The sequence below is a fragment of the Candidatus Baltobacteraceae bacterium genome (genome assembly GCA_036488875.1).
Taxonomy (GTDB): domain Bacteria; phylum Vulcanimicrobiota; class Vulcanimicrobiia; order Vulcanimicrobiales; family Vulcanimicrobiaceae; genus JAFAHZ01.
Genome location: DASXGW010000008.1, coordinates 112,769 through 170,439, shown reverse-complemented (window position 1 = coordinate 170,439; position 57,671 = coordinate 112,769). Strand labels below are relative to the sequence as shown.

At 64.4% G+C, this 57,671-nt stretch carries 53 protein-coding genes (2 of these 53 running past the window's edge); 43 read left to right on the top strand and 10 right to left on the bottom strand.

Annotated elements, in window-relative coordinates; all coding sequences use genetic code 11:
* The 21 genes from VGG89_11070 to VGG89_10970 form a co-directional block, all read left to right on the top strand.
* On the top strand, positions 1-3,863 hold the 3' portion of the coding sequence (locus tag VGG89_11070; GenBank protein ID HEY1977081.1) for a translocation/assembly module TamB domain-containing protein. It extends 1,369 nt beyond the left edge of the window; the window shows 3,863 of its 5,232 coding nt (coding positions 1,370-5,232); the start codon falls outside the window, past its left edge; the stop codon is at positions 3,861-3,863.
* 146 nt (positions 3,864-4,009) lie between these two features.
* Positions 4,010-6,280: a POTRA domain-containing protein gene (locus VGG89_11065; GenBank protein ID HEY1977080.1), complete on the top strand. Its 2,271-nt coding sequence runs from the start codon at positions 4,010-4,012 to the stop codon at positions 6,278-6,280.
* 37 nt (positions 6,281-6,317) lie between these two features.
* Positions 6,318-7,118, top strand: coding sequence for an OmpH family outer membrane protein (locus tag VGG89_11060; protein HEY1977079.1), 801 nt, complete (start codon positions 6,318-6,320; stop codon positions 7,116-7,118).
* Entirely contained in the window at positions 7,105-8,385 is a 1,281-nt protein-coding gene (locus tag VGG89_11055; protein ID HEY1977078.1) for an OmpH family outer membrane protein, read from the top strand. Before VGG89_11060 ends, VGG89_11055 begins: the two co-directional genes overlap by 14 nt.
* Complete coding sequence (locus VGG89_11050) at positions 8,382-8,792, top strand: hypothetical protein (protein HEY1977077.1); 411 nt, start codon at positions 8,382-8,384, stop codon at positions 8,790-8,792. The genes VGG89_11055 and VGG89_11050 overlap by 4 nt, the downstream gene beginning before the upstream one ends.
* Before the next feature lie 25 nt (positions 8,793-8,817).
* Entirely contained in the window at positions 8,818-9,843 is a 1,026-nt protein-coding gene (gene lpxD, locus VGG89_11045; protein ID HEY1977076.1) for a UDP-3-O-(3-hydroxymyristoyl)glucosamine N-acyltransferase, read from the top strand.
* On the top strand, positions 9,843-10,676 hold the full coding sequence (lpxC, locus tag VGG89_11040) for a UDP-3-O-acyl-N-acetylglucosamine deacetylase (GenBank protein HEY1977075.1): 834 nt from the start codon (positions 9,843-9,845) through the stop codon (positions 10,674-10,676). Before lpxD ends, lpxC begins: the two co-directional genes overlap by 1 nt.
* A gap of 2 nt (positions 10,677-10,678) precedes the next feature.
* Positions 10,679-11,149, top strand: a complete 471-nt coding sequence (gene fabZ, locus VGG89_11035; GenBank protein HEY1977074.1) for a 3-hydroxyacyl-ACP dehydratase FabZ — start codon at positions 10,679-10,681, stop codon at positions 11,147-11,149.
* The gene (gene lpxA, locus VGG89_11030; protein HEY1977073.1) at positions 11,146-11,913 is read left to right on the top strand and encodes an acyl-ACP--UDP-N-acetylglucosamine O-acyltransferase; all 768 of its coding nucleotides are present in this window, start codon (positions 11,146-11,148) and stop codon (positions 11,911-11,913) included. Before fabZ ends, lpxA begins: the two co-directional genes overlap by 4 nt.
* Before the next feature lie 15 nt (positions 11,914-11,928).
* Positions 11,929-13,044 carry a hypothetical protein gene (locus VGG89_11025; protein ID HEY1977072.1) on the top strand — a complete coding sequence of 372 codons (1,116 nt, stop codon included), beginning with the start codon at positions 11,929-11,931 and terminating at the stop codon, positions 13,042-13,044.
* Positions 13,041-13,772 carry a hypothetical protein gene (locus tag VGG89_11020; GenBank protein ID HEY1977071.1) on the top strand — a complete coding sequence of 244 codons (732 nt, stop codon included), beginning with the start codon at positions 13,041-13,043 and terminating at the stop codon, positions 13,770-13,772. Before VGG89_11025 ends, VGG89_11020 begins: the two co-directional genes overlap by 4 nt.
* The gene (locus VGG89_11015) at positions 13,772-14,932 is read left to right on the top strand and encodes a hypothetical protein (GenBank protein HEY1977070.1); all 1,161 of its coding nucleotides are present in this window, start codon (positions 13,772-13,774) and stop codon (positions 14,930-14,932) included. Before VGG89_11020 ends, VGG89_11015 begins: the two co-directional genes overlap by 1 nt.
* Complete coding sequence (locus tag VGG89_11010; protein ID HEY1977069.1) at positions 14,925-16,139, top strand: O-antigen ligase family protein; 1,215 nt, start codon at positions 14,925-14,927, stop codon at positions 16,137-16,139. The genes VGG89_11015 and VGG89_11010 overlap by 8 nt, the downstream gene beginning before the upstream one ends.
* A complete protein-coding gene (gene lptC / locus VGG89_11005; GenBank protein HEY1977068.1) occupies positions 16,136-16,675 on the top strand; it encodes an LPS export ABC transporter periplasmic protein LptC in 540 nt (179 codons plus the stop codon). The genes VGG89_11010 and lptC overlap by 4 nt, the downstream gene beginning before the upstream one ends.
* A gap of 2 nt (positions 16,676-16,677) precedes the next feature.
* Positions 16,678-17,433 (top strand): LPS export ABC transporter ATP-binding protein, encoded by a 756-nt coding sequence (gene lptB, locus VGG89_11000; GenBank protein ID HEY1977067.1) that lies wholly within the window; start codon positions 16,678-16,680, stop codon positions 17,431-17,433.
* Positions 17,430-18,548 carry an LptF/LptG family permease gene (locus tag VGG89_10995; GenBank protein ID HEY1977066.1) on the top strand — a complete coding sequence of 373 codons (1,119 nt, stop codon included), beginning with the start codon at positions 17,430-17,432 and terminating at the stop codon, positions 18,546-18,548. Before lptB ends, VGG89_10995 begins: the two co-directional genes overlap by 4 nt.
* Positions 18,545-19,474 (top strand): DUF3084 domain-containing protein, encoded by a 930-nt coding sequence (locus VGG89_10990; GenBank protein ID HEY1977065.1) that lies wholly within the window; start codon positions 18,545-18,547, stop codon positions 19,472-19,474. The genes VGG89_10995 and VGG89_10990 overlap by 4 nt, the downstream gene beginning before the upstream one ends.
* Positions 19,474-19,887, top strand: a complete 414-nt coding sequence (locus VGG89_10985) for a hypothetical protein (protein HEY1977064.1) — start codon at positions 19,474-19,476, stop codon at positions 19,885-19,887. The genes VGG89_10990 and VGG89_10985 overlap by 1 nt, the downstream gene beginning before the upstream one ends.
* 80 nt (positions 19,888-19,967) lie before the next feature.
* A complete protein-coding gene (locus VGG89_10980) occupies positions 19,968-21,110 on the top strand; it encodes a hypothetical protein (GenBank protein ID HEY1977063.1) in 1,143 nt (380 codons plus the stop codon).
* Positions 21,111-21,163: 53 nt separating this feature from the next.
* Positions 21,164-21,997, top strand: coding sequence for a tetratricopeptide repeat protein (locus VGG89_10975; GenBank protein HEY1977062.1), 834 nt, complete (start codon positions 21,164-21,166; stop codon positions 21,995-21,997).
* Positions 21,998-23,023, top strand: a complete 1,026-nt coding sequence (locus VGG89_10970; GenBank protein HEY1977061.1) for a glycosyltransferase family 1 protein — start codon at positions 21,998-22,000, stop codon at positions 23,021-23,023. It abuts the gene before it with no gap.
* Here VGG89_10970 and VGG89_10965 read toward each other — a convergent pair.
* Both VGG89_10965 and VGG89_10960 read right to left on the bottom strand, forming a co-directional pair.
* Entirely contained in the window at positions 23,009-24,685 is a 1,677-nt protein-coding gene (locus tag VGG89_10965) for a pilus assembly protein N-terminal domain-containing protein (GenBank protein ID HEY1977060.1), read from the bottom strand. The two genes, VGG89_10970 and VGG89_10965, sit on opposite strands and share 15 nt — an antisense overlap.
* Entirely contained in the window at positions 24,678-26,318 is a 1,641-nt protein-coding gene (locus VGG89_10960; protein HEY1977059.1) for a RecQ family ATP-dependent DNA helicase, read from the bottom strand. Before VGG89_10960 ends, VGG89_10965 begins: the two co-directional genes overlap by 8 nt.
* A gap of 171 nt (positions 26,319-26,489) precedes the next feature.
* Here VGG89_10960 and dnaX point away from each other — a divergent pair, with 171 nt between their 5' ends.
* Genes dnaX through recR form a run of 3 tightly spaced genes read left to right on the top strand, consistent with a single transcriptional unit; the run spans position 26,490 to position 29,060 of the window.
* Positions 26,490-28,133 carry a DNA polymerase III subunit gamma/tau gene (dnaX, locus tag VGG89_10955; protein HEY1977058.1) on the top strand — a complete coding sequence of 548 codons (1,644 nt, stop codon included), beginning with the start codon at positions 26,490-26,492 and terminating at the stop codon, positions 28,131-28,133.
* Positions 28,130-28,438 (top strand): YbaB/EbfC family nucleoid-associated protein, encoded by a 309-nt coding sequence (locus VGG89_10950; GenBank protein HEY1977057.1) that lies wholly within the window; start codon positions 28,130-28,132, stop codon positions 28,436-28,438. Before dnaX ends, VGG89_10950 begins: the two co-directional genes overlap by 4 nt.
* Before the next feature lie 13 nt (positions 28,439-28,451).
* The gene (recR, locus tag VGG89_10945) at positions 28,452-29,060 is read left to right on the top strand and encodes a recombination mediator RecR (GenBank protein HEY1977056.1); all 609 of its coding nucleotides are present in this window, start codon (positions 28,452-28,454) and stop codon (positions 29,058-29,060) included.
* Here recR and VGG89_10940 read toward each other — a convergent pair.
* Positions 29,057-29,734 (bottom strand): hypothetical protein, encoded by a 678-nt coding sequence (locus VGG89_10940; protein ID HEY1977055.1) that lies wholly within the window; start codon positions 29,732-29,734, stop codon positions 29,057-29,059. The two genes, recR and VGG89_10940, sit on opposite strands and share 4 nt — an antisense overlap.
* A gap of 9 nt (positions 29,735-29,743) precedes the next feature.
* Positions 29,744-30,373, bottom strand: a complete 630-nt coding sequence (locus tag VGG89_10935) for an MOSC N-terminal beta barrel domain-containing protein (protein ID HEY1977054.1) — start codon at positions 30,371-30,373, stop codon at positions 29,744-29,746.
* 54 nt (positions 30,374-30,427) lie between these two features.
* On the opposite strand from VGG89_10935, the gene VGG89_10930 reads away from it, so the two are divergent.
* The 5 genes from VGG89_10930 to VGG89_10910 are packed head-to-tail and all read left to right on the top strand — an operon-like array spanning position 30,428 to position 35,328.
* Positions 30,428-31,369, top strand: a complete 942-nt coding sequence (locus VGG89_10930) for a hypothetical protein (protein HEY1977053.1) — start codon at positions 30,428-30,430, stop codon at positions 31,367-31,369.
* Positions 31,366-32,133 carry a DUF4129 domain-containing protein gene (locus VGG89_10925; protein HEY1977052.1) on the top strand — a complete coding sequence of 256 codons (768 nt, stop codon included), beginning with the start codon at positions 31,366-31,368 and terminating at the stop codon, positions 32,131-32,133. Before VGG89_10930 ends, VGG89_10925 begins: the two co-directional genes overlap by 4 nt.
* Positions 32,130-33,053 carry a DUF4350 domain-containing protein gene (locus tag VGG89_10920; GenBank protein ID HEY1977051.1) on the top strand — a complete coding sequence of 308 codons (924 nt, stop codon included), beginning with the start codon at positions 32,130-32,132 and terminating at the stop codon, positions 33,051-33,053. Before VGG89_10925 ends, VGG89_10920 begins: the two co-directional genes overlap by 4 nt.
* Positions 33,043-33,999 (top strand): MoxR family ATPase, encoded by a 957-nt coding sequence (locus tag VGG89_10915; protein ID HEY1977050.1) that lies wholly within the window; start codon positions 33,043-33,045, stop codon positions 33,997-33,999. The genes VGG89_10920 and VGG89_10915 overlap by 11 nt, the downstream gene beginning before the upstream one ends.
* A 15-nt stretch (positions 34,000-34,014) precedes the next feature.
* Complete coding sequence (locus VGG89_10910) at positions 34,015-35,328, top strand: DUF58 domain-containing protein (GenBank protein ID HEY1977049.1); 1,314 nt, start codon at positions 34,015-34,017, stop codon at positions 35,326-35,328.
* A gap of 15 nt (positions 35,329-35,343) precedes the next feature.
* On the opposite strand, the gene VGG89_10905 is transcribed toward VGG89_10910, so the two are convergent.
* A complete protein-coding gene (locus VGG89_10905; protein ID HEY1977048.1) occupies positions 35,344-35,994 on the bottom strand; it encodes a hypothetical protein in 651 nt (216 codons plus the stop codon).
* Positions 35,984-36,952 (bottom strand): stage II sporulation protein M, encoded by a 969-nt coding sequence (locus tag VGG89_10900; GenBank protein HEY1977047.1) that lies wholly within the window; start codon positions 36,950-36,952, stop codon positions 35,984-35,986. The genes VGG89_10905 and VGG89_10900 overlap by 11 nt, the downstream gene beginning before the upstream one ends.
* A gap of 174 nt (positions 36,953-37,126) precedes the next feature.
* On the opposite strand from VGG89_10900, the gene VGG89_10895 reads away from it, so the two are divergent.
* The 3 genes from VGG89_10895 (at position 37,127) to VGG89_10885 (ending at position 39,617) form a co-directional block, all read left to right on the top strand.
* On the top strand, positions 37,127-37,864 hold the full coding sequence (locus VGG89_10895; protein HEY1977046.1) for an RDD family protein: 738 nt from the start codon (positions 37,127-37,129) through the stop codon (positions 37,862-37,864).
* A gap of 92 nt (positions 37,865-37,956) precedes the next feature.
* Positions 37,957-38,358 carry a YciI family protein gene (locus VGG89_10890; GenBank protein ID HEY1977045.1) on the top strand — a complete coding sequence of 134 codons (402 nt, stop codon included), beginning with the start codon at positions 37,957-37,959 and terminating at the stop codon, positions 38,356-38,358.
* Between the two features lie 11 nt (positions 38,359-38,369).
* Entirely contained in the window at positions 38,370-39,617 is a 1,248-nt protein-coding gene (locus VGG89_10885; GenBank protein ID HEY1977044.1) for an RNA polymerase sigma factor, read from the top strand.
* Here VGG89_10885 and VGG89_10880 read toward each other — a convergent pair.
* Together VGG89_10880 and VGG89_10875 are read right to left on the bottom strand one after the other, a co-directional pair.
* Positions 39,601-40,590: a hypothetical protein gene (locus VGG89_10880; GenBank protein ID HEY1977043.1), complete on the bottom strand. Its 990-nt coding sequence runs from the start codon at positions 40,588-40,590 to the stop codon at positions 39,601-39,603. The genes VGG89_10885 and VGG89_10880 overlap by 17 nt on opposite strands.
* Before the next feature lie 17 nt (positions 40,591-40,607).
* The gene (locus VGG89_10875; protein ID HEY1977042.1) at positions 40,608-42,668 is read right to left on the bottom strand and encodes a M48 family metalloprotease; all 2,061 of its coding nucleotides are present in this window, start codon (positions 42,666-42,668) and stop codon (positions 40,608-40,610) included.
* A gap of 97 nt (positions 42,669-42,765) precedes the next feature.
* On the opposite strand from VGG89_10875, the gene VGG89_10870 reads away from it, so the two are divergent.
* Genes VGG89_10870 through VGG89_10845 form a run of 6 tightly spaced genes read left to right on the top strand, consistent with a single transcriptional unit; the run spans position 42,766 to position 49,128 of the window.
* Positions 42,766-43,644: a septum site-determining protein MinC gene (locus tag VGG89_10870; protein ID HEY1977041.1), complete on the top strand. Its 879-nt coding sequence runs from the start codon at positions 42,766-42,768 to the stop codon at positions 43,642-43,644.
* On the top strand, positions 43,641-44,432 hold the full coding sequence (gene minD / locus VGG89_10865) for a septum site-determining protein MinD (GenBank protein HEY1977040.1): 792 nt from the start codon (positions 43,641-43,643) through the stop codon (positions 44,430-44,432). Before VGG89_10870 ends, minD (VGG89_10865) begins: the two co-directional genes overlap by 4 nt.
* Before the next feature lie 12 nt (positions 44,433-44,444).
* Positions 44,445-45,290 (top strand): septum site-determining protein MinD, encoded by an 846-nt coding sequence (gene minD / locus VGG89_10860; GenBank protein HEY1977039.1) that lies wholly within the window; start codon positions 44,445-44,447, stop codon positions 45,288-45,290.
* Positions 45,287-45,721 (top strand): cell division topological specificity factor MinE, encoded by a 435-nt coding sequence (gene minE, locus VGG89_10855; protein ID HEY1977038.1) that lies wholly within the window; start codon positions 45,287-45,289, stop codon positions 45,719-45,721. The genes minD (VGG89_10860) and minE overlap by 4 nt, the downstream gene beginning before the upstream one ends.
* 7 nt (positions 45,722-45,728) lie before the next feature.
* Positions 45,729-46,862: a rod shape-determining protein RodA gene (gene rodA / locus VGG89_10850; protein HEY1977037.1), complete on the top strand. Its 1,134-nt coding sequence runs from the start codon at positions 45,729-45,731 to the stop codon at positions 46,860-46,862.
* A 31-nt stretch (positions 46,863-46,893) separates the two neighbouring features.
* Positions 46,894-49,128 (top strand): EAL domain-containing protein, encoded by a 2,235-nt coding sequence (locus VGG89_10845; protein HEY1977036.1) that lies wholly within the window; start codon positions 46,894-46,896, stop codon positions 49,126-49,128.
* On the opposite strand, the gene VGG89_10840 is transcribed toward VGG89_10845, so the two are convergent.
* Positions 49,026-49,676 carry a class I SAM-dependent methyltransferase gene (locus VGG89_10840; GenBank protein HEY1977035.1) on the bottom strand — a complete coding sequence of 217 codons (651 nt, stop codon included), beginning with the start codon at positions 49,674-49,676 and terminating at the stop codon, positions 49,026-49,028. The genes VGG89_10845 and VGG89_10840 overlap by 103 nt on opposite strands.
* Positions 49,677-49,693: 17 nt before the next feature.
* Between VGG89_10840 and VGG89_10835 the strand changes: the two genes are divergently transcribed.
* Positions 49,694-50,563, top strand: coding sequence for a hypothetical protein (locus VGG89_10835; GenBank protein ID HEY1977034.1), 870 nt, complete (start codon positions 49,694-49,696; stop codon positions 50,561-50,563).
* On the top strand, positions 50,563-52,341 hold the full coding sequence (locus VGG89_10830) for a hypothetical protein (protein ID HEY1977033.1): 1,779 nt from the start codon (positions 50,563-50,565) through the stop codon (positions 52,339-52,341). Before VGG89_10835 ends, VGG89_10830 begins: the two co-directional genes overlap by 1 nt.
* Here VGG89_10830 and VGG89_10825 read toward each other — a convergent pair.
* A complete protein-coding gene (locus VGG89_10825; GenBank protein ID HEY1977032.1) occupies positions 52,227-52,586 on the bottom strand; it encodes a hypothetical protein in 360 nt (119 codons plus the stop codon). The genes VGG89_10830 and VGG89_10825 overlap by 115 nt on opposite strands.
* A gap of 247 nt (positions 52,587-52,833) precedes the next feature.
* Between VGG89_10825 and VGG89_10820 the strand changes: the two genes are divergently transcribed.
* The 3 genes in view from VGG89_10820 to VGG89_10810 are tightly spaced (at most 9 nt apart) and all read left to right on the top strand, a layout consistent with a single transcriptional unit that may run on beyond the window.
* A complete protein-coding gene (locus VGG89_10820) occupies positions 52,834-55,518 on the top strand; it encodes an Rne/Rng family ribonuclease (GenBank protein ID HEY1977031.1) in 2,685 nt (894 codons plus the stop codon).
* Positions 55,519-55,527: 9 nt separating this feature from the next.
* Positions 55,528-56,868: a hypothetical protein gene (locus VGG89_10815; protein ID HEY1977030.1), complete on the top strand. Its 1,341-nt coding sequence runs from the start codon at positions 55,528-55,530 to the stop codon at positions 56,866-56,868.
* A protein-coding gene (locus tag VGG89_10810) for a hypothetical protein (protein ID HEY1977029.1) crosses the window boundary here: on the top strand, positions 56,865-57,671 show its 5' portion. Its footprint extends 234 nt past the window's final position; only the first 807 of its 1,041 coding nucleotides appear in the window; the start codon lies at positions 56,865-56,867; its stop codon lies beyond the right edge, outside the window. The genes VGG89_10815 and VGG89_10810 overlap by 4 nt, the downstream gene beginning before the upstream one ends.

Sequence of the window (57,671 nt, the reverse complement as noted above, 5' to 3'; positions counted from 1 at the left end):
TCGTCGACGCCGATGCGGTGGGCAACGATCTGCTCTTCCACGTGCGCGGCGCCCTCGCATCGGCGCGCGGCGTCAACCGCGTCGCTGCAATGATCGATCTCGAGCCCAACGGAACCGGAAACGTCGAGCCGTTTTGGTTCCACACGGAGCGCGGCGATTTCGACGGCGGGTACTACTTGGATCGTCCGCACGACGCGAGCGGCTTTTGGGCGCTCGCGAGCGGCCTGCGTATGCGCGCGCCGACGTATAAGGCGTTCCCGGGTCTCGAGCTGCCGCAGATGCCGAAAATCAACGGCGACGCGGTCAGCATAACCATGGCCGGCGGCGGCGCCGGAAAACAGATCGTGCTCGCCGGGTTGTTCGGCGCCGAGCGCACCGATATCGCGGGCGTCAAGTTCGATCGAATGAACGGCGCGTTCTCGGGAACGCTCGCCGGTGCGTCGATCAATCTGCTGCACGCGTCCGGTCCGTGGGGCGTCTTCGACGGAGCCGGACAGTTCTCGACGCAAGCGTTCGTCGCTCGCGGCAACTATCGCGGCACGTTCGAAGGGCTGCAGCCGTTCTTGGGCAGCTCGATTCCCGGACACGGTTCGCTGGCCGGCACGGCCGCAATCGCGGTGGAAGGGAATCGCATCGTCGTTCAGGGCGTCGACTTGAAGATGCGGCGCGCGACCTTGCACGGCATTCCGATCGATCGCGCTTCGATCACGCTCGCCGTCGAAGGCAACGACTTGCAGGTCTATTCGGCGCACGCACGCGCCGCCGGCGGTGACGTCGTCGCGGCGGGAAGGTTCTCGGTCGGGAACCCGCCGCAGACGTCGCACGCGCTCTCGCTGGTCGTTCGCGGATTGAACTCCGCGCAGCTCCGCGGCATCGGTTTGCCGTTCTCCAAAGGCACGCTCGATGCAAGCGGCGATCTGGCCGGCGGCGTACCGATACCCACGTTCAACGGCGGTGTCGCGATCGCGCACGGCCGCATGCAGCAGTACGACATCTCCGGCGCGGGCGACGTTCGGCTCTCCGGCGACACCGCGTATTTGAGCCGCATGACGGCGTCGCTGGGGCCATCCTATGCATACGTCAATGGAAGCATCGGATCGCTGACGTCCAACGCGCCGACGTACTCGATCGACGCCGACGTCCCGGCCGGCCCGATCGCGGCGTCGCTGCACTCGCTGGCGTTTCCCAACTACATGACCGACGGCTCGTTCAACGCTCGGCTGCATCTCGGCGGCCGCGGAGTCGCTCCCGACGTCAGCGGGAATATCGGGGTCCCGGCCGGCGACGTCAACGGGCTGCCGTTCGTCAACGGCAGCGCTACCCTGGATGCAGATCCAACCGGCGTGAGCATTACCGGCGGCAAAGTCAGAGTCGGATCGACGCGCGCCGCGTTCAGCGCGATCGTGCGTCCGCACACCAACGAGATGCACGTCGTAGCGCCCGACGCGACGCTCTCCGATTTCAATAACTTCTTCGATACGGGCGATACGCTGGCCGGCACCGGCCGCGTGAAGATCGCGGCGACGCAACAGGCCGGACGCTTTACGACCAGCGGCGATATCGACGTGTACGGCTTCCGGTACCGGAACTTTCCCATCGGCGATACGCGCGCGACGTGGTCGAGCGCGCGCGACGTCATCAACGGATCGGTAGCGGTCGGCGGAAGTGAAGGTATGCTGCGCGCGCACGGATCGATCGGCATCGGTTCGGGCAAAACGCTGCAGTCGAGCTTGCTCGACTCGCGTTTCAATCTCACCGGCACCGTTTCCGATCTCGATCTGTCGTTATGGGTTCCGGCGTTGGGGTTGCAGCGGGTGCCGATCACCGGCCGCGCATCGGGTAACGCCACGATCGTCGGGCGTATGCCGGCGATCGGTCTGCGCGCCGCAGCGCGCGTCGACGGCGGTACGCTCGGTCCACTAACCCTCGACACCGCCGACGTGGCGCTCCATTCGATCGGCCGGCGCATCGCGCTCGATCACGCCGAGCTCGTCACACCCGGACTCTCCCTATCTGCAAACGGATCGTTCGGCTTACGCCCGGCCGACAAACTCGACGTGGCGGTTCACGCGGCGACCGGCGATCTGCCGCGGCTGGTCTATCAGCTCACGCGCGTAAGCCTTCCGGTTTCGGGTTCGTTTGAATCGACGTTGCAGATCGGCGGCGACGTCAAGTCGCCGGAGTTCCGCGCGGGAATCGACGCAACCAACGTGCTGGCGTATAACATGGCGATCGCATCGCTCTTCGGCGAAGTACGCCTGCGCGGGAACACGCTGGTGCTCTCCAATGCCGGTGCGACGTTTGCCAAGGGTGAAGCGTCGATCGCCGGATCGGTTCCGCTCGAGCTCTCGCCGCTGCGCGTCGGTCCGCTCAATCAGCCCGTGAGCGTCGACGTCGACGTGCTCGATCTCGATCCGTCGATCTTCGACAGCGTGCTCGGGAACGACACGAAAATGAGCGGCACGATCAACGGCCATCTCGGCATTTCGGGAACCGTGCGCGAGCCGGTCGTCATCGGCCACGCGTCGCTGACCAACGGTTCGTACGTAAGCAACATCGAGCGCGTGGCAATCACGCAGACCGTCGCCAGCCTTTCATTTAATCGAACGACCGCGTCGATTCAACGCGTTTCCGCGCGTTTGGGCGGCGGCACGCTCAGCGGTTCCGGCAACGTCGAGTTTCCGAAGGGACGCGGCCTATCGTTTGTCGTGAAGGCCGTCGCGAAGGGCGCGCAGCTCGACTTACCGTCGTTCGGTACGGGAACCATCGACGCCGATATCGCGCTGACCAAGACGCCGAACTCCTCGGCGTTGCTTTCGGGGAGCGCCGTGCTCAGCAATGCGACGCTTCCGTTCGTGGCGTTCATCAACGCCGCGCAGGGCGGCGCGGCCGGCGGCCTTCCGCAGATTCCGATGAGCTTCGATTTCAAGGCCGTCGCGGGCAAGAACGTACGCGTCCGCGGCAACGGTTACGGCGCGGGGCTCGACATCGGCGCAACGGGCGCCGTGCGTTTGGGCGGTACGCTGGCAAAGCCCACGCTCGACGGAGGGTTTACGTCTTCGGGTGGGACGCTTACGTACTTCGACCGCGCCTTCCGCGTTCAGGAAGGCAGCGTGCAGTTCGATCCGTCCTCCGGCTTGCTGCCGACGATCCACGCGGTCGGAACGACCAATGTGGTCAATCCCGATCCCGATCGCGCGCGCAACCCATACGGCAGCGCGCAGATCACGATCAACGTCGACGGTCAGATCGAAAATCTCAAGATCGGCTTCACGACGGTGCCCGCCGGTTACACGCGCGAGCAAGTGATCGCCATGCTCGCGCCTTTCGGCGGGTTCCTAGGCGGGATCGCCTTCAATAGCGCTGGTGTCGTGCAGGTGCAGTCACCCGGCGGAATCACCCCGTACGGCGCGCTCCAGCCGCTGCCCGGAATCTACGACCTGCAGCGCAACGGCACGATCACGGTCGGCCAGGAAGCGTTCAATATCCTCAACGCGCAGTTTACGGCCGGCCTGCTCGGACCGGTTGAGAACGCCCTCGGTCAGGGTCTGGGGCTCTCGAGCGTTAATCTCTCGTTGGGCTATTACGGAAACGTCGGCGTCACGGCGACGCGCGTGTTGGGCAAGGCCGTGAGCGCCGTCTACGCGACCACCTTCGGGCTGCCGCAGATCCAGTCGTTCGGGATCCAGGTCGACCCGTCGGAGTACACGTCCGCGACGCTCAGCTTCTTTTATCAGACGGGCCCATACAAACTCTTGGACACGACGCCGGCGCAGGCGCTCGGTTATAACCAGACGGTGCTCCTGGGTCAGCCGATCTACGGCACCAGCGGCTTCAGCTTCAAGCTCCAGAGGTATTTATGAGGAAACGTTCAGGGTTTTGGACCGAGGCAAGGACCGGGGTACAGCAGGGCGAACAGGGCGTGCCGGGTCGTCAGGGGCGTGCTCCGCGCGCCGGCCTGCGCTGATGTCGTCAGCCCCCTCTCTACACAAGGAACGAACGTTTTCGCATGACCTTTGACCTTCGGCGGTGCTTGCGCGCACTAACAAGGTGGGCGGGAGCTCTGCTCTCGGTCATCCTGTCGGTCGGCTTCATCGTTGCCCCTGCTTCCTCGGCGACGCCGCCGCGGATCGTCTCCGTCGACGTGACGGGCAACCTGCACGTACCGACGCAGACGATCATGGCCGTCGTTCAGGCGAAGCCGGGCGACTTCTACGACCCGAAGGTCGTTCAGGAAGACCTCGCGCGCATCAACGCCCTGGGATACTTCGCCGATATCGCGCCGCCGCTGGTGCGTCCGCGTCCTAACGGCGTGGCCATCACCTATCGCGTCATCGAGAACCCGGTCATCACCAAGATCGACTTCCAGGGAAACCAGAAGGTCCCCAGCGACACGCTCTTGGCACTGATGGACCTCTCCGTCGGGCAGGTCTTCAACACGAATACGTTCCGGCAAGACGTTCTCAAGATCAACAATTATTACGAGCGAATCGGCTACGGCGGCCAGGTCCCGACCCACGTCAAAGATCTCAACCTCGATCCGAAGACCGGTTCGTTGACCCTGTTCGTTCAGGAAGGCCTCGTCGTCAAGGACATCATCATCGGCGGCGACCCGATTCTGCCGCCTCCGCTGATCTTGCCGTCGCTGACGCTCAAAACCGGCAGCGTGTATTCCGACGAAGTGCGCGACGCGGACTTCAAGGCGCTGCAGAAGCTCTACGAAGACAAGTACCATCTCGAGGTCGGCAACTTTGAAGGCGGCATCGATCCGTCGTCGATCGACCTCAAAGCCGGCACGGCCGCCGTCAAGTACAACATCTACGTCGCGCGCGTCGCGGTGGTCGAAATCACCGGCAACACGCGCACGAAGGATGCCGTCATTCGCCGCGAGCTGCGCGTACGGCCCGGCCAAGTGCTCAATACCGACGCGATCAAGCGCGACTACGAGCGCCTCAACGCGCTGGGTTTCTTCTCGAAGATCGAGCCCGACATCAAGGAAGGCCCGGATCCCAAGAAGCCGCAGCTGGTGACGGTCGTGTGGCACGTTACGGAGCAGCGCACCGCGCAAGCGTCGGTCGGTTTTGGATACTCCGGAGGTCTGACCGGACAGGGTTTGTACGGCACGCTCGGATTCTCCGACAATAACCTGCACGGCACCGGAAACTCGGCCTCGATTCAGTTCGAGAAAGGCGCGCGCACCAGCGTCGCGCAGCTCTCCGCGTCGGTTCCGTACCTGGGCACGACGCCGCAGGCGATGAAGTACAGCCTCTCGGGCTCGCTGTTCACGAACAGCTCGACCTACTACTATCCGGTGTACAACGTCTCGTCGAGCGGCATCACGTCGATCGGGTGTAAATCCAACCAAAACTGTGTTCCGGTCACGCTCTATCCGACGTCGACGTCGTCGCAGGTCAACAACATCGTTGCGACCAGCGAGTCGAGCGCTACCGGCGGATCGGTCACGGTCGGCCGCCGTTTGAGCGATTACACGATTCTCACCCTGGCGGGCGGCGCGCAGACGATCCGTTATGACACGTCGGTTCCGACGCCGTACTACTTCCAAGGCAATCAAAGCGGTCTCAACGTGTTGCCGCAGCCGTCGTGCAGCCCGCTGTCGAGCGGAACGAACTGCGGCGGCGGTTCGTTCGGCATCAACGCGACCTCGATCGCGAACGTCAACACCGGCGCGCCCTACAAGCTCAACACGGCAACCGTCGGGCTTCAGTCGACGACGCTCGACGATCCGTTCAACCCGCGCACCGGCCTCAAAGCCCAGTTCTCGGCGCAGTTGTCGGTTCCGTCGCTCGGCTCGAACTTCGACTTCACACAGGAGACGCTCGACGCCGCGCGCTTCTTCCCCATACTGCATAGTGCGACGATCGGCGTGCACGGAGCCGCGTACAGTTCGACCGGCGTCATTCCGCCGAGTCAGTTGTTCACGTTCTCCGACCAGCAGATGCGCGGCTACAATCAGGTGTTCTACGCTACCAATGCGTTCTTGGGTCAGATCGAGCTGCGCCAGCCGCTGGCGCTGGACCGGCGATTAACGCTCGCGTTGTTCGTCGACGAGCTCGATTACAAGATCCGCGGCGCCTACCCACTGCTCAACCCGTACACGAACCGAATCGTCGGCTATCCGGGAAACTGGGCGTTGTATGGGGACGCGGGCGTCGGCATTCGCTTCGACGTGCCTCAACTCGGCTTGCACACCATTCGCATCGACTTCGCTCGAGGCGCCAGCGGCACTCACACGAGTTTCGGCATCGGTCAAAGCTTTTAGAGTTGGGGTTTTTCTCGTCTACAGTCAAAGGGAAACTATGAAGATCCGGTTAGCTACTACTATCGCCGCCGCGTTACTCATCGCGGCGTTCGTCGCGCCCGCGGCCATCGCGGCCGATCTCTCCGACGTCGGATATATCGACCAGGCCGAGCTCGCCAACATGCCCGTCTTCGTTTCGGCGAATCAAACGCTGGCGGCTTACAAACAGCAGCTCGACGCGCAGTTCGCCTCGACCATGAAAAATGCCAGGAGCGACGCCGACAAGCAACGCATCCAGATGCAGTTTCAACAGCAATATAGCGACAAGCAGCGGGAGATCGTCGGACCGGTCTTTCAGCGCGCGCAACTCGCCATCGCGGCGGTCTGCACCACGCGCAACCTTTCGATCGTGGTCGACAAACGCATCGTGATCTACGGCGGTCAGGATATCACCAAGGACGTCGAAACGCTCTTCTCGAGCAATCAGGCGATCTCGCCGCCGGCTGCGACGCCGGCGCCTTCGGAGATCGGTTTCGTCGATCAAACCGCGCTCGACGGCATGCCCAAAGTCAAGTCGGCCAACGATCAGATGGCGCAGTACGCGTCGACGCAGCGCGCCCTCTTCGGGCCGAAACTCGCCGCTGCGAAGACCGACGCCGACAAGAAACAGGTCTACCAAGACTACAACAAGACGCTTTCCGATAAGCAAGAGCAGCTGCTCAAGCCGCTGGTCGATGCCACGAAGACCGCTACCGCGGACGCGGCGCGCAAGCACAACGTCTTGCTCGTCATCGACCGCGCCGACGTTCTCTATGGGGGCACGGACATCACTGCCGATGTCCAAAATGAGCTCAAATAACACGGCGGCGTTGATGGCGCTCGCGTTCGTTCTTTTGAGCGGATGTGGTCCCAACGTGCACTCGTCGTCGATTCGCGGCATCGGGTACGTGCGGGTGTCGGACGTGGTCAAGCATCACCCGCTCTATTCGCAGCTCTCGCAGCTCGACGACGCGATCTCGGCTATTCAGCTGAAGGCCTCGACTCCGCACGTTCCGTTGTCGGCTTCGCAGATCGCGGCGCAGACCAAAGAGCTCAACGCCGAAATGCAAGCCGCCAACGACCGCGCCGGCAAGATCATCGAGCAGAAGCAGCAGACGTATCTCAAGCGCGAACAGCAGGCGATCGCGGCAGCGTTGACGGCGGCCAACGTCCCGGGCGCGGGTGAGTTCGCGTCGAAGCTGATGTCGGCGACGTCGGCGCAGCAGGCGCAGCAAGCCGCGCAGGCTGCCGGCCAGGATTTTCAGGCGTACCAGAAGAGCGTCGTGGAGCAGAATCGCGCGGCGGCGGCCTCGATCGTGCGCCAGCTGCAGCTGCAAGGGGAGCAGAAGCTTCGCGCGAAGGCCGAGCAGCTCGCGCAGCAGGAAACGGATCTGTCGATGCGGCTGTCGCAAGAAGACGCCCAGCAGCGCCTGGCGATCAAAACGCGGCTGAACAACCTCGCGCTCGAACCGGCGACGCGCAAGCAGCTGCAGGATCAGCTCGCCGCCATCGATTCGAAGGAAACCGCGCAAACCAACGCGATGCGCAAGACGGATCAAGCCGCGCTCGACGCGTATCGCAAGCAGCTCAACGATCAGACCAACTCGCAGGTGCAGGCCGCGCTCTCGACGATTCAGTCGCAGACGCAGAGCAAGATCGAAGAACGCCGCAACGAGGTCGGGGCGCAAATCCGTCAGCTGGCACCGCCGGCGCTTCCGTCGAACCTGCCGCCCGACGTCAAAGCGAAAATCGCGCAGATTCACAACCAGCTGACCGACGAGTTTCGTGCCGACGCGTCCCAGACGATCGCCGAATACACCGCGACCAAGAACGATCTCGATCGTCAGTTCGCCGCCCTGCACGGTGCCGACGTTGGTGCCACGGGCGCGGCCGCCAAAGAACTCGACGCTCTGCAAAAGCGTCGCGACGACCTCTATAATGAGATCGTCAATCAGATCCAAAACGAAGCGAGCCGCATCGCCAAGGATCAGGGATTCAGCATCGTCTTCAACGGACCCGACGCCGCTCCGGGCGGCTACGATATGACGAACGAAGTAACCAAAGACGTCGAAAGCCTACACGAGTGAAAAAACAACATATCATTTTGGCGGCCCTAGTGGCCGTTATTGCAACCGGCTGCGGAGCGTCGAGTCCGATCGGACTCGTCGATGTGAACCGCATCGTGAACAATTGGCCGGAATATCAAGGCTATCAGAGTCAACTGTACGCCGACGAGGACCGCATCGCTAAGGGCAGGGGCAGCACCGCACAGAAGCAGCAAGCCGTGCTGGCGATGCAGCGCAAGTATTCGAAGATCACCGAGCAGTTGACGCAGCAGATTCGCGACGCCGCCGGCAAGATCGCTTCGGATAAGCAGTTGAAACTCGTGGTAACCCGCGAGGGCGTCGGTTACGGCGGCGTCGACATCACGCCCGACGTGGAAAAGAGCCTCAACATCGTCGAGAAGGCTTCGCCCGCGCCGAGCGGATCGTAGCCGGGCACAGCGAAAGCGGTCCGCGATGCTGGGTACGGTGCAACAGCTCGCCTCCCGCGTCGGCGGACGCGTCGTCGGTGACGGCGACGTTGCCATCCATTCCATCGTTGCGGTCGAGGAGGCCGGTGCCGGCGCGCTGACCTTTGCTACGGACGCGCGGTATTTGACGTCCGCGCTCGCCGGCAAGGCGGCCGCGGTGCTCGTCGATGCGACGATTCCGATCGACGCGCCTCCAAAGCCGCTCATCGTCGTCGAGAACGCACGGTACGCGCTCGCGCGGCTGTTGCGCGACCTGCGTCCGAAACGGCCGCAAGGTCCGTTCGTCCATCCCAGTGCGGCCGTCGAATCGGACGCATCGCTTGCCGAAGGCGTTTACATCGGCGCCCATGCGTACGTGGGTCACGGCGCGACGGTCGGCGCGCGAAGCATCGTCGGTGCGGGCGCGTACGTCGGCGACGGAGCCTCCATCGGTGAGGAGTCGTGGCTGCATCCGCACGCGCATTTGATGGAACGGTGTCGGATCGGAAATCGCGTCGTTCTGCACGCAGGCAGCGTGATCGGCAGCGAGGGCTTCGGCTGGGCGTTTATCGAGGGTGCGCTCGAGCGCATCCCGCAAGTCGGCAACGTCGTTCTGGACGACGAGGTGGAAATCGGCGCGAACACGTGCATCGATCGCGCGCAAACCGGCAGCACGCACATCGGTACGGGCACGAAGGTCGACAATCTCGTGCAGATCGGACACAACTGCCGGATCGGAAAACACTGCGCGGTTGCGGCGCTTACCGGAATGGCCGGTTCGACGGTGATCGGCGACTACGTCAAAATCGCCGGCCAGGTGGGCACGCGCGGGCACATGCGCGTCGGCGATCGCGTCACCATCGCGGGCCAATCCGGCGTTTGGGGCGACGTTGCCGACGGCGCGACCATATCGGGGAATCCGGCGCGCGACCACCGCGAAGATCTTCGACGAGAGGTCCTGATTCGTAAGCTGCCCAAGCTGGTCGCACGAGTCGAAGCGCTCGAGAAACGCCTCGGCAAAGAAGAGCCGTAATGAACGAACAGAGGACGCTGCGCAAAGCGGTGCACTTGGAAGGCGTCGGTCTTCACACGGGTTCGAACGCCGTCGTCGACGTCATGCCCGCGAAGCCCGATTCGGGCATTGCGTTCACGCTCGTTTCAGGCGGCAAGACGGTCGAAGTTCCGGCCACGGCCGAGCACGTGATCGATACTTCTCGCGCGACCGTCATCGGTCGCGACGGCGCGTCGGTTTCCACGACCGAGCATCTGCTGTCGGCGTTGTTGGCCGCCGGCGTGAGCAACGCCGAGATTCGCGTCGAAGGTAAGGAGATCCCGATCGGCGACGGAAGCGCGCGCGGTTTTTTCGACGCGATCGAATCGGCCGGAATCGTTCCGCAAGCCGCGCCGCGCCGCGTCTTCGCACCCAGCCAACCGTTCGTGATTCAAAGCGGCGATCGCATGGTGGCCGTTTTGCCGGCCTCCACGTTTCGCGTGCGCTTCGTCGCCGATTTTCCGGCGCCGATCGGCACGCAGTACTTCTACGGCGAGATCGAACCGGCGCTCTACCGTGACGAGATCGCCGGAGCGCGCACCTTCGGCTACCTCCACGAGGTGGAAGCGCTTCGCGCGCGCGGTCTGGCATTGGGCGGGAGTCTCGATAACGCGCTGGTCTTCGCTCCCGACGGTCCGATGCAGGCTTTGCGCTGGCCCAACGAAGTCGTGCGCCACAAAGTGCTCGACCTGATCGGCGATTTCTGCCTACTGGGTGCGTGGCCGCAGTGCGAGATCGTCGCGATCAAGAGCGGTCACGAGCTGCACGCTATGGTCGCACGCGAACTGCGCTCGCGCGTCAAAGAGGTTGCCTAAACATGGCTGAGCTCGACATCCGGCAGATCATGGAGATACTGCCGCACCGCTATCCGATTTTGCTCATCGACCGCGTCCTCGAGTACGAACCGATGGTACGCGCGCGCGGCTATAAGAACATCACGTATAACGAGCCCGTATTCGCCGGACACTTCCCCGGCAATCCGGTGCTGCCGGGCGTGTATATGCTCGAGGCGATGGCGCAGCTCGGCGGCGCGGTGGTGCTGGAGCCGGGCGAGTACGTCAGCAAGGTTCCGTATTTGGCGGGCATCGACAAGGCGAAGTTTCGGCGCCCGGTCATTCCCGGAGATCGTTTGGAGATCGAAGTGAAGATGCTGCGCCACAAGCGCAACATCGGCTGGATCGGCGGCGAGGCGTCGGTCGACGGCCAGTTCGTCTGCTCGGCCGAGCTGATGTTCTCGATTTCTTCGGACCCGCGAATGAGCGGCGACGCAACCGTTCTGCACGTATGATTCACCCGACCGCGCTCGTTCATCCCGGCGCGCAGATCGGCCGTAAAACCGAGGTCGGCCCCTACTGCATCGTCGGCGAAAACGTGTCGATCGGCGAGCGTACCGTGCTGCAGGCACACGTGGTCGTCAACGGATGGTCCGAGATCGGCGAAGATTGCCAGATCTATCCGTTCGCTACGATCGGAGCCGCGTCGCAAGATCGCAAATACACGGGCGAACGCGCCTTCACCCGAATCGGAAGCCGCACCGTGCTGCGCGAATACGTGAGCATTCAGCGGGCGACCGGACACGACGAGGTCACGGCGGTCGGCGACGACTGCCTGCTGCTCGCGTACGTGCACATCGCGCACAACTGCATCATCGGCAACGGCGTGACCATGAGCAACCTCGCGCAACTCGCGGGACACGTCGAGGTCGGCGACTTTGCAACGATCGGCGGCCAGGCCGGCGTGCACCAGTTCACGCGAATCGGACGCTACGCCATGATCGGCGGTGCCAGCAAGCTTACGAAAGACGTGCCTCCGTTCTTTTTGATCGAAGGCAATCCGGCGCAGCCGTACGGGCTCAACAGCGTCGGCTTGCGGCGCGCCGGCTTCACCGTCGAAGAACGAAACGAGATCAAGCGCTTCTACAAACACCTCTACAATCCGAAGATGAACGTCTCGCAGGCGATCGAGGCGATGCGCGCCGAGGTGGCTACGACGCCGGGCCGCGAGATCATCGCGTTTCTGGAGACACCCTCGGAACGCGGCGTTCTGAAATAGCAGCGCGGCGGTAGCATGCGTTATTTTTTCTCAACGGGCGAGCCGTCGGGCGAAACGAGTGCGTTGCTGCTGGCGAAGGCCATCGCGAGCGTCGACGCGCAGGCATCCTTCGAAGGGATCGGCACGCAGCGTATGCGGGACGCCGGATTTACGATGTGGCGCGATCACACCGGGTGGGCGAGCATGGGACCGCTTGCGGCACTGCCGCGCATTCCCAAACTGCTGGCCACGATGTGGCTGACGGCGTTTCACATAGCTCGGGTCAAACCCGATCTCGTCGTGCTGATCGACTTCGGCGTCTTCAATCTGCGCCTCGCGCAGACGCTGCGCCGCCTTCACTATACGGGTCCCGTGCTCGACGTCTTTCCGCCGGGAACGTGGCTCGACAACGAAAGGAAGGCGCGCGTCGTCAGCGCGGTCGCCGTGCCCATGACGGCGTTCCGGCATCAGTACGAGTTCTATCGCTCGCTCGAACTGCCGATCGCCTATTTCGGTCATCCGCTGGCGTCGCAGTACGCGATGCGCGCGCCGCGTGCGACCCCCCCGCCCGACGGCGGCACCGTTGCGCTCTTGCCGGGCAGCCGCAGCGGTGAGCTGCGACGCCATTTGCCGGCGCTCGCGCAGGCGTACCGGTTGCTCGCGCAGCGGCGGCCGAATCTGCGCGGCGTCTTCGGTGCGGCCGACGAACGAGCGCGCCGCCGGATCGAGCGAACGATCGAAACGTTCGGTCTAACGCAAACGCGCGTCGCCGGCGGCGTTGCCGACGCGCTGGCCGGCGCCGACGCGGCGTGGGTCGCGTCGGGAACCGCCGTGCTCGAGTGCGCGCTTTCGGGCGTCCCCGCCGTCGCGCTGTATATCATCTCGCCGATGCTCGTGAGACACGGCCGCACGATGATCAAGCACCGTTTCATCACGCTCCCCAACCTCGTGCTCGACCGTGAGATCGTGCCGGAGCTGCTGCAAGAAGAGGCCACGCCGGAACGCTTGGCCGCCGAGATGGAACGCGCGCTGGAGAATCCCACGTTGCAGTATGCGGCGTTCGCAGAGCTGCGCTCGGCACTCGGACCGCCCGACGCGCTCGAACGCTGCGCCCAGTTCGCCGTCGATCTCGCTCGCGGGCAAGCGGCGTGACGCGCATCTACCACACGTCCGATCTCCACGACCGGCGCGGCATCGCGAGCCGCTTGCGCGAGCTGCGCGCGGCGGAGCCCGGTCTGCTCTTCGACTGCGGCGATTCGTTGCGCGGAAGCCAGACGGTTTACCATCGGCGCGAACCGATCATCGGCGAGATCGACGCGGCGGGATACGACGCGCAAGCGATCGGCAATCGCGAGTTTCACTATCTCTTTCCGCTGCTGCGTGCGCGAGCCGCGCAGATGCACCATCCGCTCGTCTGCACGAACCTTCTCGACACCAAAGGACGCGCGCTGCCGTTCGTGCCGTCGCTGCGCTTCGAGCGCGACGGTGTCACCGCACACGTGCTCGGCCTACTGATCATGCAGTATCCGCTGGGCAGTCCGTGGGAGCGCGTGTTCGGCTGGCGGTTTCTCGACCCGTGGGACGCCGTCGCCCCGTACGCGGCCACCGTCCCTGCGGGTGAGATGCTGATCGTTCTATCGCACGTCGGTCTGCGGCTCGATCGCGTCTTGGCGCAACGCGTGCCGCGCATCGATTTGATTCTCGGCGGGCACAGTCACGACACGCTCGCGCAGCCCGAATACGCCGGCGACGTTCCCATCGTTCATGCCGGACCGTACGGGCGGTTCGTGTCGCGCACCGAGATGCGGCACGACGCGGCGCGCGGGCGTTTCGTCATCGACGATTTCGCTCTGGTGCCGCTGCGCGAGTCGGCGGCGTGATGAACGCGCTTTTCGTCAGCAACGGTCACGGCGAGGCGTCGATTGCCGATCGCATTGCGCTGGATCTCCGAGCGATCGCGCCCGACGCGCGGATCGATCATCTCGCACTGGTCGGCGACGCAAACTCAGAAGTGATGAACGACGTCGGTCCGCAGCGCGCGATGCCGAGCGGCGGGTTGATTGCAATGGGAAACGTCGCTAACATTGTCCGCGACGTACGCTCCGGTTTGATCGGGCTGACGCTCGCGCAGCGCGGGTTCTTGCGCGCCGCGCGCGGAGTATACGACGTCGTCGTCGCGATCGGCGACGTCTACGCGCTGGTGATGGCACTCACCACGCGTTCGCCGGTCGTCTTCGTCGGAACGGCCAAAAGCGTCAACGTCGCGCCGTACGGGCCGGCCGAGGAACGAGTGTTGCGGCGGGCGCGCGCCGTTTTCGTTCGCGACGAGGCGACGGCAAAGCGTCTGCGCGAGCGCCGCGTTTTCGTCGACGGCGCGGCCAACGTGATCGTCGATCTCTTTGCGACGCAGGACGATCCGCGCGCGGCCGGCGCGCTGGCGGGTTTCGCGCCGGCGCTCGCGCTGTTTCCCGGCAGCCGCGAGAGCGCGTATGGCGACGGACGTTTTCTCTTGAGCGTGACGCGCGAACTTTCGCGCGAGCGAGCGCAGCTCGGCGCGGCATTTTCGGTGTCGCGCGGTCTCGACGCGGACCGGTTCGCGCGCGACGCGCGCGGCGACGGATGGAACGTGCGGACCACCGGCGACGAGACGATACCGTTCGAGTTCGCCGACGGCGAGCGCGTCGTCGTGCGCGCCTGGCGCGGCGCGCTGGGTCCGATTCTGCGCCGAGTCGCGCTCGTGCTCGGACAGGCCGGCACGGCAAACGAAGCGGCCGCTGCGGCGGGCGTCGGCGTCGTCGCGTTCGAGCGCGCCGGCGATCGTAAGAGCCGCTGGTATCGGCGGCGGCAGCAAGGATTACTCGGCGAGGCGCTTGCGATGGTGCCCGATCGTCTCGGCGACGCGGTTGCCGGCGTCTCGGCGCTGCTGCGCGACGACGCGCACAGGGCGCGCATGGGCGCGATCGGACGCGAACGCATGGGCGCGCCCGGCGGTGCGCACGCGGTGGCGCTACGCGTGGCGGCGGTGGCCTCGCGTGCCTAGTTTACGCGCGCTGATGCCGGCTGCGATGGCCGGAGTCTATGCGGCGGTTCCGCTGTTTCCGGCGTTCATCTCGCTCACGAGCGTCGCGTATCCGGGCGTTTCGCTGGTTCCGGCGCCGGTCGTCTACGCCGTTCTGGGTTTCGTGGTGCTGCTCGCCATCTACGCGTCGGTCACGATGATCGTTCATCGCGCACCGGTCGAACAGCCGCTGCTGTGGCCGATGCTGGCGTGGTTCGGCGCGTCGATGCTCAGCGCGCTGCTCGGGTTCGATCCGGCCGCCGGCGTGCTCTTCGTAGGCATTTTCGGATTGGGCATCGTGTGGCATTGCGCGATCGTGCGCTTCTTCGCCGATAAGAACGTTGCGCCGGCGATCTTTTGGTCGTATCTCGTCTCCGGCACGCTGGCGGCGGCGGCGGCGATCGCGATGGTCGCAACGCACCGGCCTGCGGCGCTCTACGCGATTTCGCACGGCCGCGCCACCGGAACGTTCATTCTGCCCGGCGAGCTAGCCGCGTACCTGGTCGTCTTCATTCCGATCGCGTATGCGATCGCGCGTATCGCGCGCGGCCCGGCGCTGCGCGCGCTAGGATGGATCGCGGTCGCCGTCGGCCTGGTAGCGCTCTACGAAACGCATTCGCGCGCCGGGTGGATGGGCTTCGCGGCCGCAGCCGCGTTCTTGGTCGCGGTGCAGATGCCGCGCCGCCGCGCGGGCGTGGCTGCCGCCGCGGCGGTGGTGGCGGCCGGTCTCGTTGCGGTACTGCTGGCCTTCAACGTCCAGCACAATCCGAGCGAAGACTACACGCGCGTCGCGATTTGGAAGGCCGCCGAGCAGATCATCGATCGCTTTCCGCTAACGGGCGTCGGTCCGTTCGACTTCTCGCGTCTGTACGCGGTCGTACACGTTCCCGACGCCGACGCGACGGCGTTTCACGCACACAGTCTGTATCTCACGTTTTTTGCCGAACTCGGTATTGTGGGTTTGGGCGCGTTCTTGTGGAACGCGTGGTCGCTCGCGGCGGCTTTACGACGCCGATTGCGCGACGTGCCGCCGGCGGCGGCGCTGCTCGCGCTTGCGGCCGCGGCGGGACTCGCCGGTGTGGCCGTGCAAGGCCTGATCGATACGATGAGCGTCGTGATTTTCGGGTTGTGGATGCCCACGATGGGTTTTGCATTGGCCGCCGCCTCGCGCGATTGGGACCAAGCGTGACGCGCAGATCGGCGGCGTTCGCGGCCGCTTTGGTGCTCGTCGCGTGCAACCCGCAAGCCCCAAAGACCGCAGCCGGTCCCACGGGCTCCCCGGTCGCCACGCCGACCCAACCGGCGCTCCATATCACGGGTCACGGCACGGCGAAGCAGCCGGTGCGGTCCGTTCTGCAAATTCACAACCGGATCGAGTATGAATTGATCGCCAGCTCGTTCGAGAGCCGGGGCCCGCAGGGCCGGATGCGCGTCGTCTTCCAGAACGCGACGGTGACGTTTCACGGCAAAGACGGCAGCACGATGACCGCGCGAGCTCCGCAAGCCATCGCGGACGAAACGGCGAACACGCTAACCCTGCTCAACGGCGTGGTGGCGCACTCGAGTTCGGGTACCGTGCTCCAGTGCGACACGCTCGAGTACGATCACACGACGCAAATGCTGCATGGAAAGGGTAACGTGACGATCGTCGAGCCAAACGGCTTCAAGGGAACGGGCTCGAGCTTTGATTCGGATATCTCGCTCATCCACATCACGATGCGATAAACATGAACGAAAACGGCGATCAACTCTCTTCCATCAAGCTGCGCGGCCTCGTCAAACGATACGGCGAGCGTACCGTCGTCAACGGCGTTACGGCGCAGGTCGGCACCGGCGAGGTCGTCGGTCTGCTCGGTCCCAACGGCGCCGGCAAGACGACGACGTTTTACATGGTGGTCGGGTTGGTCAAGCCCGACGGCGGAACGGTGCTGCTCGACAACGGCGAACGCGAGATCGATCTGACGTCGGCGCCGATGTACGCGCGCGCCCGCAACGGCATCGGCTACCTGGCGCAGGAAAACTCGATCTTTCGCAAACTCTCGGTGGGCGACAACATCCGCTTGATTTGGGAGCAGAACGGCATTGCGCACGAGGAGCGCGAGCGGCGGCTTCCAGCGCTGCTGGAGGAGTTCGGATTACGCGCGTTCGTCGACGCGCGCGGCGACAGTCTCTCGGGCGGCGAGCGGCGCCGCGTCGAAATCGCGCGGGCGCTCGCAATCGAGCCGGCATTTCTGCTGCTCGACGAGCCGTTTACGGGCATCGATCCGATCGCCGTCGCCGACATTCAGGCGATGATTCGGCAGCTGCGCGACCGGGGTCTCGGCATCCTCATCACCGATCACCAAGTACGCGAGACGCTTGCGATCGTCGATCGCGCGTACATTCTCAACAACGGCCGGATCGAGGTCTCCGGTAGCGCACAGGAAGTTCTGGATTCGCCCATCGCCCGCACGTTCTATTTGGGCGAAGGCTTTAGGCTGTGAGGGCAGGCGAGTTCGGCTTCACGATTCTCGATCGCTACATGCTGCGCGAACTCGCGGGACCGTTCGCTTTTGGTCTGGCCGCCTTCACGTTGATCTTTGCGGCCACGCTGATTCTCAACATCGGCAAGCTGGTGAGCAGCGACCACGCGCCGCTGTGGGCCGCCGTGCTGATCTTTCTCTGGTCACTTCCCGCGCAAATCGTGCTGTGTATCCCCATGGCGCTGCTTTTGGGAACGCTGCTGACGATCCAGCGTCTGTCCGGCGACAGCGAAATCACCGCACTCAAAGCCGCCGGCGTCACGTTCGCGCGCATCGTGGCACCGCTGCTGGCCGTCGGCATCGTGATGTCCTTCGTCACCTTTTTTCTGCAAGAGCGCGTCGTCCCGTACGCCAACGGCGAACTGACGGAAATCGAAAACACCGTCATCAATCACACGAGTGCCTTCAGCCGCGACCTCACCGTAACGGCGCCGCTTCCCGGCGGCGGCCGGCAAGTGACGCTGGCGACGGCCTACGATCCGAACTCCCAAGCGCTCGTGCACGTCACACTGGTTCAATACGACAGCAAAAATGAGCCGCGGCAGATCGTTTTTGCCGATCGGGCCGAGTTTACCGCCAATAAGTGGGTGCTCCAGGACTCCAGCGTCTACCGCTTCAACCCCGACGGCACCACGCTGGCCGAGCCGCGCATACCGCAACAGCAGGTCGAAATCGGCGAAAATCCAACCGACATCGTCAAGCGCATCAGCAACGACGATCCGGAGAATATGAGCCGCGCGCAAATTGCCGAAGTAGTCCGTACGGGCCAGCTGACCGAAGGTGAATACCGTAAATACGTCACGACGTATCAGGAGAAGCTCGCGCGGCCGTTTGCGTGTTTCGTCTTCATTCTCATCGCGATACCGTTCGCACTGCGCCCAATTCGCGGCGGCGGCAGCACCGGCTTGGGTTTGGGCCTGTCGCTGGTCATCGTCTTCGTCTACTACATCGTGATGACGGTGTGCTCGTTTCTGGCCGAAGCGTTCATTCCGCTGGCGGCATTATGGGCGTGGGTTCCCAATCTCATCTTCACGGCCATCGGGTTGACGCGGCTGCGCCGCGCGGCGCTCGTATGAACTTCATCGAGATCTTACGCGGCATCGGAAACATCTTGCTGGTCATGGCGTTGGCCGGCGGCGTGGCGTACGTCGGCGACCGCGTCGGCCATCAGGTCGGTCGCAAGCGCATGACGTTATACGGCATTCGCCCGCGGTATACGTCCACGATCGTCGCCATCGCAACCGGCATGATCATCGCGCTGTTGATTTCGCTGGTGGCGATTTTCGCATCGCAGGAAGTACAGACCGCGTTCTTCCGCTTGGGCACGCTCAACAAGCAGATCTCCGACCTGCAAGATCGCGAGAATCAACTCGAGACGAAGGTCAACCAAGGACGCCTGGTGTGGCCCGTCGATCAGCTGATGGTTCCGTTCTACGGATTCATCGGTCAGAACGCGACCCATGGGCAGCGTTTAGCGATCGTCAAAGCGTTTTACGACGACGCCGTGAAGTACGTCAACGCCAACTTCCAGTCGCTGGGCTTAAAGCCGTTCGTCACGCCGCCCGACATCCAAAAGAAGATCGACGAGATTGCGACGCTTTCGCAGGGCCTCAGGGCAAACGCCATGCTGGCCGTCGATTCCGACCAGAACCTCTTCGTCAACGACGAGATTCACTTTAAAGTCAGGGTGATTCCGGATCAGCGCGGTTACCAAAAGGGACAGGTCTTGGCGCAGCTGCGGAACATCCCAAGCGGCGCGAACCTCAATAGCGCCATAGGCCAGCTGCTCAACGTGATCTCGACCAACGCCAAACGCGTCGGCCTGCCGCCGTTCCTCGCCGATAACGTTCAGCCCGTAACGGGCCCGCAGAGCTCCGCGCAAATGCAAGCGATGATCGCCAAGCCCGGACAATACGTCATGACGGCGTTTTCAGCGTCCGACTTCTATCCGCACCTGGGCGGCATTCCGGTCATTATCGTCCTTACGCAGCAGCCGACGTAATGACGCAAACGGTTCTCGGCATCGATCCGGGAAGCGTCAAAGCCGGCTATGCGCTGGTCGACGGCACGGGCAGCGTCCTTTGCGCCGGAATCGAGCCGATTGGTACGCTGCTCGAAAAAGTCCGCGAGGTGACGACCGGACAACCGGTCGCCTGCTTGGCTATCGGCAAAGGCACTCGCTCTCGCGACGTAGCACGAGCGCTGGGCGGATTGGGCCTGCCGGCCGTGTTCGTGGACGAGTACGAGACGAGCCGGCGGGCGCGGGAGCTCTATTTTACCGAGCATCCGCCCCGCGGCTGGCGGCGCCTGATCCCCCTGGGCATGCAGCTTCCTCCCAGGCCTATCGACGATTATGCGGCTATACTAATAGCCCGGACGTACCTCGCGGGCGCGGGCGACGGCCGTTCGAAGTGAAACCAAAGCAAAAATAATCCGATATTAATAAGCACCCGTCCCGACGGGTACGCTGGTAGTTGAGAACAGGAGCGGAGCACATGCGTCGGGGTCTCGGCGTCGTGTTGATTACAGCGCTCGGGGTAGCGCTGTCGTCTTCTGTTGCCCCGGCGGCCTCTTTCGCCGTCGCCACTTACGATTTTCGCTCGGCCGTCTTCATGCGGATCTTCGGTGAAACGACCGACCCGGCCGCGGCGGTGGCCGCGGCTTACGGCGACCGAGCCTCCGAGTCTCCGCTTCGCACCCTGGCTCTGCGGATTCCCGAGCAACAATCCGGCGACAGCTTTACCGTGGACATCGCGCAAGCGCCGACCTTCGCTGCGAGCGAAGCAACGGCGGCGCCCGACCGGTACACCGATCTCGCGCAGAGCGTGGGCGCGCGCGTACTCAATACCGACGTGTTGTACTCGGCGCCGGCCGCGCCGCGAGCCTCGGCCGCCGGCACGCAAGACGTCGTCACGCCGTCGTTTCCGGTCGCCGCGTACCAGCCCGTAAAGCAGGCGCCCGACGTCACGCTGCAATCGGGTGAAGTGTCGTTCGCGCCGATCGTGCAGTCTGCGTCGGCGTCGTTGGCAAAAGCGAGTACCAGCGGCGTTGCAGGCGCGGCCGCCACGAGCGGATCGGTTCCGGCACTGCTGCACGTGGGGCCGGTGCGGGTCGAAGGGCAAGTGCAAGGCGACTCCGCGCAGGCACCGCAAATCGCACTGCACGATAACGCGTACGGCGCGGGAGCCGATATTGCCGTGCGCGCCGGACGGCGCAATCTCGACCTCGGCCTGTCCAGCAGCTACGAGCAGCTGACGCGCAACGATACGAACTTCGCACCATCGGCGCCGCTTTCGTCGCTATCGCTGCCGGGCGACGACACGTCGCTGGTGATTCCGAACTTCGGCAACATGAGCCGTCTCTCGATCAACGCGGGTGTCGCCGTGCCGCTGATCAACGGCCTCACCCTGAAGCTCAACTACGACACGGCGCGCTTGCTCGGCAGTTACGGCTTACCGGGTCTCACCAACTTGGATGCGATCGACAACGCGTATGGCGGGGGGCTGACGTTTGCGCTGCCGCACTCGTCGAGCACGCTGTCGCTGTCGGCGTACCAGTATCGCTATCAAGACAACATTCTGCCGGCCAACTCGCTGACGCAGACTCGAGAGAATCTCAACTTTACGGTGAAGTTCTGAACGAACGCCCGCTTGGGGCGCGTTCTTTTACGTTCGCACGCGTCGCCACGGCCTTGGTTCTCGTCGCGATTGGCGCGGCGTTTGCGGCGATTCAGCTTGCATCGTACGCGCTCAACTCCGGCGCCGCCGCGCCGGGAACGCTTCCCACGCGCATTCCGCTGGCGTTTGGACTCACGGTGTATCGCGCGCTCGACGCAGTCGCGCCGGCGCCGTACGTGGTCACGACCTTGGCGGCCTACGAGCTCTCCAGCGGCGACACCGCCGGCGCGTTGCGCGAGGCGATTGCCCTTCCGGCGTCGCCGGCGCGCGACGAGCTGCTCGCGCGCATCGCGCGCGCGCAGGGCGACGAGCAGTTGGCCCTCGAGTACTTTCTTGCCGCACCCGACGTAAACGCCGTCGACGCGGCGGCACAAGCGCTTGCCGAGCGCAGCCCGGCGGCCGGATATGCGCTCGAAACGCTGCTCGAACGGCGACTGGCGTTATTAACGACGCACCCCGACGACGTCGGTGAAACGTACTTTCGGTTGGGGCAGCTCGCGAACCGCCAAGCGTGGCGCGAGATTCCCGACAGCAAAGCACAGGGTGCGTGGCTCTATCGCGGCATGCGCGATTTCCGCGCGGCGGTCGACCTCGCTCCGCTTTCAGACAAATACCTGATCGTCGCCGCCAATCAGGCGATGCTCTTGGGCGACCTCGACGGCGCGCAACGCTTCTTCGCGCGTGCCGTGGATGCAAATCCCGGCAGCGCGGACGCAGTTGCCGGCGTCGGCGTGATCGCGTATCAGCGGGGCGATCTTGCCACGGCCGAGAAAAGCCTTCGCCGTGCACTCGCGCTCGATCCGAACTCGCTGATGGTCCGTTCTCTCGAACGTTTTCTGAAGCAGTAAATGAAAGTCGCCGTAGACGCCCAGCTGACGGTCGGCACTGCCACCGGCATCGGTGAGTACGTGCGCGGCTTGATCGCCGCGCTGCGCGCGCAAGGTACCGACGTCGCCGAGCTGGTCGAGCCGCAACTCGATCCGTGGCGCTTCGACCGGCGCGTGCTGTGGGATCAAATACACCTTCCGCAGCGCGCGCGTGCCGAGAACGCCGACGTGCTGCACTGCGCGTCGGGAACGATGCCGTTACGGTTCGAACGGCCAATCGTCGTGACGGTGCACGACGTCGCTTGGTTGCGCGTGCAAGCGCACACGCGACCGTACGCGCGCTACTATTTTGGGACGTTTGCGCTGCACCGCTATCGCAGCGCGGCACGCATCGCGGTCGATTCGAACTTCTCGCGCGGAGAGTTGCTGGAACTGCTCGACGGATACGATCCGGAGCGGATCGCCGTCGTCTATCCCGGCGTCGCCGGCGATTTCTGCGCGCTCGAGCGGCGCGCCGGCGACGGGCGCACCATTCTGGCCGTCGGCACGATCGAGCGGCGCAAGAATCTCGAGCTCATCGTTCGCGCGCTTCCCAAACTGGAAGGAGCGCGGCTCGTCGCGGTCGGACCGTCGACGCCGTACGAGCGCGAATGCGAAGATCTCGCGTTGGAGCTGGGCGTTCGCGATCGGGTCACGTTTGCCGGATACGTCGATCGCTCGAAGCTCCTGGAACTGTACGCAAGCTGCGCGGTCGTCGCGGTTCCGTCCCGTTACGAAGGATTTGGATACGCCGCGGCCCAGGCGCTGTGTACCGGCACGCCCTGCGTCGTTTCGGATCAAAGCGCACTGCCGGAGGTCGTTGGTACCGACGCTCCCGTGCTGCCGCTCGACGACGTCGACGCGTGGGTGACAACGCTCGCATCGGCACTACGCGGCGAGCGCGACGCGACCGCCGCGAACGCACGCGACGCCGCACGCGGCCGGTTCGCGTGGAGCGCCTGCGCGCGCAAGATGCAGGAAGTGTATCGAGCTTCAGTAGATGGGTGAGCCGGGACCGCCCGGTGCGACGCTGCCGTCGTCGGGAGCCAAAACCAGCCGCAGCGGGTAACTCGAACCGGCTTCCGGCGTCGTGACGATCGTGATTCGTACGAAACCACGCGCCGGTACGACGTATTGGCGAACTTTATAGCGCGAAAACGGCGGCACTTGATGCGACTGCACGAGGACGCCGTCGATCAAATACGTGCCGGTCGCGCGGCCGCCGCGCGGATTTTCGTAAATAGCTATCGCCTGCGGCGACGTCGTCGGGTTCTGCACCGTAACGACGAACGATTGCAGCACGCCGTAATCGCCGGCGAGCGCCTCACCCTGCAGGTCGTTGGGCAGCGGAATTTGTCCGATCGGAAGCTCGAGGTATTCGCCGTTAACGTTCCATTGCGTCGCGTAATGGAACTCCGGAATCGGATAGACGCCGCGTGCGTGTTTGTGCGTGTCTTCGAGCAGATCGGTGTTCGTCAAGGCGACGTAGGGGCTGTCGCCCGCGTCTTGCGCGAACAGCGTCAGCTTCACGTCGCTTCCCGAAAGCACGCGCAGCTGCAGCAGGTTGCAGACGATGTCTCCCGGCGGCAGATCTTGCTCGGCTAAGTTGACGCTGGTGTTGCCGGAGATCGCGACCAGACGGCCTTGATTCTCAACGGCGGCCGTCAAGAACGCTTTAGTCGCATCGTGACCGACCTGCATCTCGTTGGGCCCCGGTCCGCCGCTGCCGCTGATGAACTGCACGATCGCCGGTTCGCTCGACGTGTTCTCCGCGCGCAGCACGATGCGGCGCTCGGGCTGCCCCGGCGGGTTGTAGTGGAAATACAGAAAGCGCGACGGCTTCTCGTGATGGAGATCGCTGGCGAAAAGGGTGCCGTTTTCGGTCAACCGCTCGGGGTAATCGCTGACCATCAACGAGTCGGGTGAAATACGCGGAACCGCGACGTTCTGCACATCGACGTGCGTCGTGCCGTCGACTTCGATATAGTTCGTGCCTTGCAGCAGCAGCGGAACGTCGAACGACGCGACGTCGTCTTGCGCCAGCGTGCCGTGAAACGGAACGTCGTCGGGCCCGACGACGACCTGCGCGCCCGGACGCGGCTGCGCGACGTGACGCACGCTCGTCGCGACCTCGTCGCGCACGAACGCTTCCGACGCTGGATCGCCCGTGAGCTGCACTGCGATGCGCGGCGCGATCGAACCGGCGTAATACGCGACGGTGATGCCGACGTCGCGCGTCAACCCGCGTGCGTCGGAAACGGTGACCACCGTCGCGCCGGGCGTTTTACCGGTAACGGTCACCGTTTGACTCGACTGGTCGACCGCTACGTCGGCGAGCGCTGGATTATGGACGCTTGCCGCTATCGGCGCGAGCGCGGAGCCGACGGAGATGCGCTGCGAAGTGCCGACGGGCACTTGCAGCGCCGCGGGCGACACGACGATCGGCGGTGCGGTGGGCGTCGACGTGGGCGTCGCCGATGGGCTGGGCAACGTCTCGGGAACGGCCCCGGGCGTCGCCGGCACCGCATTGGGCAGCGGCGTGCCCGAAGGCGGCGGCGTCGGAAACGGCGAGTAGGTTGGTCCCGGAACCGGCGGCGGCGACTGTTGCGCGCGCGCGGTTGCGAAAAAGGCGGCTAGGACGATCGCGAGGGCGGCGAGCGCTCTAGGCAATCTTTGCCGCTTCGGCGTGGCGGACCGCAGAAGCTAATAGCGTCTTATAACCGACGTTGGGGAAGAGCACGGTGACGAGATCCTTCTCCGTCCGCTCGATCGTACCCATCCCAAACTTCGAATGCGCGACCACGTCGGAAATCTTGAACCCGCCGGTGGCCGCTCCCTGGTCGGTTCCGCGCCGAAGCGCGCGCAGGCAGTTATCGCACGCGCCGCAGTTGAGCGCGGCGAAGTCTTCTCCGAAGTAGTTAAGAATAAAGCGCCGCCGGCACGAGCTCGACTCCGCGTACTGCAGCATCATGGCGAGCTTGCTCTGATCGTACGATTTCTTGGTCTCGTAGTTGGCCAAGCTGAGCACCAGCTCGCGATGCTTGCGAACCGCTTCGGTCAAACCGTAGGCCGATTTTCCCGCCGGCTCGATGTAGCCCGATTTCTTGAGCAGCGCGAGGATGACTTTGAGCTTGGTTAACGGCAGCTGAAGAATCTTGCGCAGGTCCGTCATCGAGACGCCGCCGGCCTGTTCGCCGAAGACCTCGATCGTGCCGAAAACCCGCTGCACTTCTTCGACGTCGGGATACTTGCCGGTCAAGAAGTAGTTCTGCACGCGCGTGTCGCTCATGCGATAGATGAGGATGCAGCGCGACTCCAAGCCGTCGCGTCCCGCGCGTCCGGCTTCCTGCGTGTACGCCTCGAGCGATCCCGGCAAATCGTAATGGACGACGAACCTGATGTTGGGCTTATCGATGCCCAGGCCGAACGCGTTGGTCGCAACCACGGCGCGAATCGCCTCGTCCATGAACAGGTTGTGGACGGACGTGCGATCTTCTTTATGCAGCTTCGAATGATAGACCGCTGCCGGAACCTCGAGCTGGTGCGTCAGATAGTGCTGCACCTCGAGCGCGTTCTTGATGGTCGCGGTGTAGATGATGCCGGTGCCTTCGAGCGCGTCGTGGCCCGTGAACAGCGCGTTGAGAATCTTGAGCTTGTCGGCTTCCTTGTCGGCCTTGCGCGCTTCATACACCAGGTTTGGCCGGTCGAATCCGCGGACGATCGGCTTGACGTGCTCGATACCGAGCTGGTGCAGCACGTCCTCGCGCACCGAAGGCGTGGCCGTCGCGGTAAGCGCCAGTACCGTCGGGTTTTTGAGCTTTGCAATAACGCCGCCGAGCGCGAGATACGCCGGGCGAAAATCGTGGCCCCATTGGCTGATACAGTGCGCTTCGTCGACGACGAAAAGCGGAACGGTAATCGACTGCAGCAGCTGCAAGAACGTTTCGTCTTCGAGTTTTTCCGGCGTCGTGTAGGCGATTTTTACGCTGCCGCCGCGAATGCGTTCGCGCGCGCGCAGTTCTTGATCTTCGGAAAGCGTCGAGTTGAGTGCGACGACGTCGGTGATGCCGCGCTCGCGCAGCATGTCGAGCTGGTCTTTCATCAACGCGATCAGCGGACTGACGACGACGGTCGTTCCCTCGAGCAGTAAGGCCGGCAGTTGATAGGTCAGACTCTTTCCCGCACCGGTCGCCAGAATTGCCAACGTATCCTCGCCCCTAAGGACGCGGGAAACGACCTCTTCCTGGCCCGGGTAAAACTCTCTAAACCCGAACTTCTCTCGAAGCGCAGCGCGCAGATCCACGAGACCTCTTTCTTCCGATCCCATATCTTGGGAAGTACGAACGCCGCCGCCTTCATGGCAGCCTTCGCATATCACCTATAACCCTTAGCAGGATATTCCCGTTTCAGGCTTACCCGGCGCTAGGCTGGGTCAAACGCCGGGAGTTCTTCCCCCTCCAGCTAAGTTGGGAGTGTGTCCCTCTACCGTACCTGGCGCCCCTTGGTATTCGCTGACCTTGTGGGCCAAGATGCCGTCGTCCGAACCCTGACCGCGGCGATCGAAAGCGGAAAGCTCGCTCACGCGTATCTCTTCTCGGGCCCGCGCGGCTCGGGAAAAACGTCGGCTGCCAAGATCCTGGCCCGCTGCATTAACTGTGTCAAAGGGCCCACCCCGGTGCCCGACAACACCTGCGAAAACTGCCAGGCTATGCTGGCCGGCACCGCACTCGACGTCTTGGAAATCGACGCCGCCAGCAATCGCGGCATCGACGAAATTCGCGCGCTCCGCGACGCGGTGAAGTTTGCGCCCGCCGCGATGCGGATGAAAGTGTACATCATCGACGAGGCGCACATGCTCACCAAAGAAGGCGCCAACGCGTTTTTGAAAACGCTTGAAGAACCGCCGCCGCACGCCGTCTTTATCCTCGCGACGACCGAGCCGGAGAAGCTTCCGGTGACGATTCTCTCGCGCTGCCAGCGTTATGCGTTTGCGCGCATTTCGATTCCCGTGATGATCGAGAGGATGCGCGAGATCGCCCGCGCCGAGAACATTACCATCGACGACGCGGCGTTAGCCGCAATCGCCTATCGTGCCGACGGCGGCTTACGCGACGCGCTGACGATGCTCGAACAGGCTGCCGCGTTCGCCGGCAGCGAGACGGTCTCACCCGCGACGCTCGATCTCGCGTTCGGTGCCACCGGACGGAACTTCGCGCGCAAGCTGCTCGACGCGGTGGTGGCGCGCGACGCGTCGGCCGCACTGTCGACGATCGAAACGGCAAGCGACGCCGGCGCCGACATGCAGGTGCTGCTGCGCGCCCTGATCTCTGCCTTTCGCAACCTGCTCGTCGCACGGGTCGATCCGCAACTGCTCGCGCGCGACCTCGCGCCCGAGGACGCCGCGCACGCGACCGAACGTGCGCGCGATACGACGCAAGCGGCGGTCGTTCGCGCGCTGCGCGTGCTGACCGACGCCATGTTGCTGGCGCGCTCCGGCGGCAACGCTCGTCTCGAACTCGAGACCGCGCTGCTGCGCTTGATCCTCGCGTCGGAGGATCCAACGCTCGACGCACTCTCGTCCCGGCTCGCCTCGCTGGAGGAGCGCCTAGGCAACGGTACCCCCAATGTCATCCTGAGCGTAGCGAGCGCAGCGAGCGAAGTCGAAGGGCAGGCGCCACAACCGGCAAAGCCCGCGAAGAAAGAACCCGCCAAACCCAAAGCGGAACCGCCGAAAGCCGAAGCGTCGGGTCCGGTGTCGCTGCAAAAAGTGCGTGCGGCGTGGCAGAGCATTCGCACGAAGGTCGAAAGCGAATCGCCGCCCCTGCGCGGACCGCTTTCCGGAGCGCAAGTCGAGGAGGTCGAGGGCGACTCGCTCGTGCTCGTCGCGCGCAACGCCGTCGACGCCGACATCGTGCGCGGGCGCATTGACCGGGTGGAGTCGGCGATCGCCGACGTGCTGGGCGCACCTCTGCGCGTGACCTTGCGCGTCGCCGGCTCGGCGCCGCGCACGAAAGGCTCCGCGCCCGGCGGCGTCGCATCGGTGACCGCGGCCGAACCGCCGATCGACGATGCGGATGCGCTCTTCAACTACGCCAACGAACGGATACAGCAACCATGAACCAAGCTCAGCTGATGGCCCAAGTCAAAAAGATGCAAGCCGAGATGACCAAAGCGCAAGACGAGCTCGCCAATACCGTCGTGACCGGCGTTGCGGCCGGCGGTGCGGTCTCGGTCGAGATCACGTGCGACCAGCGCGTTAAGAGCGTGAAGATCGGTAAAGATGCCGTCGATCCCGACGACGTCGAAACGCTCGAAGACCTGGTGGTCGTGGCGGTCAACGACGCGCTGACCAAAGCCACCGAAGAGTCGCAAAAGCGCATGGCGTCGGTGACCGGCGGCATGCGTATTCCCGGCTTGATGTGATTCACACGTACTGATGCCTCGATCTGGATCGGTAGCCGGCCCGGTCGCGGCTTTGATCAACGAGTTCAGCAAGCTGCCGACGGTCGGGCCAAAAACGGCGGCCCGGCTCGTTTTTTATTTACTCAATCGCCCGCGCCACGAAGCGCAAGCGCTCGCCGAGGCCATTCTCAACGTCAAAGATCACGTCCGCTTCTGTTCGATCTGCTATTCGCTGACGCAAGCCGATCCGTGCGATCTCTGCAGCGACCCGGATCGCGACGGCGCGATGATTTGTGTGGTTGCCGAAGCCAAAGACGTCTATGCGATCGAGCGTACCGGCGCGTTCAAAGGGCGCTACCACGTGCTCGGCGGCCTCATCTCGCCGATGGACGGCATCGGCCCGGCGCAGCTGCGCGTCAAAGAACTGATCGAGCGCATCGGGCGCGAAGCGCCACGCGAAATTATTCTCGCGACGAATCCAAATGCCGAAGGTGAGGCGACCGCGCTGTATTTGTCGCGGTTGCTGCAGCCGCTAGGTGTGATCGTCACGCGCCTCGCGTACGGATTGCCGATCGGCGGTGACCTGGATTACGCCGACGAGATCACGCTCGCCAAAGCGCTAGAAGGGCGAACTGCAATTTAAGGTGCCGGCGTGACGGGTGGCGGCGTGTAGTCGACGACGACCGTGAAATGTGTCGGCGCCGTTGCGGTCGCCAGCAGCATCGTTCGATCGACCCCTTCAGCGGTAACGCGCAAGCGCACCAAATGATTGCCGCCGGCCGCGCTGCCGCCCCACTCGAACGGCACGTCGACGGGCGTAAGCGCGTCGTTTGCAAACAGCGGATCGTAGATATCGCTCGACGCATTTGCGAGGTCGGTGAGCGCGTGCGTCTCCGCCGCGAGCGCGCCGATGCCCGAATAGACGTCGCCTGCCGAGGCCGTCGTGCCGGGCGCGTACGCGTAGACCGTGACCTGCGAAGCGCGCGCGTCAAAGTCGTACGCCCACCAGTACGAACGGTGCGACGCATCCTCGCTGACGAAATCGAGCTCGTGACCGTCGGCGTTGGCGTTACCGAGGACGTCGCGCGCGGGAACGAAGACCGACCACGCGCTCGAGGCGTCCGCCGTCAAGCGTTCGGCAAGCCGGTCGAACGTGCTGCGTGCGCTCAGACGCGTATCCATGTGCGCCGCCGCAAGCACCGTGGCGTGCGCCATCCACACGAGCAGTGCGCCGATCGTGAACGCAATAGCCGAAGCGACGATGATTTCTGCGAGACTGAAACCGCGCTGGGCCTCCACCGCTCGAGCGGTACCCACCGGCACGCGCTAGGAGGACGCGATCGCGTCTCCGATTCGTATGACACCCGGCTCGACGACGTCGCAATAGATGCCCATGATATTCTCGCGCTGCTGCACGATGAAGCGCAAGATGCGCGGATCGCTGGGACCGCCGTGCAGATCGAAGGTCGGCACGGCGCACCGCTCGATCGGCTTGCGCACGCGCAAGGTAACGGTTCCGGCGTTGAGGACGCGCCCGGGCAATGCTTTTTCGTCGCCGGAAAACTCGGGCGACGCAACGGCAAAGAAGTTCGGGCGAAAGCGCAGCGGCTCGACCGCGTAGCCGACGTGTTCGCTCAACTCGACGAGCCAGCGATCGAACAGAATCGAGATCGGCGCGGCGTCGAAGAAGCGGTCGCCCTCACGGCGCTCGATGTCGACTCGGGCGTGCTGCGCCGCGGCCTGGACGTCGGGGCCGTCGGAGAGCAGATGGAGCGTCGGGTTCTCCTTGCCGCGAAACTCTTTGCCGAAGCGTGGGCGATCGGGACTGCCGACGAAATACGCCGCGGTCCGGTCGTCCCGAACGCCCGCAGGCTCGACGTCGGCGGCATCGAGTGCCTCGAAGTGCAGGCTCTTCACGGGATAGCGCCAGATGGAATGGACGGTTCCCAGGACCATACCCCTCGGCTTCCCAGGGGTTTTCCCGCCGCCCTGCCAGAAATCGCCGCGGCGATGGAACTCCGTCCGCTCGGTTTCGGCGAGATTTTCGACCGGGCCATAACGCTCTACATTCGGAACTTCGTTCCGTTTGCGCTCATCGTCGGCGTCCTCATCGTGCCGCTTGCGGTGCTGCAGTACTTCCTCGACGCGAGTTCGGTGCCGGAGTTCGATGCGATGATGAAGATCTTGACGCATCCCGGTGCCACTCCGCCGCCCCCGGTGATGCCGGCTTTCCTGCGCGATCCCGGAACGCTGGCGCTGTTCGTCCTGCTCATCGCAATCGTGTACTTGTTGTGGCCGTTCGCGCTCAACGCCATCGCGGTCGGTATCGCACGGCTCTATCGCGGACGGCCGGTCGATTTTTCGGCGTGCTATAAAGCATCGCTGCAGCGCTGGCCCGCCGTGATCGGACTGCTCTTTATCGAGCTCGGCCTCTTTTTGGTGTGGTATTTTTCGTTTATTTTCGTGACGGTGCTGGGCATGTTCGTGGCCATTGCCTTTACGCGGGCCTCGGTCGCACTGGGCGTCGTGATCGGCATCGTGCTTTTCGTCGTCATTCTCGCGGCGCTGCTCTCCATCGCGCCGCTGGTCGTTTCGTTCTCGTTTGCGATGTACGCAATCGTCATCGAAGAGCAGCCCGTCTTCACGGCGATCGGCATCGGCTTTTCGCGCGTGTTCAACCGGCATGAAATCTGGCGCGCGCTGCTCTTTGCGGTCGCTGCGGGCGCGATCATGGTGGGCGCGTCGATGCTCATTAGTGTCCTCGTGATGGTCGCGATGCTGCTGCACTGGGTCGTGCTCGAGGTTTTGCTGACGTCGTTGTTCCGCGCGGCGATCGCGCCGTTTTCAGCCGTGCTGCTCGCGGTCTACTATTTCGACGTCCGCATTCGCCGGGAAGGGTTCGAGATCGAAGCCGGCCTCGACCGGCTCGCGAGCGTTGCGCAACCGGCATGATCGCCGCGGCCGCCGTTCTCGCGGTCGTGCTGACGACTTCGACGCAACGCGACGCATTGACGTCGCGCTGGACGCACGCGGCGCACGCGGCCGTACCGGCGAACCGCCGGCTGCACGAAGGCGTCGCACCGTCGCAGACGTCGCTCGCGCCGCTGCACGCACTGGCCGTTGAGGAGCTGAGCGCTCCCGGAAGATATCATTTGCACGACGCCGCAGCGGCGCCGCCCGCGCAGACGTGGTGGGAGCGTCTGTGGAGTTGGTTGGGCGATCGCTGGAACGCCCTAGTGAACGCGCTCTTCGGGCACGCTCGCGTGAATCCGAAGGTTGCCGGTGCGGTGGGCGACCTCGTTATCGCGCTGCTCGTGCTCGCGGTCGCCGCAGCGGCGGTTCGCATTCTCCTCGTCTACGGCCGTCGCGGTCAGCGACCCGGATCGGTACGCGCGCTCGACCCGGCCGCCGACGCCGCAACGCTCTACGCGATGGCGGTCGACCGCGCCGAGCGCGGTGAGTTTGCCGCGGCGTCGCAGCTGCTTTTCCGCGCGACGCTCGCGCTGCTCGACGTGCGCGGCACCCTGCGCGACGACGCGAGCGCGACCGTCGGTGAAATTCGCCGGCGACTACCGGCGCGCGATGTCGCTTCCGCGTTCGACGCGATCGCGCGCTTGTTCGTTGCCGGCACGTACGCCGAACGTCCGCTCGACGCGGCGCAGTGGGAGCGCGCCCGCGACGCGTACCTCACGCTGGCCCAGGAGCCGGCCGCATGACGGCGCGGCGGATCGACGTGTGGATGCTCATCGCCGGCGCCGTGCTGGTGGTCGCGATCGCATTTGCGCGCGACGCCGCCGAGCAGCGTCCGCCGCCGTCGGTGGCGTCGACGTACGATACCGGGCGCAACGGTTACGGGGCGTGGTACGACGTTGCGCAGAAAGCCGGACTTCCGGTTCGCCGCTTCGAGCGCGCGCTCGGCACGCTCGATCCGGACGTCGGAACGCTCGTCATTTCGGGTTACGAACACGATCCGTCGTCCAAGCCGCTCGACGCCAACGATGCTAAACGATTGGAAGCGTTCGTCAAGCGCGGCGGACGGCTCGTCGTGCTCGACGACGAATTCGCGGGCAAAGACGACATCACGCCGGGTGCCGGCACGACCGTCGCGGCCAAGGAAAGCGGTGCGATTGCGCTGCTTGCGAATCGCTTGACCGCGGGCATCACGCGCGTGAGTGCGCCGATCGACGCGATCTTCAAGTTTTCGGAACGCGAGGGCGTTGCGCTGTTGGCCGACAAGTCGGGCGTGGTCGCGATCGCCTATGCGTACGGAAAGGGCGAAGTGATTGCCATCAGCGCGCCGGCGCTGTTCGGCAACGCGTATCTCACCAACGACGACAACGCCGCGTTCGCCTACGACGTGCTCGCCGGCCACGGTGCGATCGCGTTCGACGAATACGTTCACGGCTACGACGAAGGCACGACGTTTTGGAACGCGTTGCCCGCGCCGGTTCACATCGCGGTTTACCTGACGATCGCCATCGTGCTGCTGGCGCTCGTCGGCGCCAACGTTCCCTTCGTTCCGGCGGTTCCGCTGGAACCGCCCGACGAGCGCGACTCGTCGGGATACATCGACGCAATGGCCGCGCTGATGCGGCGCGCGCGCATACCAGTGAGGAAGGATGTTTATGGCCGTTAATGCCGCCGAGCTTGCCGAACGCATTGCCCAGGGAATGGACGGCGTCGTGGTCGACGCGCGCTCCATGTCGTTCGGATTGACCGTCGCGCTGCTCGCGCGCGGACACGTGCTAATCGAAGGCGTCCCCGGAACGGGCAAAACGTTGGCGGTGCGCGCGCTCGCCAAACTACTGGGCTTGCCGTTTCGGCGCATTCAGTTCACGCCCGACATGATGCCCGCCGACGTCGTCGGTACGACCGTCTTCAATCCGCAGACCACGCAGTTTTCGACGCGTCCAGGTCCGATCGTGACCAACGTCGTGCTGGCCGACGAGATCAATCGCACGCCGCCGAAGACGCAAGCCGCGCTGCTCGAGGCGATGGAAGAAGGCCGCGTCACCATCGACGGCGCGCCGCTGCCGTTGCCGCAGCCGTTTCTGCTGTGCGCGACGCAGAATCCGATCGAGTACGAAGGCACGTATCCGCTGCCCGAAGCGCAGCTCGACCGCTTCATGGTCAAAATCGAGTCGACGTATCCCAGCGAGCAGCTCGAGCTGCAGCTGCTCGAACGCGTCGCCGGCGGTTTCGACGCGCGCGACCTCGAGTCGTCCGGCGTCGCAGCGGTGACGACGGCGCAAGAGATCCTCGACGCCCAGCACGCGATTCGCGAAGTGCATCTGGCCGCCGGCGTGCGCGAATATGCCTATCGCATCGTCGCCGCGACGCGCGCCAACCCGCGGCTATCGCTCGGTGCGTCGCCGCGCGCCGGCGTCGCACTGCTCGTTGCATCGCAAGCTGCGGCGGCGATCGGCGGCCGCGATTTTGCCGCGCCAGACGACGTGAAGGACGTAGCGCCGTTCGCGCTGCCGCATCGCCTCATCGTCGCGCCCGACGCCGAAATCGAAGGCATTACCGCGCAAGACGTCCTGCGCGACATTCTTGCGAGCGTACCGGTACCACGGGACTAAAAGAATAGCTCGCGTATGACGTGGGTGACGCGGCGATTTCTGTACTTGCTCGGCGGCATCGCCGTGCTGCTGGCGTGCTCGCCCGGATTGTCCGTCCTGTTGCCGATCTCCGAAGCGCTCGGCGCGCTGCTCGTTGCCGCGCTCGTTACCGATGCGGTCATCGGACCGCGGCGAAAGCAGCTGCGCATCGCTCGCGTGCCGGTCGGGCACTTGGCGCTGCGCCGTCCCGCCGAGTTTGCGTATACCATCGAGAACCGCTCGCCGCGCGCGATCGCGGTAACGATCGCCGAGGATCCGACGCGGACGCTGCGCTCGACGGCCGGCGATGCAGCCGGAGACGTTCCCGCGAACAGTGAGGCCACGATTGCGTGGAGCGTGGTTCCCGTTGCGCGCGGCGAGGACGAGGTCCGCACGCTCTACGTCACCTACGAGAACGCACTGGGTTTACTTCGCCGCCGCATGAAAGTCGACGCGTCCGAGTCGTTCCGCGTCTTTCCGGACCTTTCGGCAGTGGAGCGTTACGGGTCGCTGCACGTCCGTAACCGCTTGATCGAGGCGGGTTTGCGCAAGATGCGTTTGCGCGGCAGCGGCACCGAGTTCGAATCGCTGCGCGAGTTCGCCGACGGCGACGCATTCCGCTCGATCGATTGGAAGGCGACCGCGCGCCGCGGCAAGGTCATGGTCGCGCAATACGAGGTCGAGCGTAGCCAGAACGTCATGCTCGTGCTCGACTGCGGCCGGCTGATGACGCCGCGCGTCGGCGAACAGCGAAAGCTCGACTACGCCGTCACGGCCGCGCTGTCGCTGGCCACGATCGCCGGTCTCGCAAGCGATCGCGTCGGCGTCGTGGCGTTCGCCGGAAAGATCCTCGCGGCTAGCGCTCCGCGGTCGACGCGGTCGTCCATTGCGAAGCTCACCCAGCTGCTCTACGACTTGGAGCCGCGATTTGAAGAAGCCAACTATGCCCGCGCCTTTGCGTACCTGCGCGCGCATTTGCACAAACGATCGCTGATCGTCTTTCTCACCGACGTGATCGATCCGGTTTCGCAGGCAACGGTGTTTGCCGAGCTCGGATCGCTCGCGCACCGTCATCTCGTGCTGTGCGTTTTCATGAACGACGCGGCGGTCGCGCACGCGCTGGCGACGGCACCGATCGACGAAGCGTCCGCCTATCGCGCGAGCGTCGCGCTGGATCTTTTAGACGAGCGCAAAACCGCGGCCGCGATGCTGACGCGCATCGGTGCGGTCGTGCTCGACGTACCGGCGGCCAAACTGTCGACCGCGCTCATCGACGAGTACCTGCGCGTCAAACAACGCGGATTGTTATAGCCGAGGGCGCTTCCTCTACGTATTGAAGCAGAGGCGATCTTCGGGCACGAGCGTTTCGCGTTCGGGATCGCGCCAGCCGATCGTAATCGCGTGATCGCCGCCCTTGATATCGTAAAACGCCTGCGACGCTTCGGTTTGGCTGTCGTAGAGCGACGACCAGTGCGCGGCACCGTTATCGAGCTGAAAACCGATGCTCGCGCCGTCGATGCTGCCCGCGATTGGGCTGGTGACGTTCACGTAGCGGCCCTTGATCGAAACCACCGCCCAATCCACACCCACGAGCACGCCGGCGATCGATACGCGCACGCCGTCATCGACCGGCGTCCACTTCGGATCGGCGCAGCGCCGAAGGCTCGAGTCGGCCAGGCATTTGACGGACGCGACGTTCGCATTGGGTCCGAATCCGACGGGCGTCAGCATTAGCTCCGCGGAGGCGTCTTGGCTGAACATCGGAATGAACTGATGCGCCATCTCGTCGCCGTGCGCGTCGAGCAGGGCGAACGCGGCAAAGTCGCTTTCGTTATCGGTTGCGAGCATCGTTAACGTGCCGCCGCTCACGCCGCACCCGCTGTCGACCGGCGCGGCGTTCGTGTCTGCGGGCGCGGCACCGATCGCCGTTGCGAGAAGCAGCGCACAAACTGCGGCAGCGAGAAGACTACGCCGCAACGTCGCGACCCGCAAAGGCGAAATAGAGGACCAGCGCAACGGCGGTTAACGCGCCGATCGCTACGCGCACTTCGGCGGCCCAGCGCTGCGGCGAGATAAACCCTTCGATCGTTCCGGCCACGATAAGCATCGATGCGACGCCGAGAATCAATGTCCCCGCTCGGCGGGCGTTGACCGCGATGGCGTCGCGCCGCCTCAGGCGACCTGGAAAGAGCAATCCGGCGACGATCATGAGCCCCGCACCGCCGGCGATTTGGATCGCGGTCAGCTCGATGACGCCGTGCGGAGCGATCGTCGCCCAAAAATCGTAGCCGAAGCCCGCGTTCGTAAAGAGCGCCGCGACTCCGCCGAGCATCAAGCCGTTGGAAGCGATGATGTAAACCGTCGCCGCGCCCAATGTGATCGAACCGGCGAACGCGATCACGGCGACCTTCACGTTGTTGGTGATGATTGCGGCCGACATCGCCGGCGCGAAGCTGCGATCGAAGCCGAAGTTGGAATCGTGCAAGCTCTTGCGGATCTCGCCCGGAATGATTTCCTTGGGCAGCAGTGCGTACGCGTCGGCGGGATGGGTGCGAATCACCACGTATGCGACGATGCTGCACGCGACGGTAATCGCAGTGCAGATGGCGATGAAGGCGATCGAGCGCCGAAACTCGAGCGGAAAGTCGCGCGTGAAGAAGTGGCGCAGTCGTGCGCCGCCGCTTTCGGCCGACGATCCGTACACGTACCCGTGCGACAGCGCGACCAGCCGGTTGAGGTATTCGACGAGCTGCGATTCGTATTCGCTGCCGCGCGCGAACGCGAGGTCGCTGGTCGTCGCGCGATAGGTGCGGCCCAACTCGGCAATCTCGGGCGCGCCGAGACGCCGCACGCCGCGCCGCGCGGCCGCCGCCACCAGCGTCTCCAACCGCTCCCAAGTGCCCTTCCGGCGCGCGACGAACGTCTGCTGCCGCATTTAAAAGGCGCTCCGCCTCCGGCTGCGCGCCCCCCAACTGCGTTGGGGCCCCCATACCATAGGGCGCATATGCATCTTGACCGGCAAAGATTCCCCTAGGGCGCCCTAAACCAACTTTTCTCGCGCCGGCAAGCATGTTCCGGAGCCACGTCTATTCAACCTGATATCCAAACCATGGACCGCGAGATCGACGTCCGGACTCCGGAGAGCATTGCATTCACCTACGAGCTGGCCGGACTGGGCAGCCGCTTTTTGGCGCTCGCCATCGACCAGGTCATTCAGATTCTGGTACTGATCGGGATCTTTTACGCCGTCGTCAGCGCCTCGCTGCACCTGCCTTCGGTGCACGGCGCCGTCGGCACGCAAGCCCAGAAAATCGGGGAGGCGATCGTCATCGCGGCGATCGTCGTCGTCATTTTCACGATCTTCTTCGGCTACTTCATCGTCTTCGAGACGCTTTGGAACGGCAAGACGCCGGGGAAATGGGCGCTGAGCATTCGCGTCGTGCGCGACGGCGGATTTCCGGTCGACTTCGGCGCCGCCGTCATTCGCAATCTCATTCGCGTCGGTGAGTTGATCTTCGGCTACTACGCGTTGTCGGCGCTGAGCATGGTCTTGTCGCCCGAGAACAAACGCCTGGGCGATTACGCCGCCGGAACGATCGTCGTGCGCGAGTCCGCGATCGCGCTCGGTTTGCCGGTCGAGCCCCCGCAAGCGGAACCGGTGTACGCGCCCACCTTGTACCTTTCAGGCGAGGAACGCGCGCTGGTGAAACGCTTCATCGAGCGCCGCGACGCGCTCACGCCGGAGAAACGCGGCGCGCTGGCCGGCAAGCTGGCAGCCCGCGTTCGCGATCGGGTTCCGCCGGAGCTGCGCGGCTTGGACGACGAGGCCTTGCTCGAAAGGCTCTAAATTTTTCGGCCTCCAACACCTTTACCATGTCAAAAACCGGCCGGCCCGTTCGACGTATAGGCAAAACACCCACTTCCAACGGGAGAGAAATCATGAGATTCGTCGTTTTAGTCAAGGCCAACAAGGATAGCGAGACGGGCGCACTGCCGACGAGCGAACAGCTCGAAGCGATGGGCAAGTTCAACGAACAGCTTGCCAAAGACGGCGTTCTGCTCGGAGCCGACGGGCTGCGGCCGTCGTCGAAAGGTACGCGCATTCGCTTCGATGAGGGACGTGCCACGGTCACCGACGGCCCGTTCGCCGAGACGAAGGAGCTGGTTGCCGGCTTCTGGATCGTGCAAGGCAAATCGCACCAAGAGGTCGTCGAGCGTTTTACGCACGCACCGTTCCATCACGCGGCGACGATCGAAATCCGTCAGTGTTACGAGATGGAAGATTTCGGTGAGAACGCGACCCCGGAAATTCGCGAACGCCAGGCGCGTTTGGGGGTCTAGCAGGCGCCGCAGTGAGCCACGTCGAGCTCGAGCCCGCCGTCGCGGCGATCTGGCGCATCGAATCGCCAAAAGTGATCGCCGCGTTGGCGCGCATGCTCGGCGGCGACGTCGGACGAGCCGAGGATCTGGCGCAGGACGCTTTCGTTGCGGCGCTTACGCAGTGGCCCGACGAAGGCATCCCGCGCAATCCGGGCGCCTGGCTCGTGACCGCCGCAAAACGCCGGGCGATCGACGCATTTCGCCGCGAAAAAACCCTGCGTGAAAAAAACGAAGCGCTGCAGTTGGATGCCGGCGGTGGAGTAGAACCGGATTTTGCCGCGACGTACGAAGAGATCGACGACGATTTGCTACGCTTGATGTTCGTGGCATGCCATCCGGTTATCTCAAAAGAAGCGCGCGTGACGTTGACGCTCAAGCTGCTCGGCGGTTTGACCACGCTGGAGATCGCCCGCGCGTTCCTATCGACGGAGTCGACGATCGCTCAGCGCATCGTGCGCGCGAAGCGCACGCTTTCCGAAGCGGGCGTGACGTTTGAGTTGCCGGGCGCCGGCGAGCGGCGCGAACGCTTGGCGTCGGTTCTCGAGGCCGTCTATCTCATCTTCAACGAGGGGTATTCGGCGACGTCGGGCCAGGACGTGCTGCGTCCGGAGTTGGTCGAAGACGCGCTGCGGCTGGGACGCATGCTTGCAAAACTCATGCCTCACGAAGCCGAGATACACGGTTTGGTTGCGCTCATGGAGCTTCAGGCGTCGCGCATGCCGGCGCGCTTAGGGAGCAACGGCGAGCACGTGCTGCTGCTCGATCAAGATCGCGGCAGGTGGAATCGATTGCTGATCTCGCGCGGCTTGGCGGCGTTGGACCGGGCGCGCAGCTTGGAGTCGCTCGGACCGTACGGGCTGCAGGCGGCGATTGCGGGTTGTCACGCTCGCGCGGCGACGGCGGAGCAGACCGATTGGCGCGGCATTGCCGCGCTCTACGACGCGCTCGCGCAACTGCTCCCGACTCCGGTGGTGGAGCTCAACCGCGCCGTTGCGGTTGGCATGGCGTTCGGTCCGCAAGCGGGATTAGAGATCGCCGAGTCCTTGCGCGACGAACCCGCACTTCGCGCCTATCACCTATTGCCGAGCGTCTTCGGCGATTTCTTCTTCAAGCTCGGGCGCTTCGCGGAGGCGCGCGCCGAGTTCGAACGCGCGGCCGCCCTGGCACAGAACGACCGCGATCGTAAGCTGTTGCTAGAACGCGCTAGTCTTTGTTCCTGAGCTTCGTGACGAAGTCGCGCGCGAAACGCAGCGTGTCTTCTTTCGTGCGCTCGTAGATCTGCGCGGCTTGACCCTTGCTCATGTGCTGGCCGTGCTCGAAAAAGAACGTGACGCCTTCGCCGACGACGATGGTTCCGGCGTAAGCGATCGCACCTTTGATGGCGATGCCGGCGACGGGAATGAATCCGACGAGCTCGCGCGCCAAGGTGCGCCAGCCGAAACCACCGCCGATAACCGGCAATAGCTGCCAAACGCGTTTGACGTCCGGATCGCGCCCGTAAGCGGCCTCGATGTGCAGCATGAGCATCGTTTGAATGCCGGTAATCGCAACCATGTCGCCGGCCGACGCGAAGGCGCCGAGCACGACGCCCAGTACGGGAACGTGATCGACCAGCGCGCTCGCTACCGCAACTTTCAGCGCGTTGCTGGCGGCGTCGCGCGTGAGCTTCGCGGCGACCGTTTCGCGCAGCGGCGGTAAACGGCGCCCGACCGCGATCTCGACGCCGCGCGCCGAATCGACGAGGTGCGCAAAGAGCCGGGCACGCAGCGCGTCGCGCGTGAGCGCCGCAACGGTATACTCGCCGATGGTTCCGGGGGACGGCAACGACGCCGGTGCCGATGGTACCGCCTCGGCATCGACCGTCACGGCGAGGATCGGAATCTTGAGGGTGCGCAGCGGTTCGAGGTTGGGCGTGTCGCCGCGACGCCCGAGGAAGAGCGCGGCGCGCACGTCCCCGCCGGCGTCGGCCACGAACGTGTGCGGATAGATCGTCTCCAAGCACGCCGCCGCATCGGCCGGCACCGGTTCGTCGCTGGGGCCCGAGAGCAGCAGCGCGCGAAGCTCGTTCACGAGCGCGGGATCGCCGCACAGCAGGAAGCGGAAGGGACGGCGCACGTGCGCGTGGATCGAGCGGACGTCGAGTCCGTGGCGCACCATGCGAAACAGATCGCGGGCGCCCATTGTGGTAGCCATGATAGCTACATACCCGCCTACAGGCCGATTTGTGTCAGCGTCTGCTCGCCGCCCTTCCCGTTGTCGATACGGTGCAGCTCCTTGGTCGGATCGTCGGTGTAGTCGAGGTAGACCAAGCCTAAGAAGATCTCGAGCGGCCAGGCGTGCATCCCGTGCGTGTTCGCGACGTCGACGACGTTCTGGTGGTTGCTCTTGGCTTCGGCGATAATCGCTTCGGGCGTGCTCTTGATGTCGGCCGCGACGATCGTCGCCGCGACGACGTCACCCGTCGTCAAACCCTCGTGCAGCATGGTGCGATAGTCGACTCCGGTCGAGCCGAACCGGTGCTTCAGCGCGTACTCCAAGGTCGAGTACCGCTGTGGCGAGTTCCCCAGTCCAAGCATCGTGATGCGGGCCGACAGTTGACGGGAGCGGGCGAGGTTGTAGAGCTGCGAACCTTGCGACGCCGCAGTCGCCGCCGAGTTGAACTCCGTCACGGTTTTTTGCATCAGCGGAGAGAACGACTCGTACGAGATTTGGCTGAAGTCGCCGTTGTAGCCGGGCTCCGCGTTGTCGAGCCGCTTGAGCAAGTCGTCGAGATCGCCGAGCGACTGATCGAGCGCCGTCAGCGAGGCGCGCGCGGCGTCGACCGAGCGCAGCATGTCCCCGTCGGCATTCGACAGCTGATCGAGCATTTGCGGATACGACGGCAGCACCGCCAGCGAGTCTTCCGGAACGGGACCCATCGCCATCGGTGCGAGCATGTCGGTGTAGATGTCGGCCGTGTCTTTGAGCAAGCCGCTCTCTTTGTTCTTTTCCATCGAGCCGACGCCGCCGAGCGTCGCGCCCGAATCCTGGAGCGTGCTATTGATCGAGCGCGCCATCAGCGTGAGATTCTTGACCACCGCTTCGATGCGCGATCCGCGCTTGATATTGATGCGCCCGAAGTACGACGGAATCTCGTACTCGATGCTACTGACGCGCGTGTTGATCGCCTTGATCTGATCCTTGCCCTCCGCGGTGCGCTCGACGACTTGACCGGACGTGAGGATGTGCGAGGATTGCGCCGATGCGATCGCCGCCTGAAGCTTGGCGAGATTGGGATGCGTCAGATTGACGCGCTCGACTTCCATTTGGCGGAGCTGCGCGATGCGCGAGTTCGCCTCGGCGCGCGTCTGCGGCGAACCGAGTTGCGCCGCTTGAGCCAAGGTCTGTTCGCCTTTTCCGGTCATGCCCAGCGCGAGATCGGCTTGGCCCTGTTCGAGCATCGCTTCGGCGTTGTGCGGATCGTTCTTGAGGACTTCCGACAGCCGCAGCGAGGCGAACTCGTAGCGGGCGCGCTCGAGATCGCTCGATGCGTCGACGAGTCCCTGCGCGGACGTTACGTCTTTCGGATTGAGTTCGGGATATCCGACGAGATGCGCGACGCGCTTGTCCGGATCCGGGTGATCCTGCAGATACTTGGTGATGAGGTCGCTGTGCTCGTCTCCGAGCACGGCCATATGCGCCATCATCGTGACCATAGCGTCGGGATCGTAACCCGCGCGCGACATCAACTGCAGACCGTACCGGTCGGCTTCGATTTCGTTCTCACGCGAAACCTTGGACATGATGCCGGCTTCGGCGAGACCGCCGAGGTTGTAGATCAGCGGCGAGAAGATCGACGCGATGCCGAACAGGATGTTGAGAATCTGCGCTTTGGAGTTGGCGGTAATGACGTGGCGCCGCTCGATGTGACCGGTTTCGTGACCGACCACGCTTGCCAGCTCGTCGTCGGACTGGACGAAGTCGACCAAGCCTTCGTTCACGTAGACGAAGCCGCCCATCGTTGCGAAGGAGTTGACGTCGGTGTCCTTGATGATCTTGACCGAGTACGGAAGGTCCTTACGTGCGACTTGATTCCACAAGTTTTCCGCGACGCCGGAGACGTAGGCGTTGAGCAGCGGATCGGTTTCGATCACGCTGCTTCCGACGATCTGCTGATCCTCGGATTGACCCATCTGAATTTCGGTAGCGGTTGACATCGCAGGCGCGGGCGCCGGAACGGCGGCGCTCAGCAGCGCGAAAATCGTAAACGCGGGAACGATGCGGCGGAACATAGTGCTCCTGTGTATTGGATGTGGATAAGCGCAAGAACTTGCGAGTGCCGTGTGGATTTTAAAAGGTGTTCCTTACGAGCGCCTCGGAACGTGGCGCGTGGCGCTCTTACGTGGTAAAGGGCTGGGTCTCGAACTGGTCTTTGCCGGGCGCGAGCTCGGAGAGGCTTTCGAAGAGCTGGAAACTCGCCTTGCCGAGCGTCCGGGCTTTTACCGCGGCACTTCTGCACTGGTTAACTTCGGTAACGAACCAGCGAGTTCCGACGTGATCGTCAAGCTCCAATCACTTTTGAATGAAGCTGGGATCGAGCTGAGAGCGCTGACGGGCTCCGGCGAGATCGAGTCGCTGGCACGAACCTTCGGCTTGCCGTACGAAGCTGCCGAGCCTCGTGCGACCCCGGAACTCGATCGACGCCGGGCGTTGCGCCCACCGGGCGAGATCCGGCTGTCGGATTCGGCAAAATCCCTCGTGGCCGACTTTGCCGGGGCGCGCGCCGACATCGCCGAGCGCCGGCGTCGCGGCGAGGCGAGCGTCCCGCAGCTTGACCTGACCGAGCCGGAGCCGGTGCCCGAGCCCTCCCGGCCGGCGCAACTGCACCTCGTCGAAGCGCCGCCGCCGACGCTCTACCACACCGGAACTTTGCGCGGCGGACAAACGCTGCATCATCCCGGCAACGTCGTCGTCGTCGGCGACGTCAATCCGGGTGCCGAGATCGTCGCGTCGGGTGACGTGCTCGTCTTCGGCCGCTTGGCCGGCGTCGCGCATGCCGGCGCGCAAGGCGACGAAGCCGCGCGCGTGTTCGCGCTCGATCTCCGAGCGACGCAGCTGCGCATCGCAACGTTCATCGCCGCCGACGCGGAAAGTGCTCCGCGCGTCCGCACCGTGCCCGAAGCGGCGCTCGTGCGCGACGGGCGCATCCTCATCGTGCCCTTCGATCAAATCGATCGACTTCAAGAGCGAGGCATCTCATCGGTATGAATTCGCGCAAAATCGTCATCACGTCCGGAAAAGGCGGGGTCGGAAAGACGACGACGACCGCCAATCTCGGTGCGGCGCTCGCCAAACGCGGCAAGCGCGTCGTCTTGATCGACGCGGACATCGGCCTGCGTAACCTCGATTTGGTGCTCGGCCTCGAGAAGCGCATCGTCTTCGACCTGGTCGAAGTCGCCGAAGGCCGCTGCCAGCTGCGCCAAGCGCTGATCAAAGACAAGCGGTTCGAATCGCTCTCGATTCTGCCGGCGGCGCAGACGCGCGAGAAAGACGCGATTACCGAAGAACAGTTTGCGGCGATCGTCGATCTCGCGGCGGAAGGCGCCGATTACGTGCTCATCGATTGCCCGGCCGGCATCGAAGCGGGCTTCCGCAACGCTATTGCGGGAGCGGCCGAAGCAATCGTCGTGACGACGCCTGAGGTGAGCGCGATTCGCGACGCCGACCGAGTCGTCGGAAAGCTCAACGATCGCGGCAAGCCGATCCGGTTGATCGTCAACCGGCTGCGCCAAGAGATGGTGCGCAGCGGCGACATGCTCTCGGTCGAAGACGTTTGCGAAATCTTGGCGATCGAACTGGTCGGCATCGTTCCCGACGACGAAGAGATCATCGACACCACCAATCGCGGCGAACCGATCGTTCTCGACGAGAACAGCCGGCTGCGGCCGATCTACGATAAAATCGTTCGGCGGCTCGAAGGCGAGATCGTACCGTTTACCAACTTCGATCAGCCGGGCTTTTTCGGACGTCTTCTCGACGCACTCAAAGCCGGATAAGAGGTTACAGCGATGCATCAACTACAGCCCACACTGGAAAGTGTGCCGGAGCGCGCGAAACCGCTAGGGCGAGCGATCGTCGTCACCTCCGGAAAAGGCGGCGTCGGCAAGACGACGACGACCGCCAATCTCGGTACCGCGCTCGCGCAGCGCGGCGCGTCCGTCGCGCTGGTCGACGCGGACGTCGGGTTGCGCAATCTCGACATCGTTCTCGGTCTGGAAAGCCGCGTCAAGCACCACTTGCTCGACGTGCTCGAGGAGCGCGTGACGCTCGAGGAAGCGCTCGTCGCCGACAAGCACAGCGAGAAACTCTTTTTGCTGGCCGCGGCGCAATCGCGCGAAAAAGACGAAGTCGATACGGAGAAGATGCGCGCGCTGATTGCGGCGCTGCGCGAGCGCTTCGAGTACGTGCTGATCGATTGTCCGGCCGGCATCGAGCTCGGCTTCAAAAACGCGGTGGCGGGCGCGGAGGAAGCCATCGTCGTGTGCACGCCCGAGGTTTCCGCGGTGCGCGACGTCGATCGCGTCGTCGGATTGCTTGGCAACCGGTTCCGGCCGCAGCTGGTAATCAACCGCTTGCGTCCGCTGCTCGTAAAGAAGGGCAAGATGCTGTCGGTCGAGGACGTGAACGCCATCCTGCGCCTGCCGTTGCTCGGTGTGATCGCCGACGAACCCGAGATCATCGTCACGACGAACCGAGGCGAGCCCTTGGCGCTTCGCAAGGACGGACCCACCGCGGCAGCCTACCACGCGATTGCGGCGCGCGTCGCGGGTGAAGACGTGCCCGCGCCGATGCCGGTAACGAAAGAAACGTTCTTGGATAAAATCGGTTCGATCTTCGGAGGAAAGAAAGCATGATAGACTTCCTCAAGCGGCTCTTCGGACAGCCCGGATCGAGCGTCGCGGCCAAGGAGCGCTTGCGCCTGGTGCTGATGACCGACCATCTCGAGCTCGCACCCGAAATGATCGAATCGATGAAGCGCGATCTGGTCGACGTCATCTCGCGGTACGTCGAAGTGGATCGCGATCGCATCGAGGTCAACTTCGAGCAGCAGGATCGTGCGCTCGCAATGCTGGCCAACATCCCGATTCTCTCGGTGAACCGGCCGACCAATGCAACGCCCAAGGCCGCCGAACCGGCGCCTGCCGTTGCGGTCGCATCCGCCCCGAACGTCACGTCGCCCGGTGCTCAAGCGGCCGGCGAAAACAACATCATCGTTCGGCGCCGCCGTCGGCGTCGCAAGAATCAGCCCGTAGGGGCAGGGCCAAAGCCGGCTCCGGCGCACTAGCGAGGTATTGGCGACACTCACCGTTCGCAGCAGCGCTAAGCGCTACGCTCGCACGTTCAATTGGCCGCTCGCAATCGCCGGCAGCGCAATCACGCTGATTGGTATCGCGTGCATCAGTTCCGCCGGTTTTCACAATCCGGCTTTTGCCGGCGAGGCGCGCCGTCAAATCATGTACGTGGCGCTCGGCATTCCGCTGATGTTCGTCTTCTCGCTGGTCGACTATCGCAACTGGCAGCGGTGGGCGCCGTATCTTTACGCCGTCAACCTGCTCTTACTGCTGTTCATTTTGCGCGGCGGTCACAGCGCGCTGGGCGCGCAGCGCTGGATCTCGCTCGGTCCGTTCGGCACGTTCCAGCCGTCCGAGCCGGCCAAACTCATTTTGGCGATAGCGTTGGCTGCCGTGATGAGCAAAGGCACGTACGAGAACTTGCAAGATCTGTGGAAGCCGCTGCTCACCGTCGCGATTCCGGCGCTGCTGATTCTCAAGCAGCCCGATCTCGGCACGGCGCTCGTGCTGTTGGCGATATTGAGTACCGTGTTGTTCTTCGGATTGCCGCGACTCGGCGACTTCGCGATTTACGCGTTCGGCGTCGTGCTCGTCGCGGCGGCCGCCGTCGGCACCAACGCGGTGCTCAAGCCGTTTCAGAAAGCTCGCTTGCTCGTCTTTCTCAATCCGAAGCTCGATCCGCTCGGATCCGGCTACAACCTCAATCAATCGAAGATCGCGGTCGGCAGCGGTGAGTGGCTGGGTCGCGGATTCCATCACGGCACGCAGACCCAACTCGGATTCGTCCCCGAAAACTCGACCGACTTCATCTTTACGGTCTTGGCCGAGGAGTGGGGATTTCTCGGCGCGCTCGCGCTGCTGGCACTTTACGTCGTGCTCATCTACGGCGGCATACGCACGATGTTGGCGGCGCGGGACCGCTTCGGATTCTTGCTGGCCGCCGGCATCGTGGGCGCGTTTTTCTTCCACGTCCTCGTCAACGTCGGCATGACGATCGGCATGATGCCGATCACGGGCATTCCGCTTCCGTTCGTTTCGTACGGCGGCTCCGCGATTCTGACGGGATTTGCGTCGATCGGCGTGCTGCTCAACATTTACTCACAGAAGGACCGGGACGTGCTGGGGAACGCCTAGAAGAGCCTCAAGCGAGTTCGCAGGGGCTTTGGTGAACAACGATTCCCGGTATCCGTGGCCTTGGATCGTCGCCACGCTTTTCGTGGCGACCGTCATCTACGCGCTTGGCTTGCTCTATGCGAACGGACGGCTCTCGGAAGTCCGCCGGCAAGAGGTGGCCGCTCAGGGAGCACGGCTCAATCAGGACGCGCTGCGGCTGGAAGACGCCGCCGGAATCGCCGTCCAGCTCGCTCACGTCGCGAACGTAACGTTTCGTGGCGAACGCCGGAAATCCGATCTGGAGCGCGACGTGCGCCGCTTGCTGGCCGCATCGGATCGATCGCTGATCTACGGTATCGGCGTTTTCTACGAGCCTTTCGCTTTCGAGCGAGCGGCGATGCGTTTCGGTCTCTATCGCTACGCTGCCGATCGAACGCACGACGCCGAACAATGGATCGAACCCGGCAACGCCTACGATTACCTCGGCCGTCCGTGGTACGCAGCCGCGATGAAGGCTGCCGGCAAACCGGCAATGACCGGACCGTATACGTCCGCGCACGGCCTGACGTTTATCGGTGCGAGCGAGGCGTTCGCCGCGGGTAATCGCATCGCCGGAGTCGTTCTCGTCGAATGGCTCCAGTCGGCGCTCACGCGCATGGTCGCTCAAGAAGTTGCCCCGGAGGACCGCCTTTGGGTGACCGATGCGAGCGGTATAACCATCGCCGGCACCGCGCCGGAACCGTCGTTCGCTCTGGACTCGACGCCGTTGCAGACGAAACTGCGCACGGCGCCGTGGACGATTTATCTCGGCTCGCATTTTCCGGCGCTCGCCGCCGCGCGTAAAGAAGCGATTGCCGTCGGAGTACCGGTCACCCTGATCTACTGGGCGATCGTCGGATTCGCGATCCTCGCGCTGGTGCGCTACCGCCGTTTGCAGCTGCGCGCGCAGGCGCTGCAAGAAACCGCGTCGCGCGATGCGCTGACGGGTTTGCGCAATCGCGCGTACGTCATGGCGCGTCTCGACGAAGAGTTGCACGCGCTCGCACCCGACGCGCAAGGCGGTTTCACGGTACTGTTCGTCGATTTGGACCGCTTCGCGGTCGTCAACGATAGTTTGGGACACGGCGTCGGCGATCAACTGCTCTGCGCGATTGCCGAGCGCATGCTGTCGATCGCGCTCGACGGCTCCGAGCTGGGCCGTATCGGCGGGGACGAGTTCGTCGCGTATCTGCCGCTCGCGTCGCAGACCGGTGCCGAGCTCGCCGCCGATCGTATCATTCGCGAGTTGGGCAAGGCCTTCACGATCGACGAGCGCGAGATCTACATCAGCGCATCGATCGGCATCGTTACGAGCACGCCGCGGTACGGATCGGCCGTCGAGATGCTGCGCGACGCCGATACGGCGATGTATGCCGCGAAGAACTCCGGACGCGCGCGGTACGCCGTTTTCGACGAACGGATGCGCGAGAACGCGATCGCCCGGCACTCGCTCGAAACGGCGCTGCGGCGCGCGGTCGAAAATCGCCGAGTTTTTGCGATGTACCAACCCATCGTGAACTTGCGCACGGGGCGCGTTGCGTCGATGGAAGCGCTCGCGCGCTGGACCGACGACAACGGCACGGCCGTCTCCCCCGCGATCTTCATCCCGCTTGCCGAACAGTCGGGAACGATCGACGCGATCGACTCGCTCGTCTTGAAGCAGGCCTGTCGCGACGTCGTTTCCTTGCAGGCGCGGCTGCCCGGCATCTCCGTTTCCGTGAACGTGTCCGCCACGCGTCTGCATCGCGGCGATCTATTGGCCAAGACGCACTCCGAGCTCGGCGACTCGGGCCTCGATCCAAAATCGCTCAAGATCGAGCTGACCGAGACGGCGATCATGGAGCGCGCCGACGAGGCGCTGACGGTTTTAGCGCAGCTGCGCGCCGGCGGCGTGCAAGCGATGATCGACGACTTCGGAACGGGTCATTCGTCGCTCAGTTACGCACAGCGTCTTCCGGTCGCCGGATTGAAGATCGACCGCTCGTTCATCGAGCCGATGATCGCCGATCGTCAGTCGCTGGCGATCGTTCGCGCGATCGTGGCGTTGGCAAAGACGCTAGGGTTGTACGTCGTAGCCGAGGGAGTCGAGGACGAAGAACAAGTCGAGAAGCTGCGCACGATGGGCGTCGACTACGGCCAAGGATTCTATTTCTCGCACGCGCTCGACGTCGGCGCCATGGAGTCGTTCATCGACGGGCGCGAAAGCCGGTACGCCGCGGCGCCCGAGAGCGTCGCGACCGTTTCGTAGCCGCGCCGGACGACGAGATCGCCGTGAACGGGTGTGTGATAGAGCAGCCAAACTTCGCTTGCGTTGCGGCGCTCGGCAATGCGATCGAGCACCGCGTCGAGCGCCTCTTGGTCGAACGGATTGTAGAGAAACACCACGAGGTCACCGCGCGGCATGCGCCGCTTGCGCGCGTCGGCGCGGATCAAACGTACGTCACGGCACGCGACTTCGAAGCCGTGTCCGCGGGCCAGATTCTCGCGCGCGATTTCGACGAGGTGCGGCGAAAGCTCGACGCCGACGATCTGCTTGAACGGATACTCGCGCGCGAGCAGCACCGCCCGTCCCATGCCGGCTCCGACGTCGACGAACGTCGCGCCGCGAACGGCGTCCGCGGGAACGCGGCGCATCAGCAGCCCGAACTCCTCGACCGGAACGGGCTCGTAGTGCGTGGCGTGCGCGTAGGCTTCGCCGCGCTCGGTTCCGAGTTCGCCCAAAAACATCAACGCCTCGGTAGTCACGCCGTGTTCGCGATCGAAGCGACGCCCGGAAGCGCGTTTGGTCCCTCCCATCGGCGACCTATTCCACGATGAACGGCAGCCCCATACACGTCATCGAAATCCGCTCGCCGGCCGAAGCCGAGAAGCTGCCGCGCGCGAACGCGCGGCTGGGTTGGCGGTTGCCGCTCGATGCGCGCGAGCTCGAGGTCATCGCCGGCTGGGCACGCGATCGCGGCGGCGCGTCGATTCGTCTGCACGGCGCCGCGGTGGCGCAGCTCGACGCGGTTCTCGACATCGTTCCGGTCGTTACGCTCGAGGTCGACGCAACGCGGATTGCGCGTCCGCCGCAACGAGCCGCGCACGTGCGCGACCTCTCGCTTGGCGGGCTGCCGGATCGCGCGCGCGAAACGATCGCGTCGTTCGGCGGCGTGCGTACGCTGCGCATTGACGCCCGCGGCGGCGAGTTCGACGTCGCCGCGCTCGAGGCGCTGCCCTTTCTGCGCGGCTTGTCGATCGCTGCGGCATCGTTGCGCGGCTGCGCCGGCATCGAGAGGGTGCGTTCGCTCGCCGCGCTCGAACTCGTGCGCACGCGCGTCGACGCGCTCGATCCGCTGCTGCGCCACCCCGGCATCGTCGCGCTGCGTTTGGCGAACGTCGAACCCGTCACGTCGATCGAGGCGCTGCGGGGCCACGCCAACCTGCGTTCGCTCGCTCTCGAGTCGCTGCTGCACCTCGAAAGCTTGGCGCCGGTCGCGACCTTGCCGCGACTGGAACGGCTCGCGATCGGCCGTTTGTGGCAGTTCAACGTCGCCGACGCGGCTTTCATCGTCGAGATGCGAACCTTACGCGAGCTGTCGCTCGATATCGGTGGAGCGCGCAAGAACGTCGAAATCACCAAGCTGCTCGGACTTCCCGAGCCGCTGCCGCTCGACGTCTTGAAGGAAGGAGAAGCCGTTTGATGCCGTCCGCGTACTTCGCAGCGGCGTGCCTACTGCTGGGCGTCTTGGTGGTGCTCGGCTTGCAGCCCGTGTTGGACCGAGGACGATCGCCGGTCCGCAGCCGGCTCTCGCCGGCGTGGCTCTTTCTCGTTTCGGCGACGGCGGCGATTTTCGCGTGGCGCTGGCCGGCAATTTCGGTGCGCGAACAGTTTAACGTCGACGAGTCGCTGATGCTCGCCACCGCTCACTTGGCATCCGTTCGTCCGGTACCGTGGCGCGATTTCGACGCGATGACGATGGGCCCAGTCGATATTTGGCCGCTGACGGCGATGCACGCGCTCGGTTTTGGCTACACGTGGTGGACGGCGCGGATACTCGCGGCCGCCGTGGCGTGCGCTGCCGTCGTCGTGTTCTATTTTGCGGTGCGCCGGCTGTTCGGTGAAGCCGCGGCGCGGCTCTCGGCGACGTTTGCCGCGATATTCTTCATGGCGTCCTCGACCTATATGAATTTTGCGCACTACTCCAGCGAGACGATTCCGGTTTTGCTGATCGTGATCTTCGGCTTCGCCATTGCCGGTCTCGTGAAAACGCCGGGCCGGCAGGCGCTCGTATTTTGCGCGCTCGCGGGCGCGGCTGCGGCTTGCGCGCCCTTCGCAAAGGTCCAGTCTCTTCCCATCGACGCCGCGCTGACGCTCGTTACACTCGCTGCGCTCGCGTTCGGTTCGGGCACCGCGCGCGAAAAAGCCATTCGGTTCGCCGTCTTCGCGGCGGCGGGATTGTTGGTTTTAAGCGCGATCCTCGCTCCCGTGATCCTGGCCGGGGGCTGGAACGATTTTGCGATCTCGTACGTACGCGAGCCGCTCTGGTACATACGGCAGGGCGTCGCGATACCGCCAATAACGCGGGGACCGATCGATCTGTTTGCGATGTTTCCGGTGCGGTGTCTGCTGCTGTCCGTCGGGGTGCTGGTCGCGGCGTTATTGGCGGTGTATCTACTGCAGCGGCGATCGTCCGGCAAAGCGTCGCGCGAAGGTGAGTATGCGGCACTCGCGATTGCGTTGACCGCTGCGATGTCGTTCTACGCAGCGCTCGCACCGGACGAGCCGTTCCCGCACCATCTGCTGCTCGTCGTCTTCCCATGGTGCGCGCTCGCCGGTGCGGTCTACGCGCTTGCGGCAGCCGGCGGGTTTCGGGGGTTTTCTCGCGGCGCTGCGATCGTAGCAACGGTCGCGTTCGCGGTCTCGGGTGCGTACTACGCGATCGTGGGCGGTCCCGTGTTGGCGTACCTCGGCTTGCACGAATGGACGACGGGCACGATACGAATCGGCTCCACGCCGTGGAACCCGCGCGAAGTTGCCGTGCTGCGCGAGGTACCGCGCGGATCGTCGATTGCGATTTGGGGATGGGAGCCCGGCGTTTTCGTCGTCACCGGTGCGCTGCCCGGCACGCGCGAGGCGGCGTCGCAGTTCCAAATGTGGCCGGGTCCGTATCGGGAGTATTACATCGACCGCTACGTCGCCGATTTAAAATCGAATCGGCCCGAGTTCTTTTTGAATGCGGTCGGCCCGCTCGAGAACGGCCTCTGGACCCCGCCGCAAGAGTATCAGCTTCGCAACGCGCCCGCCGTTGCGGACTACGTTGCGAAGTATTATCGTCTGGTCGCCCGAGAGGGCAATCTGAAACTCTACCGTTTGACGACGTCGTACGAGTCGGGCGTGCACAACCGGCCGGCGAACTTGTCGTCGGTGACGACCGTCGGTGCGTTGGGCGGATTGTCCGGCCCCAACTCCGGCGTGTAGAGCGTAACGCGAGCGGGTAGGCGCACGGCCCGCCCCGCGGCGATCGCGGCTTCCCCCGAGTCGGCGCAATCGAGCGCCATGACGACGTCGCGGTTGGTGACCAGCACGGTGGTCGCGGCTTCGAACAGCACGTCGTCATTGAGCTTCCCCCGGTAAGGGCCCGAGACGTGCGAGGGCGATGGAGCAGCCGAGCAAGCGGCAAGTACGAGCAACACGATGCCGGCGCCGAATTGGAGACGATGCACGCCTGCCTGATACGAACTCGGCCGCAGGTCCGCCTTCGAGGTTGCGGGAAGCATGGCCCAACCGGATCGGTCCGCCGCGTCGCCCCCTAGAGGATGGGCGATGCTCGTGCGAGGCCCCCGACGAAAAATTTTTACTAGAAGGCTTTTACGAGAGCCGCCCCCCGCGGTGCAAAAGATGCGCCGACCGCCTGAGCCTAGGGATGCTCGGCCGGAAGCGGGCTTGGCTCCTGGGACAATTGAGGGACATTTGGCTAGCGAGATTTTGATCTCGAGCGACCCGTGGGAGAATCGGGTTGCCATTTTAGAAAACGGCGAGCTCGCCGAACTCTACATCGAACGCGAAGAACGAGTCATCGGTTCGATCTACAAAGGAAAAGTACAGAACGTCCTCCCGGGTATGGGAGCGGCGTTCGTCGACATCGGCCTCGGCCGCAACGCCTTTCTCTACGTCGACGACATCAACAAGCAGCCGCTGAACATCGGCGACGTGGAGATCACGTCCGGCCACAGCGGCTTCACGATCAGCGAGAAGGTCAAGAAGGGCGACGACATTCTCGTCCAGATCGTCAAGGAGCCGCGGGGCCTCAAGGGCGCCCGCATCTCCACGAACATCTCGCTGCCGGGCCGGTACCTGATCTTGATGCCGACCGGCAAGTACTCCGGCGTCTCGCGCAAGATCGACTCGGCCGACGAACGCAACCGCCTCAAGGGCGTGATGAAGCGCATTCGTCCCGAGGGCATGGCGACCGTGGTTCGCACGGCGGCCGGGGGCGTGAGCGAAGCGGAGCTGATCGCCGATCTCGGCGTGCTCATCCGCATGTGGCATGGGATTCTCGAGACGTACAAACGCGCCGCGTCGCCGTCGCTGCTGCACAAGGACATGAACCTGGTCTACAAAGCCGCACGCGACTTCATCACGGCCGAAGTCGAGCGCGTGCTCATCGACGACGAGGAGGAGTATCGCAAAGTCCGGGACTTCCTGCAGCTGCTCGGACCGCAGTATCTCGATCGTCTCGAATATTACAACTCCGGGCGCTCGCTGTTCGAAGATTTTCGCATCAACGACGAGCTGCAGAAGCTCATGAAGCCCAAAATCCCGCTGCCGTCGGGCGGCACGATCGTCATCGAGTCGACCGAAGCGCTCACCGTCATCGACGTCAACTCGGGGAAGTTCACCGGCGGGCGCAATCTCGAGGACACGATTCTCAAGACGAACCTCGAAGCGGCGCACGAACTCGCGCGGCAGGTGCGCTTGCGCGACATCGGCGGCATCATCGTGGTCGACTTCATCGACATGTCGTCGGAATCGTCGCGCAGCAAAGTGATCAAGGCTCTCGAAGACGGCTTGCGCCGCGATCGCACGCGCGCCACGATCCAGTCGTTTTCGAATCTCGGACTGCTGGAGTTCACGCGTAAGCGCGTCGGCAAAGATCTCGGCGCGCAGCTGCGCGGCGCGTGCCCGACCTGCAGCGGTATGGGCAGCGTGATGTCGTCGCAATCGGTTGCGATCGAGACCTTCCGCCAGATTCGCAAACACGCTAACGGCAGCCCCGGCAACGTCGTCGCGCACGTCGCGCCGACGGTCGCGGCGCAGATGGATTTCTGGTACGAAGACGAGTGTCAGGAGCTGGCCCATCAGCTCGATCGCCACATTCACGTGCGCGTCGATCCGATGCTGCATCCCGAGAAGGCGCGAATCGACGTCGGTACGACGAGTAAAGACGGAACGCACGTCGTGCGCGTCGGCGACGAATACGACGTCGAGCTGCTGTCGGGACGATTGCCGAGCGCGACGTCCGCGGCGGCCGTGGTGGAAGGCCGCATCGTCGAAGTCGAAAATGCCGCAAACAACGCGGGAAATTTCGCGCGCATACGCATCCTCGACGTCGACGACGACGAGGACTACGTGATGGGCGAGCTCGTGACCGTCGGTGCGGCGGCCGGTGCAAAGAAGAAACGGCGTCGCGGCGGACGCGCGCGCAAAGTACAACTCACGCCGGCCGAACAAACCAAACAGCTTCGCGAGCTGGCCGAAGAGGCGGCGCGCCAGCATCAAGCTCGTCCGCCGATCGGTATTTCCACGATCACCGAAGAGGAAGAGGCTCAAGACAAGGCGCTCATCGCGGAGCGTCGCGGTGAAGAGCAAGCCGACGCGATCATCATCGCCGAGGGCGAAGTGACGCACGCCGACGACGACGAGGCGCATCACAAACGCCGTCGCCGTCGCCGTCGCGGCGGACGCGGCCGTGGGCGCGGCGGCCAGAACGGAATGCAGCAAAACGGTGCGCAGCGCGAGCCCGTGCAGATGGCGCCGGAAGCGCCGGCAATCGAAGAAGACGACGAAGACGATAGCGTTGCGGCGCCGTTAGCCGGTGAAGCACCGGGCGGCGACGGCGCACGCCGTCATCGTCGCCGCCGTCGCCGCCGCCGCGGACGCGGTGGGCAAGGCGGCGGTCAGCCGCGTGAAGGGGCGCCCGGCTTCGAGCCGCTCACCGGATCGTTGCCCTCCACCCCGACGATGCCGGACCGGCATATTTTCCGCGTGGGCACTGACGGCGCGGCACATCCAACCGGAACGCTCGCACCTAGGGAGCCGTCGCGCGCGATCGAACCGGCTCGCCGGGCGCATCCACCGGCGTTGGAAGCACCGCCGCCAAGCTTGACCGTTCCGCCCGAGGAGACGCGCAAGGCCAAACCCGCGCGCCGCCGGCGAGGCGCCGCTCCAGCTGCCGGCGTTGCCAAAGAGCTCGAAGCGTCGGCGATCGCCGCGCTTCCCGCACCCGAGAAAGCCAAACGCACGCGCAAGAAAGCCGAGGCAGCCGGGGGCGAGAGCGACGCCAAGCCGCGCCGCGCCCGCGCCAAAAAGAGCGAAACTGCCGAAAACGATGGAGAGGTGAAAAAGACGGCGCGCAAGCGCAAGACCGCGAAGTAACCGCGACGCGTGAGCAGCATGTTCTTCATCGCGTTCTTCACGCTATTGCTCGTCGTCTTCGAGTTCTTCGGCTTGCTGTCGTCGCGTACGCCGCGTACGCCGAAACTGCCCCCGGCGATATGGATCGCCGCGGTGATCGCCGGCTACGCGGTCCAGCTCGGCGTCGTGTACTACGCGGCGCACAATCAGTATCCGGCCGATCCGTGGCGTTTTGCGATGCCGTTGATGGTCGTCGACGATCGCGGATTAGCCACCGCGAACGCCGACGTCTTGACCGGCATCATGCTCGCCGTGGCCGCGCTGCAGTCGTACGCGCTGCTCGCGATCTACCGCACCGTTCCGTCGCAGCGCGCGATCGTCGCCGGCTGCGCCGTCCTGCTCGTGCTCTCGCTCGCCGCACCGGCGCTGATGAGCTTCGATCTCTACGGGTACGTGCACAACGGTCTCTTGGGACTTGCGGCGTACACCCCGCCGGGCACGCCGTTTCCCGGCGAGTATCACGTTATCGACTTGTGGTTCGGTCATCCGACGGCGACGCTTTACGGTCCGCTCTGGCTAGTGGTCGCGCCGATCGTCACGTCCTTGGGGCCGACCCTGCTGACGAAGATTCTCGCGCTGCGCTTGCTCAACGCCGCACTGTTCGTGGCGCTCGTCGCCGCTTTGGGCGCGCTCGGCCTACCGCCACGCGTTCGGGCGATCGCGGCGCTCAATCCCGGATTGGCATTGCAGTTCGTCGCCAACGGTCACAACGACATCATCGCCATCGTCTTGCTCGCGTACGCGGCGGCGTTCATCAAGCGGCGCGCGCCGCTGTTGGGAACGGGGCTCATCGCGGTCGCCGGTCTCGTCAAACTTCCGTACGCGGTCCTGGGGTTGCCGCTGCTGGCGACGGTCCGGCCGTTGTGGATGCGTCTTGCCTGGGCGATCGGCATGTTCGCAGTGGTCGTCGCGTGTTCGTGGTTCGGCGGCGGAATCGGTTACTTCAACTCGCTGTTCGGAAACGTCACGGCGCGGCCCGAAGACGTCGTTCATCGAATCGCTGGTGTCGCCGCGCTGGTGCTGATCGCGCTGGCGTTCTTCGGCGGACGCCGGCTGCGCACGACGGGCTGGGTCGTTCCCAATCTCGCCGCGGTCGTCTTCGCGTGGTACTTTGCCTGGGGCGTTCCCTACGCGCTCGCCCGCCGGCGAATCCTCGCGTACGTGCTGGTGTTGTTTCCGTTCGTCACCGTGCTTTTCGAGTCGTCGTTCGAGCGGTCGTGGGAGCTGCTGGTCGTGTTGCCGATCGTCACGATGGCGGCGGTATTTGCGCCCGACAAGCCTGTGACGCTTAAAGGCGCCGTAGCGACGTGATTCTCACGCGCACGCCGTTTCGCGTCACGCTCGGCGGCGGCGGCACCGACTTGCCGTCGTTTTACGAAAAGCACGGCGGTTACGTCCTGGCAACCGCCATCGACAAGTATATGTACGTTGCCCTCAACGTACCCGTCGCCGATCGTCTCGTACGCTTGCACTACACGCAGAGCGAGACCGTCGGCGACGTCGCCGAGCTCAAGCACGAGCTCGCGCGCGAGGCGCTGTTGCGGCACGGAATCCGCGACGCCGTCGAAATCGCCTCGCTCGCCGACCTGCCGGCGGGTACGGGTCTGGGTTCGTCCAGCAGTTATTTAGTCGGATTGCTGCACGCGATCCGGAGTTATCTCGAACTGCCTCTTTCGGCTGCCGCGATCGCCGACGAGGCGTGCGACATCGAACTCAACGCGCTGCGCAAACCGATCGGCAAACAGGATCAATACATGGCGGCGTTCGGCGGACTCACCGAGCTGCGCATCGACGATCGAGGGCGCGTTGCGGTCGAGAAACTCACGCTGCCGGCACACGCGGTCGCGGAGTTCGTTGCGAAGACGCACCTGTACTATACGAACATCCGTCGCGACGCCACCGACATTCTCGCGCGTCAAGACGGCGCGCTGCGCGGGAATGGTGGGTCGAGTGAGTCCGTCGAGGCGAGTTTGTGCGAGATCAAGCAGATCGGTGAAGCAATCGGCGAGGCGTTTCGCAAGACGGACTTCGACCGTTTCGGCAGCTTGATGCACGACCACTGGTTGGCGAAAAAACGGCTCTCGAGCGACGTAACGGTCGCTCCGATGGAAGAA

Excerpts from the sequence above, each read along its gene's own strand:
- VGG89_11065 (HEY1977080.1), top strand. The coding sequence starts at position 4,010 with ATGACCTTTGACCTTCGGCGGTGCTTGCGCGCACTAACAAGGTGGGCG.
- VGG89_11060 (HEY1977079.1), top strand. The coding sequence starts at position 6,318 with ATGAAGATCCGGTTAGCTACTACTATCGCCGCCGCGTTACTCATCGCG.
- VGG89_11055 (HEY1977078.1), top strand. The coding sequence starts at position 7,105 with ATGAGCTCAAATAACACGGCGGCGTTGATGGCGCTCGCGTTCGTTCTT.
- lpxD (HEY1977076.1), top strand. The coding sequence starts at position 8,818 with ATGCTGGGTACGGTGCAACAGCTCGCCTCCCGCGTCGGCGGACGCGTC.
- lpxC (HEY1977075.1), top strand. The coding sequence starts at position 9,843 with ATGAACGAACAGAGGACGCTGCGCAAAGCGGTGCACTTGGAAGGCGTC.
- fabZ (HEY1977074.1), top strand. The coding sequence starts at position 10,679 with ATGGCTGAGCTCGACATCCGGCAGATCATGGAGATACTGCCGCACCGC.
- lpxA (HEY1977073.1), top strand. The coding sequence starts at position 11,146 with ATGATTCACCCGACCGCGCTCGTTCATCCCGGCGCGCAGATCGGCCGT.
- VGG89_11025 (HEY1977072.1), top strand. The coding sequence starts at position 11,929 with ATGCGTTATTTTTTCTCAACGGGCGAGCCGTCGGGCGAAACGAGTGCG.
- VGG89_11015 (HEY1977070.1), top strand. The coding sequence starts at position 13,772 with ATGAACGCGCTTTTCGTCAGCAACGGTCACGGCGAGGCGTCGATTGCC.
- lptB (HEY1977067.1), top strand. The coding sequence starts at position 16,678 with ATGAACGAAAACGGCGATCAACTCTCTTCCATCAAGCTGCGCGGCCTC.
- VGG89_10990 (HEY1977065.1), top strand. The coding sequence starts at position 18,545 with ATGAACTTCATCGAGATCTTACGCGGCATCGGAAACATCTTGCTGGTC.
- VGG89_10985 (HEY1977064.1), top strand. The coding sequence starts at position 19,474 with ATGACGCAAACGGTTCTCGGCATCGATCCGGGAAGCGTCAAAGCCGGC.
- VGG89_10980 (HEY1977063.1), top strand. The coding sequence starts at position 19,968 with ATGCGTCGGGGTCTCGGCGTCGTGTTGATTACAGCGCTCGGGGTAGCG.
- VGG89_10970 (HEY1977061.1), top strand. The coding sequence starts at position 21,998 with ATGAAAGTCGCCGTAGACGCCCAGCTGACGGTCGGCACTGCCACCGGC.
- VGG89_10950 (HEY1977057.1), top strand. The coding sequence starts at position 28,130 with ATGAACCAAGCTCAGCTGATGGCCCAAGTCAAAAAGATGCAAGCCGAG.
- recR (HEY1977056.1), top strand. The coding sequence starts at position 28,452 with ATGCCTCGATCTGGATCGGTAGCCGGCCCGGTCGCGGCTTTGATCAAC.
- VGG89_10935 (HEY1977054.1), bottom strand. The coding sequence starts at position 30,373 with ATGGTCCTGGGAACCGTCCATTCCATCTGGCGCTATCCCGTGAAGAGC.
- VGG89_10930 (HEY1977053.1), top strand. The coding sequence starts at position 30,428 with ATGGAACTCCGTCCGCTCGGTTTCGGCGAGATTTTCGACCGGGCCATA.
- VGG89_10925 (HEY1977052.1), top strand. The coding sequence starts at position 31,366 with ATGATCGCCGCGGCCGCCGTTCTCGCGGTCGTGCTGACGACTTCGACG.
- VGG89_10920 (HEY1977051.1), top strand. The coding sequence starts at position 32,130 with ATGACGGCGCGGCGGATCGACGTGTGGATGCTCATCGCCGGCGCCGTG.
- VGG89_10915 (HEY1977050.1), top strand. The coding sequence starts at position 33,043 with ATGGCCGTTAATGCCGCCGAGCTTGCCGAACGCATTGCCCAGGGAATG.
- VGG89_10910 (HEY1977049.1), top strand. The coding sequence starts at position 34,015 with ATGACGTGGGTGACGCGGCGATTTCTGTACTTGCTCGGCGGCATCGCC.
- VGG89_10900 (HEY1977047.1), bottom strand. The coding sequence starts at position 36,952 with ATGCGGCAGCAGACGTTCGTCGCGCGCCGGAAGGGCACTTGGGAGCGG.
- VGG89_10895 (HEY1977046.1), top strand. The coding sequence starts at position 37,127 with ATGGACCGCGAGATCGACGTCCGGACTCCGGAGAGCATTGCATTCACC.
- VGG89_10890 (HEY1977045.1), top strand. The coding sequence starts at position 37,957 with ATGAGATTCGTCGTTTTAGTCAAGGCCAACAAGGATAGCGAGACGGGC.
- VGG89_10880 (HEY1977043.1), bottom strand. The coding sequence starts at position 40,590 with ATGGCTACCACAATGGGCGCCCGCGATCTGTTTCGCATGGTGCGCCAC.
- VGG89_10875 (HEY1977042.1), bottom strand. The coding sequence starts at position 42,668 with ATGTTCCGCCGCATCGTTCCCGCGTTTACGATTTTCGCGCTGCTGAGC.
- minD (HEY1977040.1), top strand. The coding sequence starts at position 43,641 with ATGAATTCGCGCAAAATCGTCATCACGTCCGGAAAAGGCGGGGTCGGA.
- minD (HEY1977039.1), top strand. The coding sequence starts at position 44,445 with ATGCATCAACTACAGCCCACACTGGAAAGTGTGCCGGAGCGCGCGAAA.
- minE (HEY1977038.1), top strand. The coding sequence starts at position 45,287 with ATGATAGACTTCCTCAAGCGGCTCTTCGGACAGCCCGGATCGAGCGTC.
- VGG89_10840 (HEY1977035.1), bottom strand. The coding sequence starts at position 49,676 with ATGGGAGGGACCAAACGCGCTTCCGGGCGTCGCTTCGATCGCGAACAC.
- VGG89_10835 (HEY1977034.1), top strand. The coding sequence starts at position 49,694 with ATGAACGGCAGCCCCATACACGTCATCGAAATCCGCTCGCCGGCCGAA.
- VGG89_10830 (HEY1977033.1), top strand. The coding sequence starts at position 50,563 with ATGCCGTCCGCGTACTTCGCAGCGGCGTGCCTACTGCTGGGCGTCTTG.